Source organism: Roseivivax lentus, assembly GCF_900156805.1.
In the GTDB taxonomy this organism is placed as follows: domain Bacteria; phylum Pseudomonadota; class Alphaproteobacteria; order Rhodobacterales; family Rhodobacteraceae; genus Roseivivax; species Roseivivax lentus.
Map to the genome: position 1 here is coordinate 1 of NZ_FTOQ01000002.1, position 57,671 is coordinate 57,671.

General features: G+C 66.9%; 45 protein-coding genes (1 of these 45 running past the window's edge). 29 read left to right on the plus strand and 16 right to left on the minus strand.

Going from position 1 to position 57,671, the window contains the following annotated elements; all coding sequences use genetic code 11:
- Positions 1–1,294 precede the first annotated feature (1,294 nt).
- Positions 1,295–2,149, plus strand: a complete 855-nt coding sequence (locus BW990_RS03645; protein ID WP_076445184.1) for a primase-helicase family protein — start codon at positions 1,295–1,297, stop codon at positions 2,147–2,149.
- Positions 2,150–2,181: 32 nt separating this feature from the next.
- Here BW990_RS03645 and BW990_RS03650 read toward each other — a convergent pair whose 3' ends face one another.
- The 3 genes from BW990_RS03650 to BW990_RS03655 all read right to left on the minus strand — a co-directional run bounded on the left by BW990_RS03650 (position 2,182) and on the right by BW990_RS03655 (position 3,985).
- Complete coding sequence (locus tag BW990_RS03650) at positions 2,182–2,595, minus strand: hypothetical protein (RefSeq protein ID WP_076445185.1); 414 nt, start codon at positions 2,593–2,595, stop codon at positions 2,182–2,184.
- Positions 2,596–2,939: 344 nt separating this feature from the next.
- Positions 2,940–3,101, minus strand: coding sequence for a hypothetical protein (locus BW990_RS21730; RefSeq protein ID WP_159441601.1), 162 nt, complete (start codon positions 3,099–3,101; stop codon positions 2,940–2,942).
- 203 nt (positions 3,102–3,304) lie between these two features.
- Entirely contained in the window at positions 3,305–3,985 is a 681-nt protein-coding gene (locus BW990_RS03655; RefSeq protein WP_143526067.1) for a GntR family transcriptional regulator, read from the minus strand.
- Positions 3,986–4,110: 125 nt separating this feature from the next.
- On the opposite strand from BW990_RS03655, the gene BW990_RS03660 reads away from it, so the two are divergent.
- The 6 genes from BW990_RS03660 to BW990_RS03680 all read left to right on the plus strand — a co-directional run bounded on the left by BW990_RS03660 (position 4,111) and on the right by BW990_RS03680 (position 9,911).
- Positions 4,111–4,809, plus strand: a complete 699-nt coding sequence (locus tag BW990_RS03660; RefSeq protein ID WP_076445189.1) for an aspartate/glutamate racemase family protein — start codon at positions 4,111–4,113, stop codon at positions 4,807–4,809.
- 21 nt (positions 4,810–4,830) lie between these two features.
- Entirely contained in the window at positions 4,831–6,207 is a 1,377-nt protein-coding gene (locus BW990_RS03665; RefSeq protein ID WP_234990154.1) for an NCS1 family transporter, read from the plus strand.
- A gap of 500 nt (positions 6,208–6,707) precedes the next feature.
- Positions 6,708–6,968, plus strand: coding sequence for a hypothetical protein (locus tag BW990_RS21220; RefSeq protein WP_143526068.1), 261 nt, complete (start codon positions 6,708–6,710; stop codon positions 6,966–6,968).
- A complete protein-coding gene (locus tag BW990_RS03670; RefSeq protein ID WP_234990155.1) occupies positions 6,965–7,975 on the plus strand; it encodes a TRAP transporter substrate-binding protein in 1,011 nt (336 codons plus the stop codon). Before BW990_RS21220 ends, BW990_RS03670 begins: the two co-directional genes overlap by 4 nt.
- A 94-nt stretch (positions 7,976–8,069) precedes the next feature.
- Complete coding sequence (locus tag BW990_RS03675) at positions 8,070–8,612, plus strand: TRAP transporter small permease (protein WP_076445190.1); 543 nt, start codon at positions 8,070–8,072, stop codon at positions 8,610–8,612.
- Positions 8,613–8,624: 12 nt separating this feature from the next.
- Positions 8,625–9,911: a TRAP transporter large permease gene (locus BW990_RS03680; RefSeq protein ID WP_083950466.1), complete on the plus strand. Its 1,287-nt coding sequence runs from the start codon at positions 8,625–8,627 to the stop codon at positions 9,909–9,911.
- Positions 9,912–10,202: 291 nt separating this feature from the next.
- On the opposite strand, the gene BW990_RS03685 is transcribed toward BW990_RS03680, so the two are convergent.
- On the minus strand, positions 10,203–12,512 hold the full coding sequence (locus tag BW990_RS03685; RefSeq protein WP_076445194.1) for a Tex family protein: 2,310 nt from the start codon (positions 12,510–12,512) through the stop codon (positions 10,203–10,205).
- Between the two features lie 523 nt (positions 12,513–13,035).
- Between BW990_RS03685 and BW990_RS03690 the strand changes: the two genes are divergently transcribed.
- Complete coding sequence (locus BW990_RS03690) at positions 13,036–13,284, plus strand: ParB N-terminal domain-containing protein (RefSeq protein ID WP_076445196.1); 249 nt, start codon at positions 13,036–13,038, stop codon at positions 13,282–13,284.
- A gap of 201 nt (positions 13,285–13,485) precedes the next feature.
- Here the strand turns inward: BW990_RS03690 and BW990_RS03695 are convergent, their stop codons facing one another.
- Genes BW990_RS03695 through dctP form a run of 5 tightly spaced genes read right to left on the minus strand, consistent with a single transcriptional unit; the run spans position 13,486 to position 19,208 of the window.
- Positions 13,486–15,003, minus strand: coding sequence for a malonate--CoA ligase (locus BW990_RS03695; RefSeq protein WP_076445198.1), 1,518 nt, complete (start codon positions 15,001–15,003; stop codon positions 13,486–13,488).
- A gap of 17 nt (positions 15,004–15,020) precedes the next feature.
- A complete protein-coding gene (locus BW990_RS03700; RefSeq protein ID WP_076445200.1) occupies positions 15,021–16,265 on the minus strand; it encodes a malonyl-CoA decarboxylase in 1,245 nt (414 codons plus the stop codon).
- Entirely contained in the window at positions 16,262–17,578 is a 1,317-nt protein-coding gene (locus tag BW990_RS03705; protein ID WP_076445202.1) for a TRAP transporter large permease, read from the minus strand. Before BW990_RS03705 ends, BW990_RS03700 begins: the two co-directional genes overlap by 4 nt.
- Positions 17,578–18,159 carry a TRAP transporter small permease subunit gene (locus BW990_RS03710; RefSeq protein ID WP_076445204.1) on the minus strand — a complete coding sequence of 194 codons (582 nt, stop codon included), beginning with the start codon at positions 18,157–18,159 and terminating at the stop codon, positions 17,578–17,580. The genes BW990_RS03705 and BW990_RS03710 overlap by 1 nt, the downstream gene beginning before the upstream one ends.
- Positions 18,160–18,218: 59 nt before the next feature.
- The gene (gene dctP, locus BW990_RS03715; protein WP_076445206.1) at positions 18,219–19,208 is read right to left on the minus strand and encodes a TRAP transporter substrate-binding protein DctP; all 990 of its coding nucleotides are present in this window, start codon (positions 19,206–19,208) and stop codon (positions 18,219–18,221) included.
- Between the two features lie 165 nt (positions 19,209–19,373).
- Between dctP and BW990_RS03720 the strand changes: the two genes are divergently transcribed.
- From BW990_RS03720 to BW990_RS03795, 16 genes are all read left to right on the plus strand, one after another.
- Positions 19,374–20,030, plus strand: coding sequence for a GntR family transcriptional regulator (locus BW990_RS03720; protein ID WP_076445208.1), 657 nt, complete (start codon positions 19,374–19,376; stop codon positions 20,028–20,030).
- A 226-nt stretch (positions 20,031–20,256) separates the two neighbouring features.
- Complete coding sequence (locus BW990_RS03725) at positions 20,257–20,841, plus strand: ANTAR domain-containing response regulator (RefSeq protein WP_076445210.1); 585 nt, start codon at positions 20,257–20,259, stop codon at positions 20,839–20,841.
- Positions 20,838–22,013 carry a CmpA/NrtA family ABC transporter substrate-binding protein gene (locus BW990_RS03730; RefSeq protein WP_076445212.1) on the plus strand — a complete coding sequence of 392 codons (1,176 nt, stop codon included), beginning with the start codon at positions 20,838–20,840 and terminating at the stop codon, positions 22,011–22,013. The genes BW990_RS03725 and BW990_RS03730 overlap by 4 nt, the downstream gene beginning before the upstream one ends.
- Before the next feature lie 285 nt (positions 22,014–22,298).
- Complete coding sequence (locus tag BW990_RS03735) at positions 22,299–23,666, plus strand: CmpA/NrtA family ABC transporter substrate-binding protein (protein ID WP_076445214.1); 1,368 nt, start codon at positions 22,299–22,301, stop codon at positions 23,664–23,666.
- Between the two features lie 115 nt (positions 23,667–23,781).
- On the plus strand, positions 23,782–24,864 hold the full coding sequence (locus BW990_RS03740; protein WP_076445216.1) for an ABC transporter permease: 1,083 nt from the start codon (positions 23,782–23,784) through the stop codon (positions 24,862–24,864).
- Between the two features lie 5 nt (positions 24,865–24,869).
- Positions 24,870–26,543: an ABC transporter ATP-binding protein gene (locus BW990_RS03745; protein ID WP_076445218.1), complete on the plus strand. Its 1,674-nt coding sequence runs from the start codon at positions 24,870–24,872 to the stop codon at positions 26,541–26,543.
- A gap of 5 nt (positions 26,544–26,548) precedes the next feature.
- Positions 26,549–28,984, plus strand: a complete 2,436-nt coding sequence (nirB, locus tag BW990_RS03750; protein WP_076445220.1) for a nitrite reductase large subunit NirB — start codon at positions 26,549–26,551, stop codon at positions 28,982–28,984.
- A complete protein-coding gene (nirD, locus tag BW990_RS03755) occupies positions 28,981–29,313 on the plus strand; it encodes a nitrite reductase small subunit NirD (RefSeq protein ID WP_076445222.1) in 333 nt (110 codons plus the stop codon). The genes nirB and nirD overlap by 4 nt, the downstream gene beginning before the upstream one ends.
- On the plus strand, positions 29,310–31,928 hold the full coding sequence (locus BW990_RS03760) for a nitrate reductase (RefSeq protein WP_076445224.1): 2,619 nt from the start codon (positions 29,310–29,312) through the stop codon (positions 31,926–31,928). Before nirD ends, BW990_RS03760 begins: the two co-directional genes overlap by 4 nt.
- Complete coding sequence (locus BW990_RS03765) at positions 31,925–32,911, plus strand: glycosyl transferase family protein (protein ID WP_076445226.1); 987 nt, start codon at positions 31,925–31,927, stop codon at positions 32,909–32,911. Before BW990_RS03760 ends, BW990_RS03765 begins: the two co-directional genes overlap by 4 nt.
- Positions 32,908–34,365, plus strand: a complete 1,458-nt coding sequence (cysG, locus tag BW990_RS03770) for a siroheme synthase CysG (protein ID WP_076445228.1) — start codon at positions 32,908–32,910, stop codon at positions 34,363–34,365. The genes BW990_RS03765 and cysG overlap by 4 nt, the downstream gene beginning before the upstream one ends.
- 111 nt (positions 34,366–34,476) lie before the next feature.
- Entirely contained in the window at positions 34,477–35,325 is an 849-nt protein-coding gene (locus tag BW990_RS03775) for a MurR/RpiR family transcriptional regulator (RefSeq protein WP_076445230.1), read from the plus strand.
- A gap of 219 nt (positions 35,326–35,544) precedes the next feature.
- Positions 35,545–36,525 carry a TRAP transporter substrate-binding protein gene (locus BW990_RS03780; protein WP_076445233.1) on the plus strand — a complete coding sequence of 327 codons (981 nt, stop codon included), beginning with the start codon at positions 35,545–35,547 and terminating at the stop codon, positions 36,523–36,525.
- Positions 36,522–37,067, plus strand: coding sequence for a TRAP transporter small permease (locus BW990_RS03785; protein WP_234990156.1), 546 nt, complete (start codon positions 36,522–36,524; stop codon positions 37,065–37,067). The genes BW990_RS03780 and BW990_RS03785 overlap by 4 nt, the downstream gene beginning before the upstream one ends.
- Complete coding sequence (locus BW990_RS03790; protein WP_076445235.1) at positions 37,067–38,353, plus strand: TRAP transporter large permease; 1,287 nt, start codon at positions 37,067–37,069, stop codon at positions 38,351–38,353. Before BW990_RS03785 ends, BW990_RS03790 begins: the two co-directional genes overlap by 1 nt.
- Entirely contained in the window at positions 38,353–39,048 is a 696-nt protein-coding gene (locus BW990_RS03795) for an aspartate/glutamate racemase family protein (RefSeq protein WP_076445237.1), read from the plus strand. The genes BW990_RS03790 and BW990_RS03795 overlap by 1 nt, the downstream gene beginning before the upstream one ends.
- A gap of 20 nt (positions 39,049–39,068) precedes the next feature.
- Here the strand turns inward: BW990_RS03795 and BW990_RS03800 are convergent, their stop codons facing one another.
- The gene (locus tag BW990_RS03800) at positions 39,069–39,800 is read right to left on the minus strand and encodes a hydratase (RefSeq protein ID WP_076445239.1); all 732 of its coding nucleotides are present in this window, start codon (positions 39,798–39,800) and stop codon (positions 39,069–39,071) included.
- 380 nt (positions 39,801–40,180) lie between these two features.
- Here BW990_RS03800 and BW990_RS03805 point away from each other — a divergent pair, with 380 nt between their 5' ends.
- From BW990_RS03805 to BW990_RS22505, 3 genes are all read left to right on the plus strand, one after another.
- Positions 40,181–40,627, plus strand: coding sequence for a LamG-like jellyroll fold domain-containing protein (locus BW990_RS03805; protein WP_076445241.1), 447 nt, complete (start codon positions 40,181–40,183; stop codon positions 40,625–40,627).
- The gene (locus tag BW990_RS03810; protein WP_076445244.1) at positions 40,624–44,130 is read left to right on the plus strand and encodes a Hint domain-containing protein; all 3,507 of its coding nucleotides are present in this window, start codon (positions 40,624–40,626) and stop codon (positions 44,128–44,130) included. Before BW990_RS03805 ends, BW990_RS03810 begins: the two co-directional genes overlap by 4 nt.
- A gap of 303 nt (positions 44,131–44,433) precedes the next feature.
- The gene (locus BW990_RS22505) at positions 44,434–47,292 is read left to right on the plus strand and encodes a Hint domain-containing protein (RefSeq protein WP_076445246.1); all 2,859 of its coding nucleotides are present in this window, start codon (positions 44,434–44,436) and stop codon (positions 47,290–47,292) included.
- 89 nt (positions 47,293–47,381) lie between these two features.
- Here the strand turns inward: BW990_RS22505 and BW990_RS03820 are convergent, their stop codons facing one another.
- The 4 genes from BW990_RS03820 to BW990_RS03835 all read right to left on the minus strand — a co-directional run bounded on the left by BW990_RS03820 (position 47,382) and on the right by BW990_RS03835 (position 52,175).
- Positions 47,382–48,395, minus strand: a complete 1,014-nt coding sequence (locus BW990_RS03820) for a cytochrome d ubiquinol oxidase subunit II (protein ID WP_327213840.1) — start codon at positions 48,393–48,395, stop codon at positions 47,382–47,384.
- 11 nt (positions 48,396–48,406) lie between these two features.
- Positions 48,407–49,816: a cytochrome ubiquinol oxidase subunit I gene (locus BW990_RS03825; protein WP_234990157.1), complete on the minus strand. Its 1,410-nt coding sequence runs from the start codon at positions 49,814–49,816 to the stop codon at positions 48,407–48,409.
- 1 nt (position 49,817) lies between these two features.
- On the minus strand, positions 49,818–50,393 hold the full coding sequence (locus BW990_RS03830; protein WP_076445249.1) for a GbsR/MarR family transcriptional regulator: 576 nt from the start codon (positions 50,391–50,393) through the stop codon (positions 49,818–49,820).
- A gap of 189 nt (positions 50,394–50,582) precedes the next feature.
- A complete protein-coding gene (locus BW990_RS03835; RefSeq protein ID WP_143526071.1) occupies positions 50,583–52,175 on the minus strand; it encodes a hypothetical protein in 1,593 nt (530 codons plus the stop codon).
- A gap of 209 nt (positions 52,176–52,384) precedes the next feature.
- Between BW990_RS03835 and BW990_RS03840 the strand changes: the two genes are divergently transcribed.
- Positions 52,385–53,503: a phosphatase PAP2 family protein gene (locus tag BW990_RS03840; RefSeq protein WP_076445253.1), complete on the plus strand. Its 1,119-nt coding sequence runs from the start codon at positions 52,385–52,387 to the stop codon at positions 53,501–53,503.
- On the opposite strand, the gene BW990_RS03845 is transcribed toward BW990_RS03840, so the two are convergent.
- Positions 53,479–55,605, minus strand: a complete 2,127-nt coding sequence (locus tag BW990_RS03845) for a S8/S53 family peptidase (RefSeq protein ID WP_076445255.1) — start codon at positions 55,603–55,605, stop codon at positions 53,479–53,481. The two genes, BW990_RS03840 and BW990_RS03845, sit on opposite strands and share 25 nt — an antisense overlap.
- Positions 55,606–55,861: 256 nt before the next feature.
- Here BW990_RS03845 and BW990_RS03850 point away from each other — a divergent pair, with 256 nt between their 5' ends.
- Positions 55,862–57,064: an acetyl-CoA C-acyltransferase gene (locus tag BW990_RS03850; RefSeq protein WP_200798025.1), complete on the plus strand. Its 1,203-nt coding sequence runs from the start codon at positions 55,862–55,864 to the stop codon at positions 57,062–57,064.
- A gap of 69 nt (positions 57,065–57,133) precedes the next feature.
- Here BW990_RS03850 and gph read toward each other — a convergent pair whose 3' ends face one another.
- Positions 57,134–57,671 carry the 3' portion of a phosphoglycolate phosphatase gene (gph, locus tag BW990_RS03855; protein ID WP_076445259.1) on the minus strand. It continues 119 nt past the right edge of the window, so the window shows 538 of its 657 coding nt (coding positions 120–657); the start codon falls outside the window, past its right edge; its stop codon occupies positions 57,134–57,136.

The window sequence follows — 57,671 nt, forward strand, 5'->3', positions numbered from 1 at the left end:
CATCCTCGGCCTCGGAAGGCTCCGCCTACGCGGACCATGCGGCGCAAATGACGAATTCCTGCTCGCCGCCACCGCCCAGAACCTCCGGAAGCTGGCGAAGATCTTTCCCGCACCGCAGAAACCACGAAACGCCTGAAGGGAAAGGCGCTTGAGCCAATCACGAGCGCCAATATTCTGCGCTCGCGAACAGGAGTTTTTCAACGGAATCGGCTCAGACCGGTCGTTCGCTGTACTCAGCGTGAAGGTCTGCTATCGGGAAACGCCCAAAGCTTTGCAAACTCCGCTTCCTGCGCATTGCCGACGTTTCCACCCGGTGCAGCGAACGCCCGCTGGTCCCCTTCATGTCAAATACTACACAGGGCATCGACGTTTGAGCGAGGGTCGGAAAGGCTCTGTCCAGAGCCGTCTCCAGCCTTCGCGGGTCGACCATGCTGATAAACTTAACCGCCACCGTCCGGCTGAAATGACCCTGCAGCGTGCAGAGGCGAGCAAGCGAGAGGTCCCAAGGTGGGGACGTGGGCAGTTCTTAGGCGGTCATACCTCGACACTGTGCTTGGTGAAGGCTCCGCGTGAAAAAATCTCCGATCAGCCCTTGTCCAGTTCGATTCCGACGCCACGTACCGTTTCCCGGTAGGAGATGGCGAAGGCCATGCTAGGATATTTTCAGTCTGCAGGCCTCAACGCGCCGCTCGACCGGTTTTCACCAACGCACCATGAGCAAAGCGGAGCTTTTCTCCGCAAACCACGCGTCCGTGGTGCGTCTTTACATGACGAAAACGGAGACACTATTGACGATACACCAAACGCCAGAGGTGTGCGAACGCACCCAAATTGAAGACTATCTGCTCCAGCACTTCGTGGGGCAGGGGAAGGTATTTTCCAAGCTGACAATCCCCAGACACGTTACTCAGGCACTGATGTTCTGAAGATTGCGGTAAACCACCTGCGCCTTCGTTGGCCGGGTACCAAAACAGCGGATGTCGAGAGCGCCCTCGCGTCTGTAACCGATCTTGACGCCGAAGACCTCAGCAGGGTGATCGGGGTCTGGAGCAACCGAATTGAGTGTCGCCCCGGAGACGAAAGAAGGATCGTCCCAGTTGGGGATGGCACTGTGCTTTTAAATTCCTGGAAGCGGCCAGCCTATCGCCAGTTAGTCGATGACGTCGAACCGGACCCGGGCGTCTTTCTAGAGTTCTTTTCTTACGTGTTCCAGGAAAGAGCCAGCCGAGTGATGGTTCTGGACTGGGTGAGTGCCGCGTTTCGAGATGAAACGACGAGGCTGCGGTAGGGGCTGATGCTCTACTCAGCGCAGAAGGGCACAGGCAAGGGAATGTTCATGAACATCCTCGCGGCGCTGTTTGGGCAGGATAACACCACGCAGCTGAACGGCGTCGAGAAACTGACCCAGCGGTTTAATGCAACGGCGGTTCAGAGCAAGCTAGTGACCTGCGATGAGGTCGGGGGAGCGCTCTCCGGCACAAGACTCAACGCCCTGAAGAGCCTGTTCACGGAGGACACGACGACAACGGAGCGAAAGGGCATTGAAGCTGAAAAAATCGAGCTCAAGTTCAATGTCGTGATGGCTTCCAACGAGCTGCTGACCTTTGCTCAGGAGATGGATCGGCGCCTCTACCTCGTGGATACGGGGCACGACGGGCATGCATCCGGGCCTGATGTTAGGGCATTCCTCGCTATCGTGGAGAAGGTGTCAGACGCGCTGAGGGATCCAAGCGCGCTCGCGTCTTTGTACCGGTACTTGTTGGGGCGGCCCAGTTCACCTCAGTTCAATCCCAACTCACTCAACACTGCCACCCTCGGCACCCCTTTGATGCAGCGGATCGCGGCGGTGGAGGAGCCGGTCCAGCAGCAGCTTCGGGAGCATCTTGAGGGGCTAGGTGTCAAAGCTGTAACTGCTGAGAACTTGTCGCGCTACGCCAACCGGGTGCTTCACGTCCGGGGCACTCAGCTTCGGGATAAGATGCTGGCACTCGGGTGGGACCAGACCAAAGCCAAGTGGGACCGCGCAAGTTACTCACGGGCGATCTGGGTCGCGCCGGGGTGCACAGTCGATCGAGGGCGGGTCCACTGCCCCGGAGAGGCCGAAAAGGACCTTTCAGCCGAGCTTGCCAAGGCCAGCTATATAAGTTGACACGCCAAAAGAGAGGGGGCTCCGGCTCCTTCTCACCCTCGATGATTACGCCACTCAGCCCAGCGAGCTCGGTAGCCCGGCGCGCGCTCCACCCTGCCCAAGTGCCACGCCTCGAGATCGTCACGCCGTTCAGGTTCGATCTCGTCTAACCCGATACCCTCTGTCGAGAATGGCAAAGCCCGTCCGACCACTGCTGATGACGCATCTACCATGGCCTGCCGGAGTTCACCGACGCGACTGATGTCGATAATGAAGCTGTCATGTACCGAAAGAACAGCCACACCTTGTTGAGTGAAGTGGTTGTGCACACGCGCGGCTATGTCGGAATCGACGTTCATCAACCGAATGCCCTGGTCCGCGTAGAGTGACTCCTCAATATGAGGGAGGCGCTCAAACAGCGCCGCCGTGACACGATCGAGGTCGTCGTTGCGTATGCTCTGGGCCATATGCCCCTTCTGCGACTTCGCTGCGCTGGTTACTCATTCTGTTCCTTCTCTCCTCAGGAGGGAGATAAGGAGAGGGGAGGATGAGGAGGAGCTGAACCTCACTACCCTCTCTCTCCTCCCATTACTTATACCTATTTCCTATTAATATCAGATACCTATGGAGTGGTTATACTTCTGAAAGGCTTCTCCTCAACGTCTATCCAGAGAGGCTGCATACCAGCCCCGCGAGGCTGTGCCACCCACCAGAATTTCTAAGTCCAATCCGCCGGCTGCTACCTACCAGCCGTCGCGCTTGTTTTCGGCCCTTGTCCCGACCTTCAGATGCTCTGGGGTGATGCAGAAGCTCACTGACTGTTCTCCGCGATCGTCTGCTTCACTGTTGTCGCGGTCTCTTCGATTTTCAGTGATTTGGCATTGAAGCTGTCGAAGGGCTCGTGATGCATCAAGGCGTTGTCGAGCGCGCCGAGTGCTGCCGCGCCTTCGATCTGCTGAGCAAGCCCCCACATTGCCGACAGCGCGTCAACCGGGGTACGAAGACCTACCGCTCTGAGCGCTATTGATCCTGTGCTGGGCGGTTTGCTTACCCCGCCCATCTGCGAGAGATCGGCCTGAACGGACCAGCGCCCGTTCGGGTCTTCTACCTTTCCACCAGACCACGGCGATGGCAGGCTGCGGGCGGCCTAAACATACCGCCGCGGATCACCCGCATTCAGCCCGCCGCAGGCCGCAATATGTCCGATAACGGCCCTAGGCGCGTGTTCTCCTGGGTGAAGTCGATCTCGTCCTCGATGTGGCGCAGATGCGCCTCCACCATCTTCTGCGCCCGGGCTTCGTCGCGCGCGATGATGCTGTCGACGATCCGGGCGTGTTCGTCGTCGGCGCACAGGCTCGCATGGGTCGGTCCGTAAAGCCCGATGATGAGGGACGTGCGCATGGTCAGTTCGGACAGGTATTTCTCGAGCACCGAATTGCGCCCGATCCGTGCCAGCAGCATGTGGAAGGTACGCGAGGCCCGGATGGCTTTCGGGCGGTCCTGCAATTGGCGGACGGCGTGCTCTGTCTTGAGATGCGCGCGCAGGGCCGCAATGTCGGCGTCGTCCGCCTGGCGGATCACGTTGCGGATGATGGTCGTCTCGAGGGCGCGCCGCGCCTGGAAGACGTCCCGCGCTTCCTTCTCGGACGGGGTCGCGACGAACGCACCGCGTTTGGGGATCAGGTCGACCACCTGGTAGGCCGACAGGGTCGCCAGCGCACGGCGCACGTTCGCGCGGTTGCAGGCGAAAAGATCGCTCAGCATTTGCTCGCCGAGCTTGGTGCCCGCACGCAGCCTCTGATCGGAGATCGCGTCCAGCACATGTTCGACGATCATTGCTTCCGGTGTGTCGGCCACGGGTCGATCCCTTTGTTTCCAAATGCCAAATGACAAATTTTGGCAACCAGAGGGAAGAAAAATTTTTGTCTCTTATTATTGTTAACAATTTATGTTATCCAGAATGGGTTTCAAGGGAGGACTCAATGAGAATCGCTGTCATCAACCCCAACTCGACCCAGAGCATGACCGACAAGATCGCGGCCACGGCGCGCGCGGTCTGCGCGCCCGGTGTCGAGATCGAGGCGCATTCCGCCAAGGGCGCGCCGATCAGCATCGAGGGCCATTATGACGAGGCGATGGCGGTGCCGCGCCTTCTCGATCAGGTGCGCGCGGCGGAGGAACGGCGCGTCGACGCCATCGTTGTGGCGTGTTTCGACGATCCCGGGATCGGGGCCTGCCGCGAGATCGCGACCGGGCCGGTCGTGGGGCTCTGCGAGGCGGCGGTGAAGGCCGCGAGCATGATCGCAACCTCGTTCACCGTCGTCACCACGCTGCCGCGCTCGGCCCCGATCATCGAGGAGCTGGTGCGGCGCTACGGGCTCGACCACCAGTGCCGCCGGGTGCGCGCGGCGGCGATCCCGGTGCTCGCGCTCGAAGAGCCGGGCTCGAACGCCCGCCAGCTTGTGCGCGACGAGATCCTGCGCGCGATCGAGGAGGATCGCTGCGAGGCGGTGGTGCTGGGCTGTGCCGGCATGTCGGACCTCGTCGACTGGCTGTCGGAAGAGACCGGCATCCCGGTCATCGACGGCGTCGCCGCGGCCACGAAATTCGCCGAGGCGCTGGTCGGCGCGCGGCTGAAGACCAGCAAGATCGGCGCCTATGCCACGCCGAACGCGAAGTAATCCAAGTCAGGGAGGAGAGACATGACTGTTTCGGATACAAACGAGGGCATCATGGCCCACGCAGATCACACCCCAGCGGTGGTTGACCACAAGGGGCTGGGCGAGGAATCGCTCGCCCCGCAGGAGACACGGATCATGGATCCGTGGTCCTATCTGTTCGCCTGGCTCGGCGGTTGCGTGTCGATCGGCACCTTCACGATCGGTTCGGGCCTCGTCGGCACGCTGAACCTGTTGCAGGTGTTCCTTGCCATCGCCATCGGCTGCACCGTCATCGGCTTTGCGCTGATGATCAACGGGGCGGCAGGGCACAAATACGGCATCCCGATGATGGTGCAGGTCCGGTCGGCATTCGGCTTTTCGGGCGCGCGCATCCCCGCGCTCGTGCGCTCGGTGCCGGCCATCGTCTGGTTCGGCTTCCAAAGCTGGATCGGTGCCGGCGCGCTCAATCTCGTGAGCGAGACGCTGTTCGGCTATTCCAACATCGTGGTCTTCTTCGTGGGCTTCCAGGCGCTGCAGATCATGCTGTCGGTGCTGGGCTTCCATGGCATCAAGTGGCTCGAGAATATCGGCTCGGTCTTCATCATCGGCGCGCTGGTCTACATGTTCACCTCGGTGATCGGCAAATACGGCGAGGAGATCAGCACCAACCTGATCAATGTCGAAGGCACCTGGGGGGCACCGTTCTGGGGCGCGACCATGCTGTTCCTCGGCATCTACGCCACCATGATGCTGAACGTGTCGGATTATTCGCGCGAACTGCGCCATGAGGTCGGCCGTGTCCGGCAGGTGGTGATCTATGCCAACTCGATCCTGCCCGCGACGCTCTTCATGGGGCTCATCGGACTCATGGTGTCCGGTGCCACCGGCGAGGTGGACCCGATCATGGTCTTCTCGAACGCGGTGGACAACAAGCTGCTGCTGGTGGTCACGCTGCTCTTCATCGCCTTCGCGCAGGTCACGACCAACATCCTCAACAACGTGGTGCCGCCCGCCTATGCGCTGATGGACGTGTTCAAACTCAACTACAAGACGTCTGCCGTCGTGGTCGGCCTTCTGGCCTTCTGCACCTTCCCGTGGGAGCTGGTGAAGGACGAATCCGCCGCGGGTCTGAGCCTGTTCATCCAGACCTACAGCGCATTCCTCGGACCAATCTTCGCGATCCTCGTGGTGGATTACTACGTGTTGCGCCGCCAGCAGCTCGATCTCGACAAGCTCTATGACGAGACCGGCGATTACGCGAGCTTCAACCCCGCCGCCCTGATCGCCATGGCCATCGGCGTGGTCGCCGCGCTGAGCTTCTCGGCCATGTCCTGGTATGCGAGCCTCATTCCCGCGGGCCTGAGCTACTACCTGCTGATGAAGCACCTGCCCGCGGCACGGCGTTTCCTCGACTCGTAAGTCGGCGACAGAGCAATCCGAAGGGGGCCTCGCGGCCCCCTTCAGCGTTTCCGGGACCCAACCTGGGCTTAGAGCCGGCTGACACATCCCTGTCAGCGTGAAGATACCGAGGGCAGAGTAGTCGAAGACACGCGCCTGTCTCAGCTGATGACCCCGTCATCGACATGTCGGTCCCGGCTTGCGCCGGGTCGCCTTCATCGAGACCTCGATGTAATCGTGCACGGGCTGCGCCTCGCGGGGCAGGGCTGAGCAGTCGAGATCGAGGAGCTCCCGCATGCGGTCGCTCCAAATCGCACCGATTCGAGACCGCCGCAAAACGCGGGGCCAAAGTTTTGTATGCGTAAAATAAATACAAAAATTGCATGCAATCTGCCTCATCTCTGTGCAGTTCCGGGTGCGGGGGCGAAAATTAGGCCCGTTCTCGCGCGCTCGGTTTGACACAAGTGACCGGCCCGGCGCCTCTGGCCGCGTGCACCTGGCTCAGCCCACGGAGAAAGAGAATGCCTGTCCGCCTGCTCAAAATCCCTGCGCTGCGCAGGACCCGCGCGTCCCGCGACCTGCCGTTCGCGGGCACCCTGATCTCCGGCACCGGACAGGCGCGATCATCCGCGAATAACGGCCCGAAATACCGCTATTTCACTTTGCAGAAGGGCCCTGAGATAGGCCGGAAAAGGTCAGTATCGCCGCTTACCAGACGCATCATCCGGGTCGCATGGCACGCTCTCACCAAACCGAAAACAAGACAGGAAGGTATCGCATGATTTCCATCACGCTCAAACAGCTCGGCATCGCCGCCTCGGTTAGCCTCGCCATGGCTGCAAGCACGGTGTCCGCCGAGGTCATCAAGTTCCACCACGATCTGCCCGAGGAATCCGCCCAGCAGCGTGGCGCGGAGAAGTTCAAGGAGCTGGTCGAGACCCGCAGCGACGGCGCCTACACCGTCGAGATCTACCCGAACAATGCGCTCGGCAACGACGTGGAAGTGGCCCAGCAGATGCAATTCGGCGCCGTTCAGGCCGCGCCGATCCCCACTGCCAAGCTGTCGAACTTCAATCCTTCGCTGCAGCTGATCGACCTGCCGTTCCTCTTCCCCTCGGTCGAGACCACCTACGAAGTGCTCGACTCGCCCACCGTCGGCGGACGGATCCTCGACGGGCTGTCCGAGGCGGGCTTCGTGGGCGCCGCGTTCTGGGAATCGGGCTTCAAGCAGCTGACCTGCAACCACCCGGTCACCGGGCCCTCGGATTACGAAGGCCGCAGCGTGCGGGTCATGGAAAGCCCGCTGCTGATCGCCCAGTTCGAGACGATGGGAGCGACCGCGATCCCGATCGCCTTCACCGAGGTCTACTCGGCACTGCAGCAAGGCGTGGTCGAGTGTCAGGAGAACCCCATCGTGTCGATCAACTCGATGAAGTTCTACGAGGTGCAGGATTACATGATGATCTCCAACCACGGCTATCTCGGCACCGCCTTCATCTTCTCGAAGGTCTGGTTCGACCAGCAGCCTGCGGAAAGCCAGGAGATGCTGCTCGAGGCGGCGCGCGAGGCGGGCGATTACCAGCGCGCGCAATCGGCGGCGGATGCGGAAATGCTGCTGTCGCAGATCGAAGCGGCCGGGACGACCGAGATCATTGCGCTCACGCCCGAGCAGCTCGAGGTCTTCGCCGAGGCGATGAAGCCGGTGCATGAGGAGTTCGCGGACCGGATCGGGCGCGATCTGCTCGACGCGGCCTATGCCGAGATCGCAGCCGCGACCCCGTCGCAGTAACGCGCAAAGCTTCGGGCCGGGCGGTGCAGGCCGTCCGGCCCTGATGCCTGAACAGGGCGCGGACCCGCCCGAGTCCGAACCACGAGGAGCCATCATGACCAAGACCGACAGCACGTCGCACACCCGCGCGCTCTACCGGCGCGTCGATGGTGCCGTGACGCGCATCGAACGCCTGCTGGCCGGGGGCTTGTTGCTGCTGGCGGTCGCGATCATCCTCGTCGATATCCTGCTGCGGGCCACGATCGCTTACGCGCTGCCATGGGCCGGCGAGGCGACGCGCTACGCGATCATCTGGCTCGTCTTCATCGCAAGCGGGATCGGGGCGCGGCACGGGGCCCATATTTCCATCGACTTCCTGGCCGAGATGGCCTCCCGCAAGGTCGCGATCCAGATCGCGCGCACCGGGGCCGTGATATCGGCGGGCACCTGCATCCTGCTCACTGTGTTCGGGGTGCAGCTGACGACGCAGATGCGGGCCTTCGGGCAGACCTCGCCGTCGCTCGAATGGCCGATGTGGATCATCTACCTGTCGGTGCCGATCGGTGCGGCCCTGATGGCGCTGCGCTTCACCCAAAGCGCGTTCGAGTTGTCCGACACCGAAGAGGCGCGCAGCAAGGTCGCGCTCTCCGCCGCATAAGGAGCGTCCCCCGTGCCTGCCATTCTCGCCATGTCCCTGGCCTTCCTGCTGCTCCTCGGCGTGCCGGTCTTCATCGTGCTGTTGCTGCCGGTAATCGGGATGCTGGAATTCACCACCTCGACGCCGCAGATGCTGGTGATCCAGCGGTTCTTCTCCGGCATCGACAAGTTCCCGCTCATGGCGATCCCGTTCTTCATCTTCGCGGGCAACCTGATGGCGCAGGGCGGCATGTCGCGCCGCCTGATCGACTTCGCGAGCGCGCTGATGCGGCCCGTGACGGGCGGGCTGGGCGTCACCTCGGTCATCAGTTCGATGTTCTTCTCCGCCATCTCCGGATCGAGCCCCGCCACGGTGATCGCGGTGGGCAAGACCATGCTGCCCGCAATGACGAGCCGCGGCTACGGGCGCGCCTTTCCCATCGGCATCCTGATGAGTTCCGGGGCCCTCGGCATCATCATCCCGCCGTCGATCTTCATGATCGTCTACGGCGCGGTGACCGGCGCTTCCATCGGGGCGCTGTTCATCGCGGGGATCGGGGCGGGGCTCGTCTACGGGGTGCTCTTCATCATCGTCGCCATGATCTATGCCAAGGCCATCGGCATGCAGGATGCCGGGGCCTGGGATCTGCGCGAGATTGCCGTCTCAGGGCGTAGCTGCGCCTGGGGGCTGGCGGCGCCGGTCATCATCCTCGGCGGGATCTATGGCGGGATCTTCACCCCGACCGAAGCCGCCGCCGTGGCCGTGGGCTACGCGGTCTTCGTCTCGATGGCCGTCTATCGGGAAATGTCGCTCGAGGACGTCTGGCACTGCGCGGTGGACAGCGCGGTGACGACGGCGCAGGTAATGATCATCATCGCGGCCGCCTCCGTCTTCGCGTGGTACCTGACCACGTCGGGCGTGTCGCGCAACGTGGGCGCGGCCCTGTCGATCTTCGCCGAGAACCCCGTCCACCTGCTGCTCTTGATCAACGTGATCGTGCTCATCGCGGGGATGGTGCTCGACCCTAATTCGATCATCATCATCCTCGTGCCGTTCATCGCGCCGGTGGCACTGGCCGCCGGGATCGACGCGACCCATCTGGGCATCATCCTCGCGGTCAATGCGGCCATCGGGATGTTCTCGCCGCCCTTCGGGCTCAACCTGTTCGTATCTGTCAGCCTCGGCGTGAGCTACCGCGAGGCGATCATCGGCGCGCTTCCCTTCATCGCCGTGGGCATCGCCGCGCTGCTGATCATCACCTTCGTCCCGGAGGTGACGCTCTGGCTGCCCGCACAATTCTATTCCGGCATCTCTTACTGACGGGGCCGGAGATCGTCGGGCGATGCGATCCCTATGCCACGACCCGCCACGTTGCCTGCATCGGCCGGGTGGCCATCGCCGGGCGCAGGCGATGCGGCCCGTGTCGCGCGGCAAGAAGCCTTGAGCCGTCGCCCCCGCGTGTCAGAGAGGTCGAGGACACCGTGAGGAGCGTGTCCTATCCCATATACCGAAAGTCAGAGCCGGGCCCCCCGAGCCGTGCGGCGAAAGCGGCAGGCCGTCGCCCGTCGTGCGTGATCCGACCTTGCCGGAAACCACGCGCCACGGGTGACCTCACTTCCGTTTCATCGCCGCCATTAGCGCCTCGCCGAGCGCCCCTTGTGAGGCAGATGGTCCGGGCCGGCCGCCCTTGGCGGGTTTGGGCTTTCCGCCCTTGGCCATCTCTTTGCCTGAAGGCTTCCGGTCCGCGGCAGGCTTGCCGCCGCGCTCCTTGCGCATGCTGAGACCGATGCGCTTGCGGGCGACGTCCACCTCGGTGACGCGCACGCGCACCACGTCTCCGGCCTTCACCACCTCGTGGGGGTCCTTCACGAAGCGATCCGCAAGTTGGCTCACATGCACGAGCCCGTCCTGATGCACGCCGATATCCACGAAGGCCCCGAAGGCCGCGACATTGGTCACGGTGCCTTCCAGCATCATGCCCGGCTTGAGGTCCCTGATGTCCTCGACCCCGTCGGCGAAGGCCGCCGTGCGGAATTCGGGCCGCGGATCGCGCCCGGGCTTGCCGAGCTCGTCGAGGATGTCGCGCACCGTGGGCAGGCCGAAACGGTCGTCGACGAAATCCTGCGCTTTGAGGCTGCGCAGCGCCTCGGGCCGCCCCATGATGTCGCGGATGTCGCGTCCGCAGGCCCCGACGATGCGGCGCGCCACGTCATAGGCCTCGGGATGGACCGAGGAGGCGTCGAGCGGCTCCGCCCCGCCGCGGATGCGCAGGAAACCCGCGCATTGCTCGAAGGCGCGGGGCCCGAGCCCCGCGACCTTCAAAAGCGCCTTGCGCGACGGGAATGCGCCATGCGCGTCGCGATGGGCGACGATGGCAGCCGCGACCGAGGAGCTCAGCCCCGCGATATGCGACAGCAGCGGCGCCGAGGCCATGTTCAGATCGACGCCCACCGCGTTCACCGCATCCTCGACCACGCCTTCCAGCGCCTGTGTGAGGCGGCGCTGGTCGACGTCGTGCTGATACTGGCCGACGCCGATGCTTTCGGGCGGGACCTTCACCAATTCGGCCAGCGGGTCCTGCAGGCGGCGGGCGATGCTGACCGCGCCGCGCAGGCTCACGTCGAGATCGGGGAATTCCCGTGCCGCCAGCTCCGAGGCCGAATAGACGCTCGCACCGGCTTCTGAGACCACGACCTTGGTGGGTTTGGGCCCTTCGATCCGGCTCAGCGTCTCGGCCACCATGCGCTCGGTCTCGCGGCTCGCCGTGCCGTTGCCGATGGCGACAAGCTGGATGCCGTGCCGTTTCACCGCAGCGGCGATCCAGGCCTGCGCGCCCTGCAGGTCCTTCTTGGGCTGGAACGGATAAAGCGTCGCCGTCTCGACAAGCTTGCCGGTGGCGTCGACCACCGCCGCCTTCACCCCGGTGCGGATGCCCGGATCGAGCCCCAGCGTCGGCTTGTTGCCCGCCGGGGCCGCCAGCAGGAGGTCGCGGAGATTGCGGGCGAAGACCGCGATGGCCTCCTCATGCGCGCGGCGGCGCAGCTCGCTCATGAGATCGACATACATGGTGAGCGACAGCTTCACCCGCCAGGTCCAGGCCGCAGCCTCGCGCAGCCAGCGGTCGCCCGGGCCGTTCCCGGGGATGCCGATGGCGGCGCAGATGATCCCCTGGGCGCGCTCGGCCCCGGTCTCGGGCTCGGGCGCGATGTCGACGGTGACGATCTCCTCCTTCGCGGCGCGCAGGATGGCCAGCGCCCGGTGCGCCGGGATCGTGGCCCAGGCCTCGCTATGTGCGAAGTAATCCGAGAATTTCACGCCCGCCTCTTCCTTGCCGGGCACCACCCTGGCCGTGATCCGCGCCTCGGCCTGCATGAAGGCCCGCAGCCGGCCCAGGAGCGCCGCGTTCTCCGACAATTCCTCCGCAAGGATGTCGCGCGCGCCCTCGAGCGCCGAGGCGGCGGTCTCGACCGCCTCGGAGACATGGCCTTCGGCGAGCGCCTTGGGGTCGGCCTTCCGGTCCGCCTCGATCGCGCGCAAGAGCGGCTCGAGCCCGTTCTCGCGGGCGATCATCGCCTTGGTGCGGCGCTTGGGCTTGAAGGGCAGGTAGATATCCTCAAGCGCCGCCTTGGTCTCGGCCTGGGCGATGGTGCGGGCAAGATCGTCGGTGAGCTTGCCCTGGCCGCGGATCGACTCGAGGATGGCGGCCCGCCGCTTTTCCATCTCGCGCAGATAGACCAGCCGGTCGTTCAGCGTCCTGAGCTGCGTGTCGTCGAGGCCGCCCGTGGCTTCCTTCCGGTAGCGCGCGATGAAGGGCACGGTGGCCCCGTCGTCGAGAAGCGCGACCGCGGCGGCGACCTGCCGGTCGCTGGCGGAAATCTCGGTTGCGATGGTGCGGGCGATGCGGGTGGCGGTCTGGTCCAAGGGCGTTCTCCTGCTCGTCGGAAGGCCGGTCTATCCAAGCTCCCGCACACCGCCAAGACCAAAGGTCGGTCGTCTTCAAACGCAAGGTATTTGCCCCCCGGGGAGACCGACCCCGGAGGAGCCGGATCGCGGCAAGGGCTGCAGCTACACTGAAGCAAGGCTGCTGATACCGGCCAGCCGGAACGTGGCCAACGCTTCTTAAGACGCGCGCGTTTGGCAACAGAAAAGCTGCGACCCTCGCCGCGATGCGCCGGATGACGCAAATATTCGAAAACCCGTATCTCCCGATTGGCACGCGACCCGAAATCACGCGTTTCATGGCTCGTTGAAAAAACCAAAATACCATCATCCCGCCTGCTTCCGCACGTCGAGTCCATCGCGGCGTGCGGCCTTGCCGCTGCACTGGACCACGGGCCTCGCAGAGCCCCGCGTACGGCACCGCCGATTGTCTTCGGGCGCGAAAGGAAGACCTTGCGCGAACTCATCGCTGGCGTGTCGGTCACAAAGGGCGCATGCTTCCGGGATGTTGGTCAAACAAAGCATTGCGATCGAAGATGTCCGGGTGCCACTCAAGCGCAAGAAGACGCTGGACGAAGCCAAGGTTCAGCAAATCGCCGAGAGCATCATCGACGAAGGTCAGCTGACGCCGATCCAGGTCCGCGCGGACGGGCCCGGTTTCGTGCTGGTTGAGGGGCTGCACAGGCTGGAAGCGTTGCGCGTGCTGGGCGAGACCTCGGTGGAGGCATACCTGGTCCGGGCCCGCTTGCACTAGGCCTCAGGCCTCGCCTGCCTGCGGCGTCACGCCGTGGATCAAGAGAGATGTCGGCCAGCCGATACGCGACCGGGCGTCGACCGCGCCGACAGGCCTCGCAAGACCGTTCGCCGCGCAAGCAAGAAACGCCACCTCTCGCTGACGGAAACGCTCATCCGCCTGTCATAGCCCCAAGGGCCGCACCCCAATCGCGATCCGACCCTAAGCCGGCACGAACAGATGCTTGTACTGCTCGCGCAGCACGTTCTTCTGGACCTTCCCCATCGTGTTGCGCGGCAGCGCGTCGATCACGAACAGCTTTCGCGGATGCTTGAACCGGGCGAGCTTGTCCCGCACGGTCTCCGCGATGGCGTCCACATCCGGGGCCGCGCCGGGTTCCGCCACCAGCACGCCGACGACGGTCTCGCCGAAATCCGCATGCGGCACGCCGATCACCGCGCTTTCCAGCACGCCCGGTTGTTCGTCGAGGACCAGCTCGATCTCCTTGGGGTAGATGTTGTAGCCGCCCGAGATGATCAGGTCCTTGTCGCGGCCCACGATATGCACGTATCCGTCCCCGTCGATCCGGCCGAGGTCGCCGGTGATGAAGAAGCCGTTGTCGCGCAGTTCTTCGGCGGTCTTTTCCGGCATCTGCCAGTAGCCCTTGAAGACGTTGGGGCCGCGCACCTCGATCACGCCCACATCGCCCTGCGGCACTTCCTGCTCGGTCTCGGGATCGCAGACCTTGAGCTCCACCCCCGGCAGCGGAAAGCCGACGGTGCCCGCGCGCCGCTCGCCCTCATAGGGGTTCGAGGTGTTCATGTTCGTCTCGGTCATGCCGTAGCGTTCGAGGATGCGGTGCCCGGTGCGCTCTTCGAACCGCACATGGGTTTCCGACAGCAGCGGGGCGGAGCCCGAAATGAAGAGCCGCATGTCCTTCACCAGTTCGCCGGTGAAGCGGTCGTCGTCCAGCAGCCGCGTGTAGAACGTGGGCACGCCCATCATCGTCGTGGCCATCGGCATCTTGTCGATGATCGTGTCGATATCGAATTTCGGCAGGAAGATCATCGCCCCGCCCGCCACGAGCGTCACGTTGGTCGCCACGAAGAGCCCGTGCGTGTGGAAGATCGGCAGCGCGTTCATCAGCACGTCCTCGCCGGTGAAGCGCCAATGCTCGGCCAGCGTGCGGGCGTTGGACAGCAGGTTCTCCTGGGTCAGCATCGCGCCCTTCGAGCGCCCGGTCGTGCCCGAGGTGTAGAGAAACGCCGCGAGATCGTCGGCGTCGCGGGCGACCGTGGGAAAGGCCGTCGGCTGGTCGCGGGCGGCCTCGGGCAGGCTGCCGGTGCCATCGGCGTCGAGTGTCAGAAGCTGCGCGCCCAGCGTCTCGGTGACGGGCCGGAGCCGGTCTTCGCGGGTGCTGTCGCAGACAACCATGCGCGCGCCGCTGTTTTCGATGAAATAGGTCAGCTCATCGACCGTGTAGGCGGTGTTCAGCGGCAGAAAGACCAGTCCGGCCTGCACGCAGGCAGCATAAAGCGCCAGAGCCTCGGGGGATTTCTCCACCTGGGCGGCGACGCGGTCGCCGGGCGCGAGTCCCGATGCGGTCAAAGTATGCGCGAAGCGGGCCGCGCTCTGCAGGAACGCGTCATGCGTGAGGATCTGCCCGTCCGGCAGGTGGAGGAAGGGCGTCGATTTGCCCGAATGCACGCCGAAAAGCTCGTCATATAGCGGATTGGCCATTGCCTGTCCCTTTCCCATCACGCGGCTTTCCGGGCCGCCGCCGCCAGGGCCCGCACCTCCTGCGAGGCTGCGATCGTCTGCGCGACCGCGAAGCCTTCGAGGTTTCGGGCCACCTTCTCGAAATCGTAAAGATAGTTGACCATGGCGCCTTTCGATTGCTCCAGCCCGTTCTCGGACAGATCCGCGGCCGCATGGACCTGGTGCAGAACGGCGCCGTTGCCGAGGTGGAACCGCGCCACGGGATCGCGCGGCAGGCCGTCGGAGCGCTTCACGTCGAACAGGTAATGCGCCGCGAGAGCGCGCACCCGGTCGGTGTCGTCGGGCTGGACGGCGATGTCCTGATCGGCCAGCCAATGCGCGAAGCCGGGGATCGGCGACAGGGTCACGAAGGTCTCGAGCGTGGGCAGTTCCGCAGACAGGTCGGCCGCGACCTGCTTGATGAGCGAATGACCGAAGGAAATGCTGGCCAGTCCCTCCTGGCAATTCGAGATCGAGTAGAACACCGCCGTATCGGCATCCTCGGCCTCGATCATGTCTCGCGATTCCGCCAAAAGCCCCTGGATCGAGCCGGGCACGCCGCGCGTCAGCGCCACTTCGACGAAGATCAGTGGCTCGTCCGGCATCACCGGATGGAAGAAGGCGAAACAGCGCCGGTCGGTCGGCTCGAGCCGGCGGCGCAGGTCGTCCCAGCTGTCGATCCGGTGGACCGCCTCGTAATCGATGATCTTGTCGAGGATGAAGGCCGGGCTGCCCCAGTTGATCGGGCGCAGGACCAGAAAGCCGCGGTTGAACCAGCTTGCGAAGAGATGCCGGAAATCGAGGTCGAGCGCGTGCAGCGCATCCTCGTCGCCGCTCAGCCGCAACAGGTCGGCGCGCATGCCCACAAGGGCCGCGGTCGCCCCGGGCACCTGGTTGAGCCGTCGAATGAGTTCCTGACGCGGCGGCTCGGCAGCCTGCATAAAGCTGCGATAGGTCGCCTTGGTCTGTTCGCGGGCATAGGCCTCCAGCGCGCGCTGCACCTCGGACTCGTCAATATTCATGTCGCGGGCGAGATGATGGAAGAAGCCGCGCTTGGCGGCATCGTCCATCTCCGCGTAGCGCTCCAGCAGGCTGCGCGCGACCGCGAGGCCCGAGGCCTCCACGGAGGCGCCGATCAGTTCGGCGGTCAGCGCCTCGATCGGACGGTCGTCGCGCGACCCGGTGCGCGCCAGCCGGTGGCGCCGCTCAAACACCGTCGAGAGAAGATCGGCCAGCAGGGTCATATGGCGGTGCCCATCACGGCGTCCGGCAGCCAGGTCGCGATACCCGGGAAGAGGCACAGCAGGATGATCGCGATCACCATGCAGGCCACATAGGGCATCGACCCGGCGAGGATCGTCTTCAGCTTGATGTCCGGGGCGATGCCGTTGATGACGTAAAGGTTGAGCCCGACCGGGGGCGATATGAGCCCGATCTCCATGTTGATGGTCAGGACCACCGCGAACCAGATCGGATCGAAGCCCGCCGTGGTGATGATCGGCAACAGGATCGGCGCGGCCATGAGGATCACGGCCACCGGCGGCAGGAAGAAGCCCGCGATCAGCAGGAACACGTTGACCGCCGCCATCAGCACCCAGGGGTTCACGTCCAGCGTTCCGATCCAGGCGGCGATGGATTGCGTGATGAACAGCGACGACAGCATGTAGCTGAACACGCCCGCCGCGGCGATGATGAACAGGATCATCACCGATTCCTTCGTGCTGTCGCGCAGCACGACCCAGAGGTCGGCGGGGTTCCAGAGCTTGTAGATCACCATCGCGATCACGAGGCAGAGAAGTGCGCCCACGGCGGCGGTCTCGGACGGCGTCGCGATCCCGCCATACATCGCGTAGAGCACGCCGAGGATGATCGCGAGAAACGGCAGGACGCGGGGCAGGATCTCGACCTTCTCGCGCCAGGAATAGGTGGTGGATGCCAGCACCGCCATGTTGCCCGAGCGCCAGGTGGAATAAAGCGACCAGGCCATGAAGAGGCCGACCAGCATCAGGCCGGGGAAGACGCCCGCCAGGAACAGCCGGCCGATCGAGGTCTCGGTGGCGATGCCGTAGACGATCATCGTGACCGAGGGCGGGATCAGGATGCCCAAGGTGCCGCCCGCCGCGATGGAGCCCGCGGCCACACCGTCGGGATAGCCCCGCTTGCGCATTTCCGGAATGCCCATCTTGCCGATGGCGGCACAGGTGGCGGGGCTCGATCCGGACATCGCCGAGAAGAGCGCGCAGGCCCCGAGATTAGAGATCACGAGCCCGCCGGGCACGCGGGTCAGCCAGCGCTCCAGCGCCTCGTAGAGATCCGCGCCCGCGCGGGTCGATGCGATCGACGAGCCCATGATGATGAACATCGGGATCGACAGCAGGGCGAAATTGTTGAGCTTGCCGAACAGGATCTCCGGCATCAGTTCCAGCGACCGCATGCCGTCGAAGACGATGAGGAAACCGGCCGAGACCACGAGCAGCCCGAGCGCCACGGAGATGCCCGAGAACAGCACGAGAATGGTGAAGACGGCGACCAATGCGCCAAGAAGCAGCGGATCCATCAGACGCCTCCCGTGGTGCGGCTGTCGAGCCCGCTGAATTCATCGAGGCCGAACGGGTCTTCGATGCGCAGCAGCACGGCGATCAGGTCGGCGACCAGTTGCAGCATCAGAAGCGCGAAACCGACGGGCAGGGCGAGGTAGGGGATCCACAGCCGCACGCCCCAGACCGTGTCCGACCGCCAGCCCCGCTCCCAGGCGAAGTGCCAGTATTCGAAGCCATAGAACAGCATCGTGCCGACGATCAGGATCGAGAGCGACATGGTGAACACGAACAGGACGTAGCGCGCCTTCGGGGCCAGCCAGATCGGGATCAGATCGACATTCACATGCCCGCGCAGGCGCTGGACGTAAGGCAGCCCCAGCAGGGTGGCCGCGATCACGAGGTAGATGACCGCTTCGGTCTGCCAGACGGTCGATCCGTTCATCACGAACCGGATGAAGATCATCTGGCAGGTGATCGCCACCGCGGCGACGATCATGCCCGCGGAAATCCATCCCGCCAGCGTGGAAATCGCCGCCACGAGACGTAGAAACTTGTTGCCGCCCGTCTTTGCGACAGTGATGCCTGGGGTACCCGCCACGATGGTCTCCTGATCCCGGAACGTGAAGGGGCGGCGTCATCGCCGCCCCGGTGCATCGGTCAGTCGACCGAAAGTGCGAGATCGAGCAGCTCCTGACCGCCGGGGGTCTCTTCGACGAAGGCCTTGTAGGAGGTCTCCTGCGCCAGCGCGCGCCACGCGTTGAAATCGGCCTCGGTCATCTCGGCGATCTCGACGCCGGCCTGCTCGAAGACCTCGCGGCTGGCCGCGTCTTCCTTCTTGGCCTCTTCGAGATAGAAGGCCTCGGCCTTGGCCGCGCCGTCCAGCAGCGCCTGCTGCTGCTCGGGCGACAGGTCGTCGAAGGTGGATTTGTTCATCAAGAGCGGCTGGTACATGAACCACAGCGCGTATTCGCCCGCCGGGGTGTAGCAGGCGACCTGCTCGTAGATGCGGTAGCTGACAAAGGACGAGGACGAGGTGTTGGCCGCGTCCAGAACGCCGGTCTGCATGGCGTTGTAGATTTCCGACGACGACATCGACGCGATGGAGGCACCGGCGCCCGCCAGCATCTGCTCGAACGCCTTGCCCGCCGCGCGGGTCTGCTTGCCGCTCATGTCCTCGGGTCCGGTGATGCACTCGTCCTTGCCGGCAAAGCCCCCGGCGAGATAGCCGTGCACGAGGACCATCACGTCATCTTCGGCCATCTTCGCCTCGATCGCTTCCATGAACGGGCTTTCGTTCAGGCGCGCGGCATGGTCGTGGTTCTTCACGAGGCCGGGCATCAGCGTGAGGTTGTAGGCGGGCTGCTGGCCACCGGCATAGGACAGCGGCAGAACCGTCATGTCGAGCTGGCCGCGCGACAGCGGGGTGTATTGCTCGCGCGCCTTGAACAGCGATTGCGTCGGAAAAATCCGGATCTCGAGGCCCACATCCGCCGCGGCGACTTCATCCGCCACGATCTTGGCGACCTGGTGGCGCACGTCGCTGTCGGACCATTGATGGGACAGCCGCAGCTCCTGGGCGAAAAGCGCGGTCGTGGATGCGGCCATCATGGCCGCGGCGGCGATTGCCGCGGTGAAATTGATCTTCATGAGTTCCTCCCTCGGTGGCGCCGACTCGGCACCGGTGACGATTAATTGCCGTCGGGTGAACAATAGTCAAGTTTTTGTATACAAGGTCTACGCACGTGTATAAAAAGTCCCGCGATACAGGTGCTTCGGGACGGGCGCTTTGGGAAGGGCGAAGTGGGAAACGGAATGTCCAAGACGCATCCGAACGTCATCGCGGACCATCTCGAGGAAATGATCCTCGAGGGGACATTCGCCGATAACGACCGGCTGGACGAAGTGCAGCTTGCCAAACGGTTTTCGGTCTCCCGGACACCGATCCGCGAGGCCCTCCAGCGGCTCACGCAGGCCGGTTTGGCCGAGCGGATCCCCCGGCGCGGCGTCTTCGTGCGCCAGCCCGGCGCCATCGAGCTGCTGGAGATGTTCGAGGTGATGGCGGAACTCGAAGCCGCCGCCGCCAGGTTCGCCGCCCAGCGGATCTCGGACGCCGCGCTGAAGGAGCTCGTGGACACCAACGAGGAATGCGAGCGGGCCCTGCAGGACAAGGATGCCGACCGGTATTACCGCGCCAACGAGCGCTTCCACCAGATCATCTATGCCCAATCCGGCAACAGTTTCCTCGAGGCCGAGGCGACCCGGCTGCATCGCCGTCTGAAACCCTTCCGGCGCCTGCAATTGAGGCTGCGCGGACGGTTGCGGCAATCCATGTCCGAGCATGAGAGCATCCTCAAGGCGCTGAGCGATGGCGATCCCGAAACCGCCGCAAACGTCACGCGCCAGCATATCGCCGTGCAGGGCGACAAGTTCCACCACCTGATCGCGACGCTGAAGACGGCGGCGGAATAGTGGGCATGCCCCGCGTTCAGCGACGGTGCTACGGCGGGGGAGGGGCCGCGCGACGTTTCGAGGCCGCGAACCGGCACCCGCGCCCCGCCGCAGGAACAATCCCCGCGACGGAACAAGGGTTTGGGTGACTGATTTTTAGTCATGTGCCGCGCCGCAGCCCCACACGGCCCCCTCGCGCCCCACATATGATTTGCATTTCCGGGCAGGCTTGGCGGAGGTCGCAGACATGACCGCGTCCCTGACCATCGTCGTTGTGGAGCCCGATCCCGCCCGCGCGCGGCTGATCGTCGATGCGCTGCGCGAGGCGGGGGATTTCGACATCCACGTGGTCGCCGAACGCGCCGCCCTCGCGCGCCAGATCGCGCTGCACAATCCCGACGTGGTGCTGGTCGATGTGGCCGATCCCTCCCGCGATATCCTCGAGGAACTGGCGCTGGCCTCCGCGCCGCTCGACCGGCCCGTGGCGCTTTTCGTGGATCGCAGCGACGAGGGGCTCTCCACCGCGGCGATCGAGGCGGGGCTCTCGGCCTACGTGGTCGACGGTCTGACGCAGGCGCGGGTGAAGCCGGTGCTCGATGCCGCGATCGCGCGGTTCCACATGGTCCAGCGGATGCGCACCGAGCTTGCGGAGACCAAGCGCGCGCTCGAGGAACGCAAGGTGATCGACCGCGCCAAGGGCCTGCTGATCCGGGCGCGCGGGATCACCGAGGAAGAGGCTTACGCGCTGCTGCGGCGCACTGCGATGGACAAGAACCGCCGCATCGCCGACGTGGCCGAGGCGCTGGTCACCGCATCGGACCTGCTGAAATGAGGACGGTTCCGATCCCGGTCGGATACGTGCCGCTGGTCGATGCCGCGCCGCTGATCGCGGCACAGGAGATGGGCTTCGCCGCCGCCGAGGGCATCGCGCTCGATCTGCACCGCTCGCCCTCCTGGTCGGCGCTGCGCGATGCGCTGTCGGTGGGGCAGGTGGCCGCGGCCCACATGCTGGCCCCGATCCCGGTGGCCAACGCGCTGGGTCTGGGGGGCGGCAGCGTCGGGTTCGAGGCCGTGTCGGTGCTGTCGGTCAACGGCACGATGATCGGCATCAGCGATGCGCTGGCCGAACGGCTCGACGCGGCGGGGCACGACTACGATTTCGCCGATGCCGGTGCGGCGGGTCGCGCCCTGATCGCGGCCGCGCCGAAGCCCCTGCGGATCGGCGTGCCCTTTCCCTTCGCGATGCACGCGGAGCTCGTCTTCTACTGGCTCTCGGCGCTGGGCCTGCCCAGCCCGCAAAGCCTGACGGTGCGGACCCTGCCGCCGCCGCTGATGGCCGACGCCATGCGCGCGGGCGAGATCGACGCCTTCTGCGTGGGCGAGCCATGGGCCTCGCAGGCGGTGTTCGAAAAGGTGGCGACGCTGCTTCTGCCCGGCGCCGCGATCTGGTCCTTCGCGCCGGAAAAGGTGCTGGCCATGCGCACCGGCTGGGCCGAGAGCGAACCCGACCTCTCCGCCCGGCTGATCCGGGCCGTCTGGCGCGCGGGCCAGTGGCTGGAGGATGACGACGCGCGGTCGCTGGCGGCCGAACTGCTGTCGCGGCCGCAATATCTGGGCGTCGGCGCGGACCTGATCGAGCGCGCGATGAAGGGCCACTTCACCATCCGCGCCTCGGGCGAGGAACGTTCGGTGGCGCGCTTCGTGGTCTTCCACGAGGGGGTCGCGCATTTTCCCTGGCGCAGTCAGGCGGCCTGGATCGGCAGCCAGCTTGCCGGGCGGATGGGCCTCGACCGGGCCGGTGCGGCGCAGAAGGCCGCGCGCATCTTCCGCAGCGACCTGCACCGCGCGGCCCTCGCGCCCCTGGGCGTCAACCTGCCCGCGGCCTCCGCCCGGGTCGAGGGCGCGCTGGCCGGGGATTCGCCCTCCGCGGGCGCGCGCGGACCGCTGCGGCTGGGCCGCAACCGCTTCTTCGATGGCGGGCTCTTCGATCCGGAGATTCACTGACGCCCGTTTTTTGACCGAAGGGCGCGGCCTCGGCGCAAATTCAGCCGAAAGTTTGTGCTGCATTGCGGCGAGGGCGAAAAAATGCGGGCCCGGGTCTTGCAGGACCGCGTGCCCTGATGAACGCTGACGGGGCTGGCAGGCAACGGTGCTCGCCACGACACGCATTCTCGAACGACCGGGATTCTGAGCAAAGCCGCTCGACCCTCTGCCCCTTCCGGGCGGAGCGCGTCAGCGGCTTTTTACGTGTTGGCCGGCCTTGTTCCGGCCAGATCAATGGGAACAGACATGAAGCAATTTCTCTTTGGCCTCGTGGCCACAACCGCACTGGCCAGCCCCGCCTTCGCGCAGATGCTGGAGCTGGAAAAGGACGAGCTGACCTTCGGCTTTATCAAGCTGACCGACATGGCGCCGCTCGCCGTGGCCTATGAAAACGGGTATTTCCTCGACGAGGGCCTCTTCGTCACGCTCGAGGCCCAGGCCAACTGGAAGGTGCTGCTCGACGGGGTGGTCGACGGCACGCTCGACGGCGCGCACATGCTCGCGGGCCAGCCGCTTGCGGCCACGATCGGCTACGGCACCGAGGCGCATATCGTCACGCCCTTCTCGATGGATCTCAACGGCAACGGCATCACCGTGTCGAACGAGGTCTGGGACATGATGAAGCCCAACATTCCCACCATGGAGGATGGCCGCCCGCAGCATCCGATCTCGGCCGAGGCGCTGGTCCCGGTGGTCGAAAGCTTCCGCGCCAGGGGCGAATCCTTCAACATGGGCATGGTCTTCCCGGTCTCGACCCACAATTACGAGCTGCGCTACTGGCTGGCAGCGGGCGGGCTCAACCCGGGCTATTACGGGCAGGGCGACGCCACCGGGCAGATCAATGCCGATGTGTTCCTGTCCGTCACGCCGCCGCCGCAGATGCCCGCCACGCTCGAGGCCGGCACGATCCACGGCTATTGCGTGGGCGAGCCCTGGAACCAGCAGGCGGTCTTCAAGGGGATCGGCGTGCCGGTCATCACCGATTACCAGATCTGGAAGAACAATCCCGAAAAGGTCTTCGGCCTGACCGCCGCCTTCACGCAGGAAAACCCCAACACCACGCTCGCGGTGACCAAGGCGCTCATACGCGCCGCGATCTGGCTCGACGAGAACGACAACGCCAACCGCGAAGCGGCGGTCGAGATCCTGTCACGGCCCGAATATGTCGGCGCCGATTACGAGGTGATCGCCAATTCGATGACCGGCACCTTCGAATACGAGAAGGGCGATGTGCGCGAGGTGCCCGACTTCAACGTCTTCTTCCGCTACAACGCGACCTATCCGTTCTACTCGGACGCGGTCTGGTACCTCACCCAGATGCGCCGCTGGGGCCAGATCGGCGAGGCCAAGCCCGACAGCTGGTACGACGAGGTCGCGAAATCGGTGTACAAACCCGAGATCTACCTCGAGGCCGCGCGCCTTCTGGTCGACGAGGGTCTCGCCGATGCGGCCGATTTCCCCTGGGACAGCGATGGCTACAAGGCCGCCACGCCCGCCGAGGATGTCATCGACGGCATCGGCTATGACGGCCGCCAGCCCAACGCCTATCTCGACAGCCTCGAGATCGGCCTGAAGGGCGCGCAGAAGGTCGTGGGCAACGACATCCAGGGCTGATCCCGACCCCGACGCAGAGCCGCTCCTCCGCCCTTGCGGGCGTCCTCGCGCGGCGAGGAGAGCCCGGACGGGCTCGAGGAGCTCCCCACTTTCCCTCCCGACTTCGGAGATCCGCATGACCGCCGTCGACCCCTCCACGCTCGATCAAGAGGCCCGCGACGCCCGCCGGGCCGCGCGCTTCACCCGCATCAACAAGGCCGATGCCTGGCTCACCGTGCTGGGCCTCGGCTGGCTCACGCCGCTGTTGCGCGCCGCCGCGGGGGACAATCCCCGCGCCCAGGGCCGGGAGATCTGGCGCCTCCTCGGCGTGCCGCTCCTGGCGATCCTTGGCTTCCTTCTGGCCTGGGGCGTGTTGGCGCCGCAGGTCCAGACCTCGCTCGGCGCGGTGCCGGGGCCCGCGCAGGTCTGGCAGGAGGCGGTGGGCCTGCACGAAGACGCCGTGCGCACCGGCGAGAGCCGCGAGAAGTTCGAGACCATGCTCGAGGCGCGCAACCAGCGCCTGATCGAGGCGGGCCGCGGCGACGAGGTCAAGACCGTCGCCTATACCGGGGCGCCGTCCTACTACCAGCAGATCCGCACCTCGATCGGCACGGTCTTCTTCGGCTTTCTCGTCGCCACATTGGTCGCGGTGCCGCTGGGGATCATGGCGGGGCTCTCGCCCACGGCCAATGCGGCGCTGAACCCGATCATCCAGATCTTCAAGCCGGTCAGCCCGCTGGCCTGGCTGCCCATCGTCACGATGATCGTCTCGGCGGTCTACGTGACCAATGATGGCCTCTTCGAGAAGTCGTTCCTGGTCTCGGCGATCACCGTCACGCTCTGTTCGCTCTGGCCGACGCTGATCAACACCGCCCTGGGCGTGGCCTCGATCGACAAGGACCTGGTCAACGTCTCCAAGGTGCTCAAGATGACGACGCGGACCAAGATCCTGAAGCTCGTTCTGCCCTCGGCCCTGCCGCTGATCTTCACCGGGCTGCGCCTGTCGCTCGGCGTGGGCTGGATGGTGCTGATCGCCGCGGAGATGCTGGCGCAGAACCCGGGCCTCGGCAAGTTCGTCTGGGACGAGTTCCAGAACGGCTCCTCGACCTCGCTCGCGCGGATCATGGTCGCAGTCTTCACCATCGGCATCATCGGCTTCCTGCTCGATCGGCTGATGTACGCGGTCCAGGCCGCCTTCACCTTCTCGAACCAGCGGTGAGCGGCATGAGCATCCTGTCCTTCGACAACGTCTCAAAGGGATACGGCGAGACGCCGGTCCTGAACGGCATCGACCTCGCGGTGGCCGAGCGCGAATTCCTGGTGATCCTCGGCTTCTCGGGCACCGGCAAGACCACGCTGATCAACCTCATGGCTGGGCTCGAGACGCCGAGCGCGGGCCGCGTCCTCTTCAAGGGCAAGCCCGTCGCCGGGCCGGGGCCCGAACGCGGCGTGATCTTCCAGAACTATTCGCTGATGCCGTGGCTGACCGTGGCGGGCAATGTGCGCCTCGCGGTCGACACCGTCTTTCCGGAGCTTTCGGGCCGGGAAAGGACCGAGAAGGTCGCGCATTACGTCGAGATGGTGGGGCTCAGCCACGCCGCGTCCCGGCGACCGGCGGAATTGTCGGGCGGCATGCGCCAGCGCGTCAACGTCGCCCGCGCGCTGGCCATGGATCCGGAGATGCTGCTCCTCGACGAGCCGCTCTCGGCGCTCGATGCGCTGACCCGCGCCAACCTCGCCGACGAGATCGAGCGCATCTGGGAGGCCGACCGCAAGACCTGCGTGCTCATCACCAACGATGTGGACGAGGCGCTGATCCTCGCCGACCGGATCGTGGCGCTGAACCCCGACGGCACGCTGGGCGCGGAATTTCCCGTCGCGATCCCGCGGCCGCGCGACCGCACCGCGATGAACCACGACGCCGCCTTCAAGGCGCTGCGCGCCGAGGTCACGACCTACCTGATGGATGTGGGCATCGCCGCCAAGATCGAGGAGACGCGCCGCCTGCCCAAGGTCACCCCGATCCACGGCCTGCCCGCCGCGCAGGCGAAATCCGCCAAGGGCATGATCGACACGCGGTTCCTCGATTTCTCGGAACTCCACAAGGTCTACCCGACGCCCAAGGGGCCGCTGACGGTTGTCGAGGATTTCGACCTCAAGATCGACAAGGGGGAATTCGTCTCTCTCATCGGCCATTCGGGCTGCGGCAAATCCACCGTGCTGACCATGGCGGCGGGGCTCAACGACATCTCGCAGGGCGCGATCAAGCTCGACGGCCGCCACGTGGAGGGCGCCGATCCCGAACGCGCGGTCGTGTTCCAGTCGCCCTCGCTCTTTCCCTGGCTCACCGCGCGGGAAAACGTCGCCGTCGGCGTGGACCGGGTCTACCCGCAGGCCAGCCGCGCCGAGCGGCAGGAGGTGGTGGAGTATTACCTCGAACGGGTGGGCCTCGCCCATGCGATGAACAAGCCCGCGCAGGATCTGTCGAACGGCATGAAGCAGCGCGTGGGCATCGCCCGGGCCTTCGCGCTCAGCCCCAAGCTACTGCTTCTCGACGAACCCTTCGGCATGCTCGACAGCCTGACGCGCTGGGAATTGCAGGAAGTCCTGATGGAGGTCTGGGCCGCGACCCGCGTCACCGCGATCTGCGTCACCCATGACGTGGACGAGGCGATCCTTCTGGCCGACCGCGTGGTGATGATGACCAACGGTCCGCGCGCCACCATCGGCCGGATCATCGACGTGGACCTGCCGCGCCCGCGCAGCCGCAAGGCGCTGCTCGAACATCCCGATTACTACAATTACCGCCAGGACGTGCTCGATTTCCTGCAGGAATACGAGCATGGCGCGACGCCCGCGCCCCGCCCGGCGGTGCAAAAGCCCATCGCTGCGGAGTGAGACGAATGCCCAAATCCCTTATCGTGATCGGGGCCGGCATGGCCTCTGGCCGTCTGCTCGAACACCTGTTCGAGGCGGGCGGGGACTGGCAGGTCACGCTGTTCAACGCCGAACCGCGCGGCTGCTACAACCGCATCATGCTGTCGCCGGTCCTGTCGGGCGAAAAGACCTATGACGAGATCGTCACCCATGACGACGCCTGGTACGCCGCCCATGGTGTGACCTGCCGCTTCGGCGAAAAGGTCGCCGCCATCGACCGCGCCGCCCGGACCGTGACCTCCGAGACGGGTGAGGTCCTGGCCTATGACAAGCTGGTGATCGCCACCGGATCGCAGCCCTTCATCATCCCGATGCCGGGCCACGACCTCGACGGGGTGATCGCCTATCGCGACCTCGACGACACCGAGCGGATGATGGCGCTCGCCCCCGGCGCGCGCGCCGTGGTGATCGGCGGCGGGCTTCTGGGCCTCGAGGCCGCGGCGGGCCTGCATGCCCGCGGCGTCGACACGACCGTGGTGCACCTGATGGGCCACCTGATGGAGCGGCAGCTCGACGCGGCGGCGGGATACCTTCTGCGCAAGGAACTGGTGGATCGCGGCATCAAGGTGCGCTGTTCGACCAATTCGAGGCAGATCCTCGGCCAGGACGGACAGGTCCGCGCGCTGCAGCTCGAGGACGGCGAGGAACTGCCCTGCGATCTTCTGGTCATGGCCGTGGGCATCCGGCCCAACGTCGCGCTGGCCGCGGCGGCGGGGCTCGCCGTGGGGCGCGGCATCCATGTGGACGACCGGCTCTGCACCTCCGACGCCGATATCTTCGCCCTCGGCGAATGCGTCGAACATGAAGGCGCGCTTTTCGGGCTGGTGGCGCCGCTTTACGACCAGGCCAAGGTCCTCGCGGCGGTGCTGGCGGGCGAGGACGACGCGGCCTTCCGGCAGAAGGAGCTCTCCACCAAGCTCAAGGTCACCGGCTGCGATCTGTTCTCGGCGGGCGATTTCGCCGAGGGCCCGGGCCGCGAGGACATCGTCTTCCGCGACCCCGCCCGCGGCGTCTACAAGCGCCTCGTCCTCGAGAAGGACCGCCTGATCGGCGCGGTGATGTACGGCGACACGGCCGATGCCAACTGGTTCTTCGGGCTGATCCGGGAGGGTCGCGACGTCTCGGACATGCGCGAGATGCTGATCTTCGGGCCCGCCTATCAGGGAGGGACCGGCGCGGACCCTTTGGCCGCCGTTGCAGCCTTGCCGGCTGACGCAGAAATCTGCGGCTGCAACGGCGTCTGCAAGGGCCGCATCGAGGCGGCGATCGCCGAGGGCGCGGTCGATCTGGGCGGCGTGCGCGCCGTGACCAAGGCCTCGGCCTCCTGCGGGACCTGCACCGGGCTGGTGGAACAGGTGCTCGCCGCCACGCTGGGCGATGCCTTCGCCCTGCCGGTGGCGCAGCCCGTCTGCGGTTGCACCGACCTCACCCACGAGGATGTCCGCCGCCTCATCAAGAGCCATCCGCTGAAAAGCCAGGAGGCCGTCTGGCAGGAGCTGGGCTGGAAGACCCGCAACGGCTGCCATGTCTGCCGCCCGGCGATCAATTACTACCTGCTGGCGGATTGGCCGCTGGATTATCGCGACGATCCGCAATCGCGCTTCGTCAACGAACGCAACCACGCCAATATCCAGAAGGACGGCACCTATTCGGTCATGCCGCGCATGTGGGGCGGGATGACCAATGCCGCCGAGCTGCGCGCCATCGCCGATGCCGCCGACAAGTACGGCGCCGCAATCAAGGTCACCGGCGGTCAGCGCATCGACCTTCTGGGCGTGCGGAAGCAGGACCTGCCCGCGATCTGGGCGGATATCAACGCCGCCGGCATGGTCTCGGGCCATGCCTATACCAAGGGTTTGCGCACGGTGAAGACCTGTGTCGGCACCGATTGGTGCCGCTTCGGCACGCAGGACAGCACCGGGCTCGGCATCACGCTGGAAAAGCGGCTCTGGGGGTCCTGGACGCCGCACAAGGTCAAGCTCGGCGTGTCGGGCTGCCCGCGCAACTGCGCCGAGGCGACTTGCAAGGATGTGGGCGTGATCTGCGTCGACAGCGGCTTCCAGATCGGGGTCTCGGGTGCCGCGGGCATGGACGTGAAGGAGGTCGAACGCCTGCACGATGCCGCCACCGAGGACGAGACCGTCGAATGGATCGTGGCCTTCCTGCAGCTTTACCGCGAGCACGCGAAATATCTCGACCGGGCCTACAAGTGGACCGCGAAGGTGGGGCTCGACTGGGTGCGCGCGCAGCTTGCCGACGATGCGACGCGGCAGGCGCTCGTCGCGCGCTTCGACCTGAGCCAGAGCATCTACCAGAAAGACCCCTGGGCGGAGCGCGCGACGCCCGAGGCCGCGCGCCGGTTCGCGCCCATGGCCGACCTGACCCTGGAGGCCGCGGAATGAGCTGGATCGACATCGGCGCCCTCGACGACATACCCCTGCGCGGTGCGCGGATCGTCAAGACGCGGATGGGCTGCGTGGCCCTTTTCCGCACCGATCCCGAGGAGGTCTTCGCCACCTCGGACCGCTGTCCGCACCGGGGCGGTCCGCTGTCCGAAGGGATCGTGCATGACCGCAAGGTGACCTGCCCGCTGCACAACTGGGTCTTCTCGCTCGAGACCGGCGCGGCGCAGGGGGCCGACGAGGGCGTGATCGCGACCTTCCCGGTCCGCGTCGAGGCCGGGCGCATCCTCATCGACGCCGCGGCACTCGGACGGCGGAGCGCGGCGTGACGGCCCCGGTCCGCTCCACCTGTCCCTATTGCGGGGTGGGCTGCGGGGTCCTGCTGTCGCCCGAGGCCGGAGGCGGCATCACGGTCGCGGGCGATCCGGATCATCCGGCCAACCGGGGCAGGCTCTGCTCGAAGGGCGCGGCTTTGGGCGAGACCGTGGGGCTCGCGGGCAGGCTTCTGCAGCCGCAGATCGGCGGGCAGGCCACCGATTGGGACACCGCGATGGAGCTGGTGGCGGGCAAGTTCCGCGCCGCCATCGCCGAACACGGCCCGGACAGCGTGGCCTTCTACGTCTCGGGCCAGATGCTGACCGAGGATTACTACGTCGCCAACAAGCTGATGAAGGGCTTCATCGGCTCGGCCAATATCGACACCAATTCGCGGCTTTGCATGGCCTCGACCGTGGCCGGGCACCGCCGCGCCTTCGGCACCGACACGGTGCCGGGCACCTACGCGGATCTGGACGCGGCGGACCTGATCGTGCTCGTCGGCTCGAACCTCGCCTGGTGCCACCCGGTCCTGCACCAGCGCGTGCTTGCCGCGAAGGCCCGTCGCAGCACGAAGATCGTCGTCGTTGATCCGCGCCGCACCGCGACCTGCGACGGGGCCGATCTGCACCTGCCGCTGGCCATCGGCTCTGACGTGGCGCTCTTCAGCCACCTGCTGGTGGCGCTCTACGAGGGCGGCGCGCTCGACGCGGCATATCTGCGCCATGTCGACGGCTTCGCGCAAACGCTGGAAGCGGCGATGGGCGGCACGCTCGATCCCACGGGGCTCGATCCCGCGCAGGTCGCGCAGTTCTGCCGGATGTGGCTCGCGCATGAAAAGGTCGTGACGATCTTCAGCCAGGGCGTGAACCAGTCCGCCTCGGGCTCCGACAAGGTCAACGCGATCCTCAATTGCCACCTTGCCAGCGGGCGGATCGGCAGGCCCGGCATGGGGCCGTTTTCCGTCACCGGCCAGCCCAACGCCATGGGCGGGCGCGAGGTCGGGGGGCTTGCCAACATGCTGGCCTGCCACATGAGCCTCGAGGACCCGGCCCACCGCGCCGCGGTCCAGACCTTCTGGGACGCGCCCGCCATGCCCGAAGCGCCGGGCCTGAAGGCCGTCGAGATGTTCGAGGCGGTGGCCGACGGGCGCATCAAGGCGCTCTGGGTGATGCATTCCAACCCCGCCGTGACCCTGCCCGAAGCCGATGCGGTGCGCGCGGCGATCCGCGCCAGCAGCTTCGCCGTGGTCTCCGACATCACCGCCGAGACGGATACGGCGCGGCTCGCCGACGTGCTTCTGCCCGCCAGCGCCTGGTCCGAGAAAAGCGGCACGGTGACCAATTCCGACCGCACCATTTCGCGCCAGCGCGCGGTGCGTCGCGCCCCCGGTGCCGCGCGCCCCGATTGGTGGCAGATGGCCGAGCTGGGCCGCCGCCTCGGCTGGCGCATGGCGTTCGACTACGCCCATCCCGTCGAGATCTTCCGCGAACACGCCGCCCTGTCGGGGATCGCCGGGGGCTTCGGGCTCGATTTCGACATCTCGGGCCTCGCCGGCATTTCCACGCAGGATTATGACGATTTCGCCCCGCAACGCTGGCCCATCGCCGCGCGCCAGGGCGGCCGGTTCTTCGCCGACGGGCGGTCGTTTCACGCCGATGGCAAGATGCGGATGATCCCGGTGCGCCACCGCCCGCCCGCCGCGCGCCTTGCGCCGCGCTTTCCGTTCCGCCTGAACACCGGGCGCATCCGCGACCAATGGCACACGATGACGCGCACCGCGCTCTCGCCGCGCCTGTCCGCGCATCTGGCCGAACCCTTCGTCGAGCTGCATCCCGCGGATGCCGCCGCGCTGGGCATCGCCCCAGACACGCTTGTCGAAGTCACGAGCCCCACCGGCCGCGCGATCCTGCGTGCGCTGCTCACCGACCGGGTGCAGTCGGGCGAGGTCTTCGCGCCGATGCACTGGACCGGCGAGACCGCGCCCTCGGCCCGGATCGACGCGCTGGTGGCGGCGGTCACGGACCCGATCTCGGGCCAGCCCGAAAGCAAGGCCTCGGTCTGCGCGCTGCGCCCGTTCGGGGCCGCGTTCTACGGCTTCGCGGTGGCGTCCGGGCCGATTGCGCCCGATACGGAGTACTGGGCCCGGGCGCGCAGCCAGACCGGCTGGCGGGTGGAGCTTGCGGGTGCTGCGCCGCTGGCCGACTGGGAAGGCTGGGCGCGCGGGCTTTTCGGTTTGCCTGAGGCCGCGGCCCAAAGCCTGATCGACGCGGATCGCGGCATCGCCAGGATCGCATTTCAGGACGACGCGCACCGCCTGCTCGCGGCGCTCTTCGTGGGGCCCGAACCGCTGGCGCTGCAACGCGAGCACCTCGCGACCCGGCCCGGCACGGAGCCCGGGCAGGTGCTGACCGGGCGCGCGCCTGCGCATGTGCCCGATCCGGGCCCGACGCTTTGTTCGTGCTTCAACGTCGGCGTCAACACGATCCTGACCGCGATCGAGGCGCGCGGCCTGATGGATGTCGCGGCGGTGGGTGCTGCCCTGTCTGCGGGCACCAATTGCGGCTCCTGCCGGCCCGAGATCGCGGCCCTTCTGGGCGCGGCGATGCGCCGGGAGGCCGCCGAATGAGCCTCGCGCCCTATGTCCGCATCCTCGCCCGCGGGCAAGGCCGGGCGCGCGGCTTCACCCGGGCCGAGGCCCGCGCGGCGATGACCCTCATGCTCGAGGCCGAGGCCGACAGCGCCGCCATCGGGGCGATCCTGATGCTCTTGCGCATGAAGGGCGAAACCGCCGGGGAAATCGCCGGTTTCGCCGAAGCCGCCCGGCAGGCGCTGCCCGCCTGGAGCGGCCCGCGCCCGGCGCTCGACTGGCCCAGCTATGCCGCGGGGCGGACGCGCGGGCTGCCGTGGTTCCTGCTGTCCGCGCGGCTGGTGGCAGAGGCGGGATACCCGGTGCTCCTGCATGGCTGGAACAGCCACCAGCGCGACGCGGCGAGCCTGCGCGCGGCGCTGGGGCCGCTCTCCATCCCGGTGGCCGACACGCCCTCCGCCGCCTCCCGCGCGCTCGGCGAGAAGCGCATCGCCTATCTGCCGCTCGAAAAGCTGTCGCCGCCGCTCATGGCGCTCCTGGGCCTGCGCGACCTGCTCGGTCTGCGCTCCTGCATCAACACCGTGTTGCGGATGCTGAACCCCGCGGGCGCCCGCGCCGCTGTGCAGGGGGTGTTCCATCCGCCCTACCGGACGCTGCAGGCCGATGCGGCAGGCCTTCTGGGGCTCGCGGACCTCACTGTGCTGAAAGGCGGCGGCGGCGAGTTCGAACATCATCCCGCGAAGGATATCGAGGTTTTCGGCCTGCGCGCCGGCGCGCCGTGGCAGGGCCGGACGGGCCAGCGTCTCGACGCGCATCGGCGGCTTGCGGACGCGTCCGACGCGCCCAATGCGCTGGTCGATCTGTGGTCGGGGCGCCGGCGCGATCCCTTCGCCGAGGCCATCGTGCTGTCCACCGCCGATCTCGCGCTCGAGACCCTTGGCGCGCCCGTCGAGGCGCGAAGCCTCTGGCAGCAGCGCCGCCCGCTTCCAGCCCAGCCATCCGAAGAAGGAGCGATGTCATGAAGAGTTTCCCGATGTTCATCCGCACCAGCGGGCGGCGCGTCGTCATCCTGGGCGGTAGCGAACAGGCCGCGCAGAAGATGCGGCTGATGCTGAAGACGGACGCGCGGCTGATCCTCGCGGCGCCCGACCTCGAGCCCGAATTGCAGGGCGTCGTGACCTCGGGCCGAGCGGCGCATCACGCGGGCGCCATCACGCCCGCGCTTTTCGAGGATGCGGCGATGGCCTTCGTCGCCACGGGCTGTCCCGGTCTCGACGCCGCGCTTCACGCGCTGGTGCGGGCGGCGCGCTGTCCGGTCAACGTGGTGGACCAGCCCGCGCTCTGCGATCTCACCACGCCGTCGCTGGTGGATCGCGACCCGGTGGTGGTGGCGATCGGCACCGAGGGCACCGCGCCGGTCCTGGCCCGCCAGATCAAGACCCGGATCGAAGAAATCCTGCCCGCCAATCTGGGCGGGCTTGCCGCCTTTTCGGGCCGGATGCGGGACGCGGTCGCGCATTGCGTGGCCCGGCCCCGGCGGCGCGCCTTCTGGGCCTGGGTCTTTTCCGGACCGCCTCGCGACGCCTGGTGCCGGGGGGCGGAGCGCGAAGCGGCGGCGGCTATCAAGGCGGCCATCGCGGCGGGCGGTCCGCCCGCCGCGGCCCCGGGCGGCTCTATCGCGCTGGTGGGCGCGGGTCCCGGCGCGCGCGATCTTCTGACCCTGCGCGCGGTGGCGCGCCTGCAGGAGGCGGACGTGATCTTCTATGACCGGCTGGTCGATCCGGAGGTGCTGGAACTCGCCCGCCGCGACGCGGAGCGCGTCTTCGTCGGCAAATGTCCCGGGGCCAATGCCTGGCCGCAGGACAAGATCAACCAGGTCATCGTGGCCGAGGCGCGCAAGGGCCGCCGCGTCGTACGGCTCAAATCCGGCGATCCCGGCATCTTCGGGCGGCTTTCGGACGAATTGGCCGCGGCGCGGGGCGCGGATATCCCGGTCGAGATCGTGCCCGGCGTCACCGCGGCGAGCGGCGCGGCGGCGGCGATCGGCCTGCCGCTCACCACGCGCGGCGAGACCGATACGCTGGTCCTGACCACCGGCCAGCTGCACGAGGACGGCGCCATGGCCGATGTCACGCCGCATATCCGCCCCGGCACCGCCTTCGCCTTCTACATGGCCGTCGCCAATGCAGGACGGATCGCGGAGGCGCTGCGCGCGCGCGACATCCCCGCCGAAACGCCCGTCGAGGTGGTCGTGGAGGCCACGAAATCCGCCCAGAGGCATCTTCGCACCAATGTGGGCGCCATGGCGCGCGATCTGCGCGCGGCCCGGATCACCGGCTGCGCGATGATCCTGATTGCGCTGAAGAAGCCCGCCGCCGCAGCAGCCGGACCCGCTATCGCGGAACGCAACATGCAGGACAGGGTCCGGCCCCTGCTGCCCCACGCCCGTGCAGAGGCGGTGTCGATCCCGGCATGAGACCGCCGGGCAGGGCGGAGGCGCGCAACGATCCTCGCGCAGCGGGACACCGGAAGCCCCCGTGCTCACAAATCGGTTTACGATCTCCGCCGATGTCCGCATCCTGCTTTCATGGCGCCTCCTGACCCGATCAAGCCCTTCCTCGCGCGCGTCAACGACGCGCTGCCGGACCTCCACCCGAGCGAGCGAAAGCTGGCCGAGCTCGTGCTCGATTTCCCCGGCGAGATGGCGGGATATACCGCGACCGAGCTTGCGGAGCTTGCGAATGTCTCCAATGCGACGGTGTCGCGCTTCGTGCGCCGGATCGGCTACGCCTCCTTCGACGAGGCGCGGCGCGCGGTCCGGGACGAGCAGCGCGACGGCACGGCCTTGCTGCGGTTTTCCGCCAGCACGCCTGCGGGCAACGGCGAGGTGGCGCGGCATTTCGAGGCCTCGCAGCAGAACCTCGAACTGACCTATGGCGCGCTCGACGATGCCACGATCGACGCGCTTGCCCATGCGATGATCGCCGCGCCGCGGGTCTGGTTCATCGGTTTCCGCGCCGGGCAATCCTTCGCGCAATATCTCGGATGGCAGACCTCGCAGGTTCTGGCCAATGTCACCGTGCTGCCCCGCGCCGGCGAGACGCTGGCGGAGAGCCTCGCCTCGCTGACCGAACGCGACGTGGTCATGCTGATCGCGCTGCGCCGCAAGCCGAAGCTCGTGGCGGCCGTGGCGGCGGCGGCGCGGCAGGCGCGGGCGGCGCTCGCCGTGCTCGAGGACCGCCTGAGCCCCGATCTGGCCGACGCGGACTGGCACCTGACCTGCGCCACCTCGACCACCGCACCGCTGATGAACCACGTGGCCAGCATGGCGGTCTGCAACCTCGTCGGCGCCCGCGTGATCGAGCTGTCGGGTGCGGCCGGCCGCAGCCGCATGGCGGCCATCGAGGAAGGCCACCGGCGCTTCGACGAGCTTTGAGCCGCCTCTCCGGACGCCAGCCGCGCCGCCCGACCGCTTTGCGAAATGCCCAAATCTCCGCAGCCGATCCCCGGATTCTGCCGCAATTTGCGGCGTTCGCGGCTTTGCGGGATAGAAACTTGAGTAAATATTTTTTCTCAAGATAATATCTGTGAAAACTTGATTTCACGCCCCGCGTTCGATTCGCCCTTCGCCAAACCTCATTGAAAGGACCGTGAAATGACCATCTCCCGTGCAAGCCTGATTGCCGTAGCCGGCGCCGTCATGCTGCCCGCCGTCGCCTCGGCGCAAACCGTCATGCAGATCAACTCGTCGCTGCCCGAAGGCTCCTTCGCGCATGTCTTCCTGCAGGAATACGAAAGCCGCCTCGAAGCCGCGGCGCCCGATGAAATCGACGTGCAGATCTTCATGTCCAACACGCTGGGCAAGGAAGAGGACGTGCTGCAGGGCCTCGGCTTCGGCACGCACCAGGCCTCGCTGTCGGCCTCGGCGGTGTCGCAGATCAACACCCGCACCTCGATCTTCGACCTGCCCTATCTCTTCGAGGACCGCGCCGCGGTGCAGACCTTCATCGACAGCCCCGCGGGCGAGATGCTCGCCGACGGCTTCGACGGCACCGGCATGGTGCTCGCGGCGGTGTGGGACAACGGCTTCCGCCAGATCACCAACAACGTGCGCCCGGTGGTCACGCCCGCGGATCTCGACGGGCTGAAGATCCGCACGCCCACCAACCGCCAGCGGGTCGAGATGTTCAACACGCTCGGCGCCAATGCCACGCCCCTGTCCTTCGGCGAGGTCTATTCCGCGCTCGATCAGGGCACCATCGACGGGCAGGAAAACCCCGCCAACGTGGTCGATACCGCCAAGCTCTTTGAGGTGCAGGACTACATGTCGCTGTCCAACCACGTCTATCTGCCGACCTTCCTCGTCATCGGGGAGCCGTTCCTCGCCTCGCTTGACGACGACCTGCGCGAGACCGTGCTTTCGGTCGCCAGGGAGGTCGCGCCCTGGACCTTCGAATGGGGCGAGACCACGGATGCCAAGACCATCGAGGCGCTGGCCGACAAGCTCGAGATCAACGAGATCGACTTCGCCGCCTTCCAGGCCGCCGCGGCACCGCTCTACGAAAGCCCGACCTTCGTGGACGTCATCGGCGCCGACATGATCGCCGAGACCAAGGCCGCCCTCGGCATCGAATGAGCACCGGACAGGGGATCGTCATGCACCGCTTGGAAAAAGCCATCCTGACGGCGGACCGCTGGCTTGGCGCGCTGCTCGACGCGGCGGTGGTGGCGCTTGCCGGTCTTCTGTTGCTGCTTCTGAACTGGGCGGTCCTCGCCCGGTTCATCCTCAATGACAGCGTGTCCTGGGGCGAGGAGCTGCCCGCGCAGCTTCTGGCCATGCTCACCTTCATCGGCGCGGCCTACCTCACCCGGACGAACGAGCATCTGGGCTTCGACGCGGTGCTGCGCGTGATGCCGAGGGGCCTGCAGCGCCTAGTCACGGCGCTCAACCTCATCCTGATGGGGGCGTTCGGGGCGCTTCTGGCCTGGTATGGCGGGATCGCCGCGGCCAGTTTCGGCGCCCGGTCGCTGATCTCGGTCGACGCGCCGATGGTGCTGTTTCGCGGCGCGATGCCGCTTGGCGGCGCGCTGATCGCGCTGTTCTGCGCGGTCCGCCTCGTCGCCATCGCGACGGGCCGGATCGACCCCATGGACCTCTTGCCCGAAAGCGACGCGTGATGTTTCTCGAGCCCGGATGGATCATCCTGATCCTGCTTGTCGTCCTGTTGATCGCAGGCATGCCGATCGCCTTCGTCCTCGGGGTGACGGCGTCGGTGATGATCCTGCTGGATCCGGCGGTCGTGCCGCAGATCATCGGCCTCATCCCCTTCGGCGGGGCCAACAATTACCTGCTTGTCGCCGCACTCCTCTTCATGATCGCGGGCGAGATCATGAACCAGGGCCGCATCGCGGAGAAGCTGATCGCCTTCGCCTCCTCGCTCGTGGGGCATATCCGGGGCGGGCTCGCGCATGTCAACATTCTGACATCGCTCTTCTTTTCCGAGATTTCGGGCACTGCCACCTCGGATGCCGCGGCCATCGGGTCGGTGATGATCCCGCAGATGCGCAAGCGCGGCTACCCGGCCGCTTTCGCCGCCGCCGTCACCTCGACCTCGGCCACGATGGCGATCATCGTGCCGCCCTCGCTGAACCTCATCCTCTATGCCTATGTCGCCAATGCCTCGATCGCGGAGCTTTTCGCGGCGGGCATCGTGCCGGGTTTCCTGGTCTGCGGCCTGCTCATGGGCACGGCCTACCTGATCTCGGTCCGCCGCGGCTACCCGACCGAAGGCGCGTTCTCGCTGGCCCGCGTCGCCGAGACCGGCAAGGACGCGGCGATCCCGCTGACCCTGCCGATCCTCGTGCTGGCGGGCATCCTCGGCGGCATCTTCACCGCGACCGAGGCGGGCGCCATCGCCGCCTTCTGGTCCATCGTTCTGGCGACGGTGGTCTACCGCACCGTGCGGCTCGGCACGCTGATCGACACGCTGCGCGTCGCGGGCAAGCGCTCGGCCATGCTAATGTTCATCGTCGCGACCTCGACCCTGCTCGGCTGGTACCTGACAAACCAGCGCATCCCGCAGGACATCGCGCAGGGCATCCTCGGGATTTCAGAGAACTACTGGGTGGTGCTGCTGGCCATCAACGTCTTCTTCCTGCTCGCGGGCACGATCATCCACGGAACGCCCGCGATCCTGATGCTGGTGCCGATCTTTCTGCCGCTGGCGGATCAGCTCGGCATCGACCGGGTGCATTTCGGCCTGATCCTGACGATCAATCTCGGCATCGGACAGCAGACGCCGCCGGTCGCGTCGGTGGTGCTGATCACCTGCGCCATCGCGCGGATCTCCATCGCCAAGATCATCCCGTCGATGATGATGTTCATCGCCGCGATGCTGGTGGCGCTGGTGCTCATCAATCTCTTCCCGGCCCTGTCGCTCTGGCTGCCGTCGGTGATCCTCTGATGCGGCTGCTGATCCTCAACCCCAATACCTCGCGCGGGGTGACCGACCGCATCCGCGAGGCCGCCGAGGCCGCCGCGATGCCGGGCGACGCGTTCACCACGACCCGCCCCGCCTTCGGGCCCAAACTCATCGTCACCGACGCGGATGCGGAAGAGGCCAAGCGCGCCGTCATCGACACGGTCCGCAACTATACCGCCCCCTGCGACGGCATCGTGCTGGCCTCCTTCGGCAATACCGGCGCCGAGGAGGTGCGGGCGCTGCGCGCGGACATCCCCGTGATCGGCATCGCCAGCGCGGCTTTCGCCACCGCCCGCGCGCTCGGCGGCCCGTTCGGGATCGTGACCTTCGGTGCGGGGCTGGTCGAGGGGCTGCGCGCGAAGGCCGAAGAGGCCGGGCTCGGCGCGGCGCTCATCGGTATCTCCCACGTGCCGGTCGCCGATTTCGGCGACCCCGGAACTGTTCAGCACCGGTTCCGCGCGGAGCTGGCCGCGCTCTGCGCGCAGATGCACGCAAAGGGCGCCGCCAGCATCGTGATGGGGGGCGGACCCCTGGCGGGGCTCGCGCCGGTTCTCGCACGGGACTGCCCGGTGCCGGTAATCGACGGCACCCGCGCGGCCATCAACCTGATCCGGAGCGTGGCGGTCGACCACGCCGAGGGCGCTGCCCGGCGCTCGGGCGCCTCGGGCCGCGGCTGAGGCGCGCATCGCGGCGCGGGTCACACCAGCTTGCAGCCGACGCGGCCCAGCCCCGCGATCTCCGCGGTCACATCGGTCCCGGCGGGGAAATAGGCCAGCCCCGAGATCGACCCGGTGATCACGATCTGCCCCGGCTGCAGCCCGCCGCAATGATCCCCCAGATGCGCGCAGAGCAAGCCGAGGTTGCGCAGCGCGGAGCCGCCCGGAACGGTCGCCCGACCCGAAAGGCACATGCGCCCGCCGCACGTCAGCGTCGCCTCCACCGTTCCGAAATCGCGCCCGTCCCAACCCTCCAGCATGGCACCGCGGACCAGCCCGTGGTTCATCTGCATGTCCGCGAGCTTCAGCAGCGCGTCCTCCTGCCTGGCCCTCAGCCGCGATGCGACCAGTTCCAGCGCGATGCAGGGCCGGAACACACGCGCAGGCTCCGACATCGGGTCCGCACCCGGCGGCGCGACCACCTCGAACCCGATCTCGAGCTCGATCCCGAGGCGGTCGCGGACCGGAACGGCGACAGGCCTCTGCGGATCGCCTGACTGGATCGCATCCGCGGGAATGGGGGCGATGACCGGCTTGCCCTCGGGCCGCCGCGCGACCTTGAAGCCGCCCACCGGCCCGAGGCGATCCTGCACGATCCGCTGGATGCCGAGCGCCTGTTCATAATCGACCGGGGGCAGGGCCTCGGCCTCCGCGGGCGTCCCGCTCAGCCGCGCCGCCAAGAGCGCCTCTGCCACAATCTTCTCGATGCCCATCCGAACCGCCTTCCGCCGATCATCCGCCGCGAACCCTGCCGCCATCGGCAGGTCAAGGCGCCCGCGATCCGCATGCCCCCGTTAACCTTGTGCCGAAAATACGCCGAGACGCGGCAGAGATACGAGGCCATTCCGCCTCCGTGCCGAAACGCAGACCCGCAGCCCGACGGCCCGCCGAAATCGCGCATCCGCCTTTGCTCCCATGGCCCACAGGGCCAAGGGCGCGCCGCTGCCATCCCCGTCGGAGAGCGCAGGAAAGATGTCCAAGTTACGTCATGACCAGATCATCATTTATTCGCTTTTCGAAGCCATTCTCTGCCCGACGAAACAAGATCTTCAGACATGCGCCCTAGTAACGCTGCTCTGGGCCGAGGACGTGAATGGCGACACTGGTATTTCAGGGAACGAGCGTTGCCGCCGTCGGCAGCGCCAACGACGACGGCTCGGGCGGCGTCGACCTGATCCTCGATCAGACGCAGGATCTCGACGGCAACGGCGCGCAGGAAGGGTTGCGCCTCTACGTCCAGAACGGCGTGCTCTACGCCTCGATCATCGACAGATACAGCGCCCAGACCAGCAATACCGGGGTGTCCGTGGTCCGCACCTGCGAGAGGCAGCAGGTGGCCGTTACCTTCGGCAACGGCAACCTGACGCTCTTCCAAAACGGCCTCCAGATGGCGCAGGTCTCTTCCACGCTCAGCCGGACCGGCAACAGCGCAGAGCTCTGGATCGGCGCCCGTCACGACGGCAATTGGAACGAGACCCACTTGGACGGCCGGATCGACGAAGTCGCCATCGATGACCGTCGCGGAGGTATCCCGTCGTGAGCTATACGGTGACCCTCTTCGACTGGTCGCTCTACACCCTGCCGGCTGGGCTCTCCCAAACCGACATCGAGACGGATTCCCGCGCCAACGATCCGGCCAGCGCATTCTATGACAGTGGTGCGCCGACTTGGATCGGTGAGACCTTCACATATAACGGCGGCACCTCGACCGAGATCGTTGTCAACGACGACGACACCGTGTTCGAGGATGCCTATGTCGAAACCGGCGGCAGCCAGACTCTTGCCCAGGACGTCACGATCAACGGCGTCACCTACACCGCCGGTTCGGTCATCCAGAACGAATTCGCGATGGTCGACGCAATGGGCAACGAGGTCTGGGTCCTCCGCATCGACAACACGAATGTTGGCTTCGTCTACAAGGTCGGCGAGGAGCCAACCGGCGGTCAGACCTTTACCGCCGCCAACGGCCGCGACGGCGACGCCGCCGATAGCGGCGACGGCCTGAGCTCCACCGTCGACTACAGCGAAATCGACCCGCGCGATGGCACGATCACCGGCTCCTCGGGCAGCGACCTGATTGATGCCTCCTATACCGGCGACCTCGAAGGCGACATGATCGATGATGGTTGGGCCGGCGGTCTCGGTACCGACAACAATTATGTCGAGGCAGGGGACGGCAACGATACCGTGCTGTCGGGGCTGGGCGACGACACCGTCTTTGGCGGAACAGGCAACGACAGCATCCGCGGCGGCGACGGCGCCGATTCCCTTGTGGGCGGCGCGGGCAGCGACACGCTGCGTGGGGGCGCCGGCAACGATTTCCTGGTTGGCGGCGACGGCACCCGCGACTTCCTCCAGGGAGACGCCGGCAACGACTCGATGATCGGCGGGGCCGGGCAGGACGCCTTCGTCATCTATCAGGATGACGGTATCGACAGGATCGACGGCGGCGGCACCTCCGACGATGCGGTCGGGGATTATCTCGAACTGTGGTCGAACAATCTGGACGGCGTCTCCGTCACGTTCGCTGCCATTGATGGAAGTGGAACCTATTCATATCTCGGGGCCGGCACCGGATCGGGCACTTTCGTAAATCTCGAACAGGTCTACGCAACCAACAACGACGATTATATCGACGCGACGGCGACCACGGCCGGTGAGATGTATGTGAACACCCGCGCGGGCAACGATACGATGCTGGGTGGCGACGGGGTAGAGATCTTCTCAGGCGGAGACGGCAACGACAGTATCGATGGCGGCGGCGGCGGCGACCGGCTTTACGGCGGCGCGGGCGCCGACACGATCTCGGGCGGCGACGGCGACGATTATATCGAGGGCGGTGACGGCGACGACCTGCTGATCACCGGTCTCGGCCAGGACACGCTGATCGGCGGGGCGGGCAACGACACGCTGATGAACGCCGCGGGCGACGACAGCCTCGTCGGGGGCGATGGCGACGACAGTATCGTGGCCACCGACGGCAACGACACGCTGGAGGGCGGGGCGGGCAACGACACGCTTTTCGGCGGCGCGGACAACGACAGCCTGTCGGGCGGTGGTGGAAACGACTCGCTCATGGGGGAGGCCGGAAACGACACGCTGGATGGCGGCGGTGGTGCCGACCTGCTCGATGGCGGGGCGGGCGATGATCTGATCGTCGATACCGGAACCGGCTCAGGCAGTAAGGACACGGTCTACGGTGGCGACGGCAACGACACGATCGACGCGGGCAACCGCAGCGATACGGTCTACGGCGGCGCGGGCAACGACCTGATCACCGATAGCGGCGGGGACTTCAGCGACGACACCATCTACGGCGAGGCCGGGAACGACACCATTTCCGGCGGCACCCGGGAAGACCTTCTCGATGGCGGCGACGACGCCGATACCTTCCTGATCGAGGACGGCTTCGGCAACGACACCATCGTCGGCGGCGAAGGCGGCGCCGACAGCGACACCATCGATCTGAGCGCCCTGACCGGCCCCGTCACGGTCAGCTATAGCGGCGACGAAATCGGCACCATCACCGATGGCACCGATACGATCAATTTCAGCCAGATCGAGCGGCTGATCCTGACCGACCACGCCGATTTCGTCGATGCCACGCTCGACAATGCCGGCGTCGACATCGTGGCGGGCGCCGGCAACGACACGATCTTCGGCACCAACCAGGCAGACCTGATCGATAGTGGCGATGGCGACGACGCCGTCCATACCGGCGGTGGCAACGACACCATCGAGACCGGCGAAGGTTCGGACACGATCTTTCTCGACGACAGCGACGGCGGTGCCAGCAATGTCCTGACCGACAGCGGGACCGCGGGCACAGATCAGATCGTCCTTTCGACCGGTGCCGGCACCTACCGGATCCAGGGTGATTTCTCGGACGCGCAGGGTTTCGAAATCATTGACGGGAGCGGCACGAGCGGTGACACGCTCGGGACTCAAGATGCCGTCGCGAATTTCGATTTCACCAATGTGACGCTGATCGGCGTGGATGAAATCGACGGCACGTCGAACGCGGATACGATCGTGGGATCGGCCGGAGACGACTCGATCCTCGGTCTCGGCGGCGACGATCAGCTTTCCGGCGGCTCGGGCAGCGACACGATCGACGGCGGCACGGGCGATGACAGCCTCACCGGCGGCGGCGGAGACGACGTGTTCACCGTCTCGGACGGCAACGACACGATCACCGATTTCAACGCCGGGAACACCGGCGCGCTGGGCGACGGCGACGCCACCAACAACGATTTCATCGATCTCGGCGGCTATTACGACAGCCTCGACGAGCTGCGCGCCGACCAGGCCGATGACGGGATCCTGAACCAGTCGAACACGCTCGACGACGAAGGCAACGCGGTCGATTATTCCGACAACACCCAGTTCGGCGCCAATTCGCTGACGATGCAGGGCGCCACTGCCTCGAGCTTCAGCTACGACAATACGGGCATCGTCTGCTTCACCTCCGGCACCGCCATCCGCACGCCCCGCGGTGATGTCCTGATCGACGATCTGCGGATCGGCGATCTGGTCAACACCATGGATAACGGGCCGCAGCCCATCCGCTGGATCGGACGCCGCGAGGTGGGGCCCGAAGCGCTCGCATCGACGCCATCCTTGCGCCCGATCCTGATCCGCCGCGGTGTGCTCGGGGCCGAGCGCGATCTGCTGGTGTCCCGTCAGCATGCGCTGCTCGTGAACCGCGAAACGCTGGCGCGCGCCGCACATCTCGTCGATCTGCCGGGCCTCCCGGTGCGCGTGGCCAATGGCAAGCGGCGCGTGACCTATATCCACCTGATGTTCGATGCCCATCAGATCATCTTCGCCGAGAACGTGCCCGCCGAAAGCTTCTATCCCGGCCCGATGGCCGTCTCGATGCTGGAGCCCGGTGCCCGAAGAGACATGATGCGCTGCTTTCCGGAATTCACGGGCGCAAAGCACCCCAAGGCCATCGCGCCGATCTACGGCGAGACCGTGCGCGAGATCGCGAGGCGCAGGGCGCTTGCGGCGGCAGCCGCGCTGCCAGTGCTCGGCGCGTAACCCCGATCGCCGCGCGGCATCGCGGCCCCCCTGACGAAATACGCCGGAGTGGGCAGGCCCGCGCTTTGCCCCCGAAACCGGCCCCCCGGGGCACCGGATCACTTGCGGCGTTCGAGGCCGCGGGAGCGCGGCCGCGCGGCCAACCACCAAAAAATCGCGACAAATTTTCGCCCGATTTCCTGCAAATTTGAGACAAAGGCGCACTGTATCCCCGCTGGAAACAATGAAAGCAGACCGGAGATTTCGGTCTCCTGCAGGACCCCTCGGAAGAAAGGGGCCGTGCGACGGGCAAGGATCGGGCAGATGCCGACATATTCGGTCGAGATCTATCTCACGGACCCTCTCAATGTCTGGGGGACGACGGTCGGCGCCACGCGCACCTGGACCGGGGCCGCGGATACCGGCGGCACGGCGACGATCACCGACAACCAGGCCGGAAGCGGATCGCTGACGCTCGAAGATATCGGCGCGGGCGAAACCGCGACGGCCACGGTCACCACCCCGTCGGGCACATCGACCAACGTTTCCGTCTATGCCGAAGAGGTCTGGACCGTCACCGACACCGTGACCGGCGAGACGTTCCAGGTCGCCACGCTGCGCGTCACGTCCGGCGATGTGACCGGCTATTACACGCTGTCGGAACAGACCCTCGTCCAGGGCCGCGCCTACACGATCGACCAGGTCGACACGACGCCCAATGCGGGCGCGGGCGATCCGCTGTTTACCTATGCCGATTACACGGTCGGCACCGCGGGCGACGATTCCATCGATTTCAGCTATGCCGATCCGCAACTCGACGGCATCGACCAGGGCCTCACAACGCTGGGCGACCAGATCGCCGCCGGTGCGGGCAACGACACCGTCTATGGCGGCGCCGGGGCGGACACGATCGACGGCGGCTCGGGCGACGATCTGATCTATGGCGACAACGGCGCGCTGAGCAATCCCGCGCTGAACGAGACCTTCCAGTGGAGCAATGTCGCCCCGGACGGCACCGATGTCTCGGCGGGCTTCACCGAGAATGCGGGCGCGATGGATGTCACCGTGTCCTTCGCGGATATCGGCAACAACAATCCGACCTTCGAGATCGATACCGCCCAGGCCCAATATGTCGGCGCCGAAGGCTTCTCTCCGAACTCCTCGCTGTTTCTGTTCGGCAACGGCGATGGCGCCACATCGGCCACGACCATCGGGTTCAGCGGCGCCACTGCGGAATACGCCGACGAGGTCGAGAACCTCACCTTCATCATCAACGACGTGGACTGGGGCAGCGGCAACCACACCGACGTCATCACCGTCACCGCGATCAATGCCAATGGCGACCCGGTCAGCGTCACCCTGACGCCCTATGGCGGCGACACGGTCAGCGGCAACACGATCACCGCCAACACGGTGGCCAATACCCCCGCGCAGGCCGACGGCGCGGTGCTGGTCGAGATCGCGGGCCCGGTCTCGTCGGTCGAGATCAGCTATTCCAACCTGCAGGGCGGGACCCAGGGCATCTGGATCACGGATATGTCCTACGACGTGATCCCGACCGCCAGCACGGACGACCTCATCACCGGCGGCACCGGTGCCGACACGATCTTCGGCGAGACGGGCGACGACACGATCCTGGGCGATGACGGCAACGACTCGCTTGTGGGCGGCGACGGCAATGACAGCCTCGAAGGCGGCATCGGCGCCGACGTGCTGTCGGGCGGGTCGGGCGACGACACGCTTCTCGGCGGCGACGGCAACGACACGCTGATCGCGGGCGGCAATTCCGGGCTGGGCGACAGTCTCGTCGGCGGGGCGGGCGACGACGTGCTGACCGACAGCTTCTTCAACGCCACGCTGGAAGGCGGCGACGGCGCCGATCTGTTCAACGCGGGCTACGGCACGGTCACCATCGACGGCGGCGAGGGCGGCACCGATCTCGACACGCTGTCCTTCGCGGTGGCCGACGACACGGTCGCCATCCTGCTGACCGTCGACGAAGCCGGCGGCTTCGTCGACGATGACGGCGACAGCGGCGTCTTCACCAATATCGAGGCGTTCGAGCTGTCCTCGGGCGCCGACAGCTTCGATGGCAGCGCCGCCGCCACGCCGGTCCTGGTGAGTGCGGGCGCCGGGAACGACACGCTCATCGGCGGCTCCGGCAACGACACCCTCGATGGCGGCGCGGGCGATGACAGCCTGACCGGCGGTCTGGGCAATGACCGCTTCATCGTGTCGGGCGGCAGCGATGTCATCACCGATTTCAACACCGCCGGGGCCGGGGACGGCGACGCCACCAACAACGATTTCATCGACCTCGGCAGCTATTACGACAGCCTCGACGAGCTGCGCGCCGACCTTCTGGATGACGGCATCCTGAACCAGTCGAACACGCTCGACGATGAAGGCAACGCGGTCGATTACTCCGACAACACCCAGTTCGGCGCCAACAGCATCATCGTTCAGGGCGCGAGCGGCAGCACCTTTTCCTCCGACAATACCGGCATCGTCTGCTTCGTCGCGGGCACCCGCATCCTGACGCCGCGGGGCGAGGTCGCGATCGAGACGCTGCGCGTGGGCGATCTGGTCTGCACCGGGGATAACGGCGCCCAGCCCGTCGCCTGGATCGGCCGCCGCGATGTCGGGCCCGAGGCGCTCAAGGCCGATATCGGGCTGCGTCCGATCCTGATCCCGCAAGGCATGTTCGGCAGCGACCGCGATCTCTTGGTCTCGCGCCAGCACGGGATCCTGGTCGGCGACGATCATTTCGTGCGCGCGGGCCATCTGGCCGAGTGTGCGCAGGGGCCCCGCATCGCCCATGGCAAGCGCGAGGTGACCTATATCCACCTGATGTTCGACGCCCATCAGATCATCTTCGCCGAAGGCGTGCCGAGCGAGAGCTTCTTTCCCGGGCCGATGGCGCTGAAGATGATGTCGGCAGCGGACCGGCAGGGTCTCGAGGCGCGGTTCCCGGCTCTGAGCGGCATCGCGTCGGTCGAAGACGCCGAAGCGCGCTATGGCGCCCCGGCGCGCCCCTCCGCCAGGAAAAAGCAGGTCCGGGCGCTCTTGACCGCATCCCGTCCCGCGCCCGGCAGGCGACCGAAGGCTGTGCCGGGCCAAGTGGGCCTTCTCGTCGCGCAGGCATGGAAGAACGGGCAGGTGCAGGCCGTCGCCGCCCGCTGATCGCATCCCGCCACGTTCGCGCGCGTGTCCCTTTGGCGCACGAGAAATGGCGGCAACTTTTCCAGCCGCCGCCCTCCGCGTGCATCCTGTCAGTCGTAGCTCAGCGCCGTCGCCTTGCCGCGGAACACCGTGTAGGAAATCGCCGAATAGATCGCGATCACCGGCAGCACGAAGACCGTGCCCACGAGGATGATGGCGAGGCTCTCGGGCGCTGCGGCGGCCTCGTAGATGGTCAGCTGGTCCGGCACCACGTAGGGGTAGAACGAATACGCGAGCCCCACGAACGCCAGGCAGAAGAGCGCGATCGTTGCGGTGAAGGGGAACCACGCCCAGCTGTCATCCTTGGTCGGCAGATGGCGCAGCGCCAGAACCAGAAGCGTGGCGATCAGCGCGAACCCCAGGGGCATCGGCGCCAGCAGCACCACTTCGGGAAAGCTGAACCACTTTTCGAAGACCCGGGGCGAGGCGAGCGGCGACGCGATGGACACCGCGGCAAGCCCGCCCAGCAGACCCCAGATGCCGCCCTTGGCCCACTTCACCGCCTTTTTCTGCAGCGCGTCCTCGGTCTTGTAGATCAGCCACGTCGCCCCGATGAAGGAATAGGCGACGGTCAGGAAGATCGCGGTCAGCGTGGCAAAGGCCCAGGTCAGCGGGCCGGGTGCGAGGCCGAGGATATAGGCGCCCAGCATGTAGCCCTGCGACAGCGACGCCATCGCCGATCCCGCGACGAACGCCCAGTCCCAGTTGCGCTTCTGCGTGATCGGCGCTTTCACGCGGAACTCGAAGGCGACGCCGCGCAGGATGAGACCGATCAGCATCACCGCGACGGGCAGGTACAGCGTCGACAGGATCTGCCCGTGCGCGGTCGGAAAGGCCACGAGTAGCAGGCCGATGGCAAGGACGAGCCAGGTCTCGTTGGCATCCCAGAACGGGCCGATGGAGGCGACCATGCGGTCGCGCTCCTCTTCGGTGGCGAGCGGCGACAACAGCCCCACGCCCAGATCGAACCCGTCAAGCACCACGTAGATCAGGATCGACAGGCCCATCAGCGCCGCGAAGGTCGCGGGCAGCCAGACGGTCGGGTCTCCGAACAGCGTCATCATGGCGGGGCTCCTTATTCAGCCGGTTGCAGGTTGGGCGCGGCGCGGTCCGCGGGCAGGCCGCCCTTGCCCGCAGCTTTCCGTGCGAGGTGCACGAGCGCGCCGATATAGGCCAGGGTCAGCGCCGCATAGACCGCGAGGTAGGCGATGAGCGTGCTCAGCACCATGCCCGAGGGCACGTCCGCGACGGCGGCTTCGGTCGGCAGCACGCCCGAGACGAGCCAGGGCTGACGGCCGATCTCGGTCACGTACCAGCCCGCGAGCGTCGCCACCCAGCCCGAGAAGGTCATGACCATCGCGACCCAGAAGACCGGGCGCGGCAGCGCGTCGAGGCCGCGGCGCGTCTCGCGCCAGGTGCCGGTGGCACCGGGCTTGCGCATCGCCATCAGGGCCAGCGCGCCCCAGCTCAGCGCCAGCATCGCGAAACCGGTGCCGACCATCACCCGAAAGCCGTAGAACACGGGCGCCACGCGCGGGTGCAGCACTTCGCCGTCTTCGGTGACGAAGTCGTTGAGGCCCGGCACCACGCCATCGGGGCTGTGCTTAAGGATCAGGCTCGCGCCGTTCGGGATGCCGATCTCGAAATCGTTCGAGCGGGTCTCCTCGTTCGGCACGGCGAACAGCACCAGCGGCACGTTTGGGCCGGTTTCCCAGTTGCCCTCCATCGCCGCGACCTTGGCGGGCTGATGCTCCAGCGTGTTCAGACCGTGCATGTCCCCGGCGAGGATCTGCAGCGGGATGAGCGCGGCCGCCGTCATCAGGCCGGTGCGCAGCGTCGTGCGCACCTCCGCACCCCGGTCGCCGATGATCCAGCGGAAGGCCGAGATACCGGCGATCAGGAAGGCCACCGTCAGGCCCGAGGCCAAGAGCATGTGCACGAGGCGGTAAGGCATCGACGGGTTGAAGATGATCGCCGCCCAGTCGGTGGCATAAGCCACGCCGTCGCGCATCTCGAAGCCCTGCGGCGTGTGCATCCAGCTGTTCAGCACGATGATCCAGAAGGCCGACATGGTCGTGCCGAAGGCCACGAGGAAGGTCGCTCCGGTATGCGCCCAGCCCGGCACGCGCCGGAAGCCGAACAGCATGATGCCGAGGAACACGGCCTCGAGGAAGAAGGCGGTCAGCACCTCGTAGGCCAGAAGCGGCCCGGCGATGTTGCCGACGCTTTCCATGAAACCCGGCCAGTTGGTGCCGAACTGGAACGACATGGTGATGCCCGACACGACGCCCATGGCGAAGGACAGCGCGAACACCTTTACCCAGAAGCGGTAGGCGTCCATCCAGCGCTCTTCGCCGGTGCGGTTGAAGCGCAGTTTGAAGAACAGCAGCATCCAGCCCAAAGCGATGGTGATCGTCGGGAACAGGATATGGAACGAAATGTTCGCCGCGAATTGGATCCGCGACAGCAGAAGGGTGTCCATCATGTCATTTGTCCTCGTTGGCAGCCGCTTTCGGGGTGGAGCGCATGGGAATGACGCGTCCCGTGGCCGTGACCAGTTTGGAAAGCGTGGACCCGGCCTTGAGAAGGGTGGCCAGGCGTTCGGTTTCGATCCGGGCGAGGTCGTCATAGAGCGCGGTCATGCTCTCGATCAGCTCGCGCAGCTCGGTGATGCGGGCGGTGGCATAGGTGTCGGTCTGCCCCGCATCGGCGCTTTCAAGCTCGAGCTCCCGCAGCTTAGTCAGCGTCGGGTCGATCTCGCGCTTCTTGCGCTCCTCGACCAGCGTGCGGACTATCGCCATCAGATCGGTCGGCGTGGTGAAGAACTCGCGGCGGTCGCCATCGATATGCTTGCGGATCACGAGCCGCCAGTTCTGCAATTCCTTGAGACCCATGGATACGTTCGAGCGCGAAAAGCCCAGGCGTTCGCAGATGCCGTCGGCACAGAGCGGCGCATCGCTGATGAACAGCAGCGCGTAGATCTGCCCGACGGTCCGGTTGATCCCCCAGCGGGATCCCATCTCGCCGAAATGGAGTATGAATTCGCGTTCGATCCGGGTCATGTCTTCTTCGGTTTCAGAAATTCCTGAAATTCAAATAAGGGCTGAAAGGGTGTGCCGCAACGCCAATCGGCGCATCGGGACGGCATGTCGCAGCCACTGTCCGGCGCCTGCCCAAAATGGCGGCAGGCCGGATTAAAATACTGAGAGTGCGTTATAAATTTTCACCGCCGCTTGGCGCCCGGGACCCGCTCAGGCGAGGTCGCGCGCCATCTGCTTCGGCGGCAGGAGGTTCGTCCGCCGCAGCGTCAGAACCGGGTAGCTTTCGTCCTCGAGCACGCGCAGGATGTCGAAATCCGGCTCGACCTTGCGCAGCTTCCCGGCCATGGCGATGGCGCGGTCGCGCTGGCCTCCGGCGGCGTAAAGGCACATCAGGTGCCGCATCGGCGCCCGGAAGACCGGCGCACGGGCATGGGCGCGCTCGAGATGGCCGATGGCCTGCGCGATGTCGCCCACGGTGATGGCCGAGATCCCCGCCAGCGTGTCGAACCAATGCGCCGAGGACGACCGGCTCGCGAGGTTCGCGGCAAAGCGGCTGGCGTTGAGGGCGGTGTCGGCTTCGCCTGCCCGCAGCGCCACGGTGGCCTTCGCGGAATGGCTGAACGCGTTGTAGGGGCTGGCCCGCACCGCATCCTCGGCCAGCGCCGCGCTGACGCCGGTATCGTTCTCCAGCATCGCCAGCAATTGCGCCACGAGCGAGCTGACCAGCGCGTTGCCGTCATTGCCGACAAGCGCCATCTGGGCGAAGAGGTTCGCCTCCTCGTACAGCGTGGCATTCTCTGGGTCGATCCGCTCCACGATCATGATCTGCCGCAGAAGGCTGCGCCAGGCGGCGATGCGCGGCAGGGGCAGCAATGCGGCCGCCTCGGCCAGCAGGGTTTCGGCATGGCGCAGCTTGGCGCTGTCATAGGTGAACATCGCGGCGATGGCGGCGTTGACGCGCGCATCGACCTGCAGCGCCACGCCGGCATCCGCCTCGCGCGAGAGATCCTGCGTCAGGACCCGTTCGGCGGAATGAAAGACCATGCGCGGGATGTCGCCCTGCTGCAGCAGGTCCGGCTGCTGCGTGTCGATCCGCGCCTTGTCGGACCAGATCACCTCGCCGCTGTCGCGCCGGGTCAGCCCCGCGAGGACCTGCACGTTGTGCCCGACCGCGAGCGTGCTGACCCCCAGCACCAGGTCCGACGGCTCGGTGGCACCTCCGGGCTCGGTATAGATGCTGAAACAGCCGAAATCGGCGATGAGATTGGCCATCGTGTCGCCCAGAAGCGCGCCGACGAAGGCGCCCTGGCCCTCGTTTTCCTCGCCATAGGACTTGATCCGCAGTTCCAGGCCCCGTTTCGGCTGCTGCTCGGGATCGACGGCGCCGGGCAGGATCGACCGGTCGAGCGTGCCCAGCTCCTCGAGGATCCGCGACAGCGCCTCCTCGCGCCATTGGGTGAAGGCCGGGTCGCCGATCTGGACGTTTTCCAGAAGGTCGCGCCCGGTCCGCAGCGCCTCCAGCGCCGTCTCCGGCCCGGTCTCCACGTCGCAGGTGACGCCGTCGAGGCGCACCGCGTCGCGGTCGGTGTGGAACTGCGCCGCCGCGGGTCCCAGCGCCTTGCGGATCTCGGTCAGCACGGTGCGCAGGCTCGCCGAGGCCTGCTGCGGGCTGCGATCGGACCAGAGCGTCCGTTCGATCCAGCGCCGCGCGCGGGTATGCCCGTCGGTGCGCGCGAGGATCGCCAGCAGCGCACGCGCCCGCGCCGAGGAGGGCGTGCAATCGCGCCCCTCCGCGTCGGTCATGCGAAACCCGCCGATCAGCTGGACGTGCAAACGCTGGCCCCCTCCTGCGAAAGACATGTCACGCTAGCAGGTTTGCCCCGTTCCGCAAACATAGCCGAGCGAGCGTGAAATCTTCGTCAAAACCCGGGTTCGGCGCGCGATGCGGCTTCGTTGCGGGCCGCGATCGGGGCAGATTGAATGCGGGACACTAGCAAAGGTGAGTATTTGGTATGGCGACACTCGGCATTCACGGGATCCATGGCATTCACGGGATCCACGGTATTCATGGGATCCACGGCATTCACGGCATTCATTCGGGCGGCGGGGCGGGGCCCCTTGCCAGCAACGCGCTCGGCGTCACCGCCGAGGGGCTTCTGGGCTATTGGGACGGCACCGGCGAGACGCCCGCGGCGCCTTCGGGCGCGGTGATCGACCGGCTGCAGGCGCTGCAACCCGATGCCCGCGCCGCCGCCGTCGCGCAGGAGATGAGCGGCTTTTTCACCGTAACCGGCACCAGCGCCGCGCCGCGCGTCTCGGGCCGGGGCATCACGCTGACGCTGCCGACCCCCGGCGCGGACGATCTCGGCACCCACCAGCTGCCCTATCTGCGCAGCGCGATGGATCTGCGCGCCGACCGTCTGGGCGAGATCGTGCTGCAGACCGGCGACATGCTGGGCTTCTTCGGCTCGCAGATCCATCTCGACAATTATTCCCGCCGCTGGACGCTGGAGCTTCTGGCGCGCGTCTACGACGTGGTGATCCAGCCCGAACAGGCGGTGAAGCTGGCGGCCTCGGTGCCGCGCCCCAGCGCCTATTCCCCGAAGGTGCAGCCGATGATCCAGACGCCGGGCCACGGCTCCTGCCCGAGCGGGCACGCGACCGAGGCCTTCGCCTTCGCCACGCTTCTGTCGCTCATGTGGCTCAAGGGCCGGGCGCCGGGCGAGAATGCGGTGCGCGGGCTGATCGACATCCTGATCGCCGAGACGCCGGGCAGCGCGGCGGAAGAGAATGTGCTGATGCCCTTCGCGCTTGCCGCCCGGATCGCCGACAACCGCACCGTGGCGGGCGTGCATTTCCCGATCGACAGCGCCTATGGGGGGCTTCTGGGCTTCATGCTCGGGATCAGCCTTGCGCGGCCCGCGCTGGGCGACGGCTTCACCCATGATTTCGCGCCCGCCGCCCCCTTCACCGAGGATGCCGCGGCCTGGAACGGCGGCTTCACCCTCGAGGCCTGGCGCGAGTGGCTGCGTGCGCTCCTGCCCGCCGATCTCGACGCGGCGACCGCTTCGGGCCGCCGCGCGCGCCTTCTGGGCGCGATCGGGACTCAGGCCCTCCGGGAATGGGGATGAACCAGCATCACGCCGCGTCCGGTCCGGGTATCCGGGCCGGGCAGGGGCGGCGTCGCTTGAAGGATTGCCGCCAGGTCGGCTTCGGGATCGCCGGGCGTCCCTGAGGCGAGCCACAGATGCGCCAGCGCCCGCGCCACCCGGGGGGCCGCGACGCTGGTGCCCGCGAAGCGCACGACCGAGCCCGAAAGGACCCCCGCCGCCCGCGCGCCCGACGTCATCGCGCCATCCGCGCCGCGCGCGGCCAGCGTCGGACCTTCGGATTCGCCCGCCCGCGCCAGCATGTCGATGATGCCTTCCGCCGAAAACCGCTCGGGCTGGCCCCGATCGGGCTGGCCGGTGACGGGCCGGGCGGCGGCCACGAACCACAGATGCGCGTTCGTCGCCCCCGAGAATGCCACCGCCGTGCCCTGCCGGGTGACCGGGTTGCAGGGCGCCGGCGCGCCGAGCGCGCCGAGTTCGGGATCGAAGAGCCAGCCCGGCGCATCGAGATAGGATTGCCGCCCCCGCGGGCGGAAGCCCGGCGGCGTGTCGTCGCGCTGCACCTCCGCGGTGACCAGCGCCGGGGTCTCCGACGCGGTGCTGATTTCCACCTTCCACGCCCCTGCGGGCAACGTCGGGCGGCCGTCCATCCGGTGCGTGGGCGCCAGCGCGATCAGCATGCTGGGATAGGGCGGGGCGGCCTCTCCGCCGTTGTTCAGATCGGCGACCTCGGTGCCGTAGACCGCGCCCAGAACCGCTTCGTTCCGGGTCAGAAGCCATCCCTCGCCGGGCTCCAGCCAGTCGAGCGTCAGCGCGGGCCAGCGCGCATCGGGCGGGGTCAGCCGCAGCCGCATGCCTTGGGCCTCGGGCTTGGTGCGCAGTTCCAGGAAACTCGCCGTGCGGTCGTCGGGCTGGACCCGCCAATCGAGCCGCATCGGCGCGGCGCGGCTGACCTCGGCGCGCGCCACGAGCTGGTCGAGCCGGGCATTGCCATAGGCCGCGACGACCTGCAGCCGCCCGCCCGAAAGCCGCGCGTAGCGGTCGATCTCGAAACCGATCCACTGCGCGAGAAAGGCGGTGTGATCGCCCGGACCCGCCAGCGCGCCGAGGCTCAGCGTGACGATCACCGGCCGACCGTCGCAGCGCGACAGCCGCAGCGCCTCGGTCGCGATCCAGCGCAGCGCGATGGCCACGTATCCTTCGGTCTTGCGCCCCGAGGTTTCCGCGATGGCGGCGGGGGGCAGTTGCACCGCGAGGATCGGCAGCGCGGTCAGCGCATCGTCCACATCCTCGAAATCGGCTCCCGCCGCGAGGTCCAGTACATGCGTGCCGTGGCTCGCGCGATGATTGGTCGTGCGGCGCAGATCGGCGGGCAGAAGCGCGTCGTTGCGCGCCCGGTAGAGCGCCGCCTCCGACACGCCCGAGGCCAGTTCGGCGTCGATATCCGCCTTGGTCAGCACCTGGCCGATGCGCATTTCGGGCAGCGGCTCGATCAGGTCATGGGCGGCGGCGCGCGGTTCGGTCTGCAGCCACAGCTTCTCGATCCGGGTCTCGGTCGGCGCAGCGCGGAAACGGCTGTTCAGATAGCCGATCCCGTCATCGATGCAGCCCATGATCGGCGCGCCGGGCGTTGCGGTCGCTTCCGTGCCTTCGGCCTGCGGGATCGGCGCATGGGCGCGGGGATCGGTCTCGCTCAGGCTTTCGACGCGCGGGCCCACATGCAGCAGGTGGCAATAGGCGGGCACGTCCGCGATCTCGCCCAGCCAGAAGAAGGCGACGGTCACGCGCCACGGAAAGGCCGCCGACGGTGGGGAGAGATCACCGCCGGCGCCGTTCGACGCGCCGCCGGACAGAGGGTCGGAACGGCGCTTCAGCCGGTCCAGTTCCGTCGCCAGCGCGTCGCGTTCCGCAACCTGGAGTTTCGCGCGCGGCTCGTCGCAGATCGCCTCGATCGCCGCGTGAAGGGTGGTGACCGAGCCGCCCGGACGCAGTTCCGCAAAAAGCAGGACGGCGCGGGGGTCGCGAATTGCCGTTGCGCGTTCCCAGTGAGAATAGCCATCGAAGGGCGCGTAATCGCCCACGATCTCGGTCCAGGCCGCTTTATGGTCGGACGCAATGCTCATGTCTCACCCGTTCGTTACACTTTACCCAGGGTCACCTTGCCACGATTCCCTGTAAATCCACGCCGTGAATTGCCGTGAAGGCGCGTATTAACGGTATTTTAACGGATGGGAGACGCCGCCTTCACGTACGGCTCTGCCGCGTGCCCGGACGAATTGCACAAAGCCCGCGAATTGGTCACTCTGGATCCCATCCACGCCGCCACGCGGCCCGCCGCACCCGTTTCCGCATCGAAGGACAGCCGCCATGCCCAAGGACATTGCCTCGGACCCGATCATGATCTGCGCCGCCGCCCGCACGCCGCTCGGCGCGTTCCAGGGCGCGTTCACCGGCGTGCCCGCGACCGAGCTCGGCGCGGCGGCGATCCGGGCGGCGCTGGCGCAGGCGGGACTGAAGCCCGACGCCGTGCACGAGGTGCTGATGGGCAACGTCCTGCCCGCAGGGCTCGGGCAGGCGCCTGCCCGTCAGGCGGCGCTGGCCGCGGGGCTGCCCGTCTCGGTGCCCTGCACGACCGTGTCGAAGGTCTGCGGCTCGGGCATGAAGGCGGTGATGCAGGCCCATGACGCCATCGCGGCGGGCTCCGTGGGGGTTGCGGTCGCGGGCGGCATGGAAAGCATGACCAACGCGCCGTATCTCCTGCCGCAGGGCCGCGCCGGCGCGCGGATCGGCCATGCGCGCGTGCTCGATCACATGATGCTCGACGGGCTGGAGGACGCCTATGACATCGCCCCCGACGGCACCCGCCGCTCGATGGGCACCTTCGGCGAGGAATGCGCCGAGGCCTTCCAGTTCACCCGCGACGACCAGGATGCCTATGCCATCGAAAGCGTGACCCGCGCCAAGCGCGCCGCCGAGAGCGGCGCCTTCGACTGGGAGGTGACACCGGTCGAGGTGAAGACCCGCAAGGGCATTGTCGAGGTGAGCCGGGACGAAGGCCCGCAGAACATCGACCCCGACAAGATCCCGAACCTCCGGCCCGCTTTCCGCAAGGACGGCACGATCACCGCCGCCTCGTCGTCGTCGATCAATGACGGCGCGGCCGCGCTCGTCCTCGCACGCGCCTCCGAGGCCGAGCGGCTGGGCCTCGCGCCCATCGCGCGGATCGTCGGCCACGCGGCCTTCGCGGGCGCGCCGGGCTGGTTCACCACCGCGCCGATCTACGCCAAGCAGCGGCTCTTCGCGGATCTCGGCTGGTCGGTGGAGGATGTCGACCTCTTCGAGATCAACGAGGCCTTCGCGGTCGTCGCCATGGCCTCCGCCAAGGAACTGCGCATCCCGCGCGAGAAGCTGAACGTGCATGGCGGCGCGGTGGCGCTGGGCCATCCCATCGGCGCCTCGGGCGCGCGCATCCTGGTGACGCTTCTGGGCGCGATGCGGGCCGAGGGCGCGCGGCGCGGCGTCGCGTCGATCTGCATCGGCGGCGGCGAGGCCACGGCGATCGGCGTCGAGATGGAAAGGTGACGCCGGGCAGGCGCTGGTCGCGGCGGCCTGCGGCCTTGATCGCGCGACGGGGTGCCCGGATCGGACCGGTCAATTCCCCGCGTGAATCCGCGCCACCAAACCCGGTAATTCCGCGAACTCCGAAAACCGCGCCGCGGCGGTGATCTGGTCATGCGGCAGGTGGCAGTAGCCTTCGGTGAAGAACACGAAGGGCACGCCCGCCCGCGCCGCCGTCTCCGCATCGACCTCGCTGTCGCCCACATAAAGCGCCGGTCCTTCCCCGAGCCCGGACAGCACCGCGTGAAGCGGCTCCGGATCGGGCTTGCGCACGGGCAGGCTGTCGCCGCCCAGCACGCTTTCGAAGAGATCGCTCATCTCGAAATGGCGCAGCAAGGCATGGGTGGGCGCTATGGGCTTGTTGGTGCACAGCCCGAGCCGGTGCCCCGTCGCGGCAAGCCCATCGAGCGCGGCGCGCATGCCGGGAAAGAGCGTGCTCAGCGACACGCCGCTTTCATACTGCGCGATGAAGCTCTCCAGAAGCCGCGCCTGTTCGGCATCGCCGATGCCCCGCAAGGCCCGCATCCGCTCCACGAAGATCGCAGCGCCGCTGCCAATGCAGCCGATGGTC

Coding starts and splice junctions, on each gene's coding strand:
- BW990_RS03645 (WP_076445184.1), top strand. CDS start 1,295: ATGCTCTACTCAGCGCAGAAGGGCACAGGCAAGGGAATGTTCATGAAC.
- BW990_RS03650 (WP_076445185.1), bottom strand. CDS start 2,595: ATGGCCCAGAGCATACGCAACGACGACCTCGATCGTGTCACGGCGGCG.
- BW990_RS21730 (WP_159441601.1), bottom strand. CDS start 3,101: ATGTGGGGGCTTGCTCAGCAGATCGAAGGCGCGGCAGCACTCGGCGCG.
- BW990_RS03660 (WP_076445189.1), top strand. CDS start 4,111: ATGAGAATCGCTGTCATCAACCCCAACTCGACCCAGAGCATGACCGAC.
- BW990_RS03665 (WP_234990154.1), top strand. CDS start 4,831: ATGACTGTTTCGGATACAAACGAGGGCATCATGGCCCACGCAGATCAC.
- BW990_RS21220 (WP_143526068.1), top strand. CDS start 6,708: ATGCCTGTCCGCCTGCTCAAAATCCCTGCGCTGCGCAGGACCCGCGCG.
- BW990_RS03670 (WP_234990155.1), top strand. CDS start 6,965: ATGATTTCCATCACGCTCAAACAGCTCGGCATCGCCGCCTCGGTTAGC.
- BW990_RS03675 (WP_076445190.1), top strand. CDS start 8,070: ATGACCAAGACCGACAGCACGTCGCACACCCGCGCGCTCTACCGGCGC.
- BW990_RS03690 (WP_076445196.1), top strand. CDS start 13,036: ATGTTGGTCAAACAAAGCATTGCGATCGAAGATGTCCGGGTGCCACTC.
- BW990_RS03695 (WP_076445198.1), bottom strand. CDS start 15,003: ATGGCCAATCCGCTATATGACGAGCTTTTCGGCGTGCATTCGGGCAAA.
- BW990_RS03700 (WP_076445200.1), bottom strand. CDS start 16,265: ATGACCCTGCTGGCCGATCTTCTCTCGACGGTGTTTGAGCGGCGCCAC.
- BW990_RS03705 (WP_076445202.1), bottom strand. CDS start 17,578: ATGGATCCGCTGCTTCTTGGCGCATTGGTCGCCGTCTTCACCATTCTC.
- dctP (WP_076445206.1), bottom strand. CDS start 19,208: ATGAAGATCAATTTCACCGCGGCAATCGCCGCCGCGGCCATGATGGCC.
- BW990_RS03720 (WP_076445208.1), top strand. CDS start 19,374: ATGTCCAAGACGCATCCGAACGTCATCGCGGACCATCTCGAGGAAATG.
- BW990_RS03725 (WP_076445210.1), top strand. CDS start 20,257: ATGACCGCGTCCCTGACCATCGTCGTTGTGGAGCCCGATCCCGCCCGC.
- BW990_RS03730 (WP_076445212.1), top strand. CDS start 20,838: ATGAGGACGGTTCCGATCCCGGTCGGATACGTGCCGCTGGTCGATGCC.
- BW990_RS03735 (WP_076445214.1), top strand. CDS start 22,299: ATGAAGCAATTTCTCTTTGGCCTCGTGGCCACAACCGCACTGGCCAGC.
- BW990_RS03740 (WP_076445216.1), top strand. CDS start 23,782: ATGACCGCCGTCGACCCCTCCACGCTCGATCAAGAGGCCCGCGACGCC.
- BW990_RS03745 (WP_076445218.1), top strand. CDS start 24,870: ATGAGCATCCTGTCCTTCGACAACGTCTCAAAGGGATACGGCGAGACG.
- nirB (WP_076445220.1), top strand. CDS start 26,549: ATGCCCAAATCCCTTATCGTGATCGGGGCCGGCATGGCCTCTGGCCGT.
- nirD (WP_076445222.1), top strand. CDS start 28,981: ATGAGCTGGATCGACATCGGCGCCCTCGACGACATACCCCTGCGCGGT.
- BW990_RS03765 (WP_076445226.1), top strand. CDS start 31,925: ATGAGCCTCGCGCCCTATGTCCGCATCCTCGCCCGCGGGCAAGGCCGG.
- cysG (WP_076445228.1), top strand. CDS start 32,908: ATGAAGAGTTTCCCGATGTTCATCCGCACCAGCGGGCGGCGCGTCGTC.
- BW990_RS03775 (WP_076445230.1), top strand. CDS start 34,477: ATGGCGCCTCCTGACCCGATCAAGCCCTTCCTCGCGCGCGTCAACGAC.
- BW990_RS03780 (WP_076445233.1), top strand. CDS start 35,545: ATGACCATCTCCCGTGCAAGCCTGATTGCCGTAGCCGGCGCCGTCATG.
- BW990_RS03785 (WP_234990156.1), top strand. CDS start 36,522: ATGAGCACCGGACAGGGGATCGTCATGCACCGCTTGGAAAAAGCCATC.
- BW990_RS03790 (WP_076445235.1), top strand. CDS start 37,067: ATGTTTCTCGAGCCCGGATGGATCATCCTGATCCTGCTTGTCGTCCTG.
- BW990_RS03795 (WP_076445237.1), top strand. CDS start 38,353: ATGCGGCTGCTGATCCTCAACCCCAATACCTCGCGCGGGGTGACCGAC.
- BW990_RS03800 (WP_076445239.1), bottom strand. CDS start 39,800: ATGGGCATCGAGAAGATTGTGGCAGAGGCGCTCTTGGCGGCGCGGCTG.
- BW990_RS03805 (WP_076445241.1), top strand. CDS start 40,181: ATGGCGACACTGGTATTTCAGGGAACGAGCGTTGCCGCCGTCGGCAGC.
- BW990_RS22505 (WP_076445246.1), top strand. CDS start 44,434: ATGCCGACATATTCGGTCGAGATCTATCTCACGGACCCTCTCAATGTC.
- BW990_RS03820 (WP_327213840.1), bottom strand. CDS start 48,395: ATGATGACGCTGTTCGGAGACCCGACCGTCTGGCTGCCCGCGACCTTC.
- BW990_RS03825 (WP_234990157.1), bottom strand. CDS start 49,816: ATGATGGACACCCTTCTGCTGTCGCGGATCCAATTCGCGGCGAACATT.
- BW990_RS03830 (WP_076445249.1), bottom strand. CDS start 50,393: ATGACCCGGATCGAACGCGAATTCATACTCCATTTCGGCGAGATGGGA.
- BW990_RS03835 (WP_143526071.1), bottom strand. CDS start 52,175: ATGACCGACGCGGAGGGGCGCGATTGCACGCCCTCCTCGGCGCGGGCG.
- BW990_RS03840 (WP_076445253.1), top strand. CDS start 52,385: ATGGCGACACTCGGCATTCACGGGATCCATGGCATTCACGGGATCCAC.
- BW990_RS03845 (WP_076445255.1), bottom strand. CDS start 55,605: ATGAGCATTGCGTCCGACCATAAAGCGGCCTGGACCGAGATCGTGGGC.